Raw genomic sequence first — 57,671 nt, 5'->3', positions numbered from 1 at the left:
TAAGGTATTCGGCCGTTTCACATGCAGCGTCGGCGGAATCTGACGATGCTTCATCATCAGAGCCGTCTTAATGATTCCAGCCAGACCTGATGCCGCTATCGTGTGCCCGATATTACTTTTGACCGAGCCTATTGCGCAAAATTGCTTACGTTTTGAAACTTTCTGAAAGGCATGCATGATCCCTTCAATCTCTACAGGGTCGCCTAGTCTTGTCCCTGTTCCATGTGCCTCAATATAGGAGATGCTCTCCGGATTGATTCGCGCCCGCTCCCATGTTGTTCGCAACAAAGCAGACTGGGAAATCGCATTGGGCGCTGTAATACTGGTAGAACGGCCATCACAATTGACCGCTGTGCTTTTGATCACGGCATGGATATAGTCGTTGTCCTTGACTGCTTGATCGTAGGATTTCAAAAGAACAGCGCCAAGACCTTCTCCCCATACTGTTCCATCAGCAAAGTCATCAAAAGCTTTGGTTTTGCGATCTAAAGAAACGATGCCAAAGTCAGTATCTTGTTGAATTGGAAACAGGGAAAGGTTAACTCCGCCTACGAGAGCCATTCGACAATCGTTATTTCCAATGGCTTGACATGCTTGGTGCAGAGCGACCAAGGAGGAAGAGCAAGATGTATTAATCAGTTGGCTCGGACCTGACAGATTCAGCAAATAGGAAATTCGCGAAGCGATAATTGCCGCAACGTTACCAGCCAGCGAGGACGAATCAACGTTTTTCAGCACACGCTGGTATTGTGATTCATTGTCACAATATCCCAGAAATACACCTGTAGGAGAACCGCTGATCATCTTCTCGCTATACCCGGCATGTTCAAATGTTTCCCATGCCAACTCGAGAAACATCCGCTGATAAGGATCCATGGTTCGAGCCTCTGCAGGTGATATCTCGAAAAACGCATGATCAAATAAGTCTACGTGATCGAGATACCCCATCCGCTCATACTTAAAATCTGTGTCGTTTAAAAATTCTCTCGCTACCCGCTCGACATCCGGACGCCTTGCAGCAGGGATATCACTGATTGAATCGTGCCCCTGTTGCAAATTGTTCCAGTATTCTTCGAGGCTGTTGGCTCCGGGAAAACGACAAGCCATACCGATGATCGCGATATCTTGGCGTGTATTTACGGTGGCAGAGGACAGTTCCTTCAGCAAAGGAAGTGCTTCCTTCTCTTGCAATCGATGAGCTGCCACTTGCTCCAAGATGTATTTTTTTAGCAAACTCATCCTAATTCCCCTTCCTTTTGTCGATCAGTTCGGCACCCTTGTCTACGGAGAGAACTCCCTCCTTGACCTCCCTCAGCAATTCCAGAAGGGATTCATCATCATCGCTTTGATCTTCCATAGATGCAAACTGATCCTGTTTTCTTTGTTCGAGAAAATCTACAAACATGGCAATCGTATAGTAGGAAAACAAATGCGCGACGCTAATCTCGCTATCCACTTGTTTTACAATTTGCGCATGCATTTTAAGCAACAGCAGGGAATTCCCTCCCAGCTGGAAAAAGCTGTCGTGTACCCCCACTTTTTCGATCCCCAAGATTTCTTTCCAGATGGTAACCAGATGTTCTTCCTTCTCGTTTCGTGGAGCTACATATTCTGCATCGGACGCCTGTTGCTCATCCACTTCAGGCAGTAGCTTACGATTGATCTTGCCCCCTGCTGTCAAAGGCATTTTTTCAATGCTGACAAAAAAGGAAGGGATCATGTGATCGGGAAGCCGTTCGCTGAGATAACCACGCAAGTCACTTGCAGTCAATTCCTGAGCATTCGATACGTAGTAAGCGCACAAGCGAGCCTTCTCTTCTTGAAATAGCACGGCACACTCTTTTACTAGCGGGTGGGACAATAGAACCTCATCAATCTCGCCCAGCTCAATTCGGTGCCCACGTACTTTTACTTGATGATCGATGCGACCACAGAACTTGATATTGCCACTCGGCAGATAACGCCCAAGGTCACCTGTCCGGTAAAGCTTTTGATAACCAATTTCCGGATAAGGGTTGTCAACAAAGCTGACTGCTGTTTTCTCAGGATCGTGCAAGTAACCATGCCCCAAGCACAATCCCGTTATGTAAATCTCCCCTTGTTGTCCAGCCGGAACTAGTTTGCGATTTGAATCCAGCAGCAAAATTTTCGTATTGGCTATCGGCTTTCCGATCGGTATCGGTCCTTGATGGGTATGGTCGATCTCAAAGTAGATGACACCAATAGAGGTCTCCGTCGGGCCGTACAGATTCGTGATACGAACGTGGGGAAACCGCTGAAGAAACAGATGCACGGTGTGAGCCGTAATTTCCTCTCCTCCCAAGATCAGGTGGCGAATCGAAGAAAGTGAATCCTGTATGTCCATCCGTGTTTCCATTTGATCCACCAGCAGGTTGAAGACCGACGGCACAAAGTCCGTAATCGTAATCTGATAGGTTGAAATGGCGTGCAACACTTGATCGAGCGTCATCTCAAATTCAGGAATCGGCAATACCGTACGGCCACCATGCAGGAGCGGCCAGAAAAGTTGCCAGACCGAACTGTCATAGTGATGAGGAGTCGTCTGGAAAATGGCATCCTGTTCCGTACAACCGTAGTGTTCATCCATCCAGCGAAACCGATTGAAAATACCGATATGAGGAACGACTGCTCCTTTTGGTTTGCCGGTAGAACCAGATGTATAGATCACATAGATCGGATCGTCCACATCTACCTGAATTTTCAAGTCCTCTTCTTCCCGGATATCATCCGCATCGACGATTACAGCACGTGTCAATTGCACAAATGACGGTTCCTGTCGTATTTCTGGTCCGATCAGCGTCACCGGACAATCCAATTCATCCAGTAGCTGCTTTTTCCTTTCGTTCGGACTTTGCACGTCTAGTGGGACAAAGGCCGCACCTGTTTTCATCACAGCTAGCAGGGAAATGACCAAATTCAAGCTACGATTCATCAAGACGGGAACATTGCTTCCTCTTCCAATGCCGCTGTCCTTCAACATACGCGCTAAATAATTGGCTTTGCCATTTAGTTGAGCGTAGGTAAGGTTTTTGTTGCCAAACACAGCCGCTGTTAGATGAGGCGTACGCGCTGCCTGTTCCTCGATCAGTTGATGGATCGGCTTTGGAGCAGAATGAGAAACGTCCGTTTGATTGCGGGTATACAACAGATCAGTCCGCTCCGCCTCTGTCAACATATCGATTGTGTGAACCAATCGTTTAGGATCGACGACCACTTCACGAAGAATTTGTAGATAATGGCCGATCATCCGTTCGATGACAGACTCTTGGAACTGCTCGCCCGCATACCGTACGCGTCCGGTAATTCCATCTTCTGTTTGCTTGAATGCAAATACCACTTGCAGGGACAGGCCTTCTAAAGCAGCAATATCTTGCATGTTTTCTAGTACGAAGGCAGTATCTAGCAGTGTCGTCAGATCGGTGTCGGATAGATCAAGCCATTGCATCATTTGCGAAAACGGATAGTTCTGATGCTCCATTGCCTCTTTGACCAGCTGCTTACCCTCTTTCGCCACTTCTGCAAAAGTAGCTTCTTGATGCATCCGTACACGCAGCGGCAGCACCCGATTCCAAGCATTAGGGGGAAGCGGATTCTGAAAGACGGGCGTGAGAATGATCATGTCGTCTGTCTGCTTATACCGATTCAGCATGATTTGAAACGTCGACAGAAGGAACAGGTAGAGCTTCATCGGATGATGATCGCAATGGGCCGTAACGGTAGCGTTTAAATCCTCTGGAAAGACAAAAGATATTTCTTTTGTCCCCTCCACCCCATCGACTTCCTTCTCCGTCCCTTCGGTTGGAAGGAGGGAGAGCGTCCACTCCCCCTGTAACTTCTTATGCCAGTACTGCTCCTCCCGGCTAAATTTCCGACTGGTTAGCAGAATGTTTTGCGAAATAGTAGTCTCCATATGCCCTCCCCCTCTTACTCACCGCTTGCTCTAAAATTCAAAATCCCAATCGACACCCTGTGCTTGAATAAGGGCTACCTCACGGGTCAATTCAAAGTCCTGCAGGAGGCGCTGGGGATCTTCCATCACCTGCTGCAACAAGCTTTTGAAGTCACTCACAAACTGCTCCATCGTTTCTCTTCGGAACAGGTCACTACGGTAATCCAGCTTACATGTAAGTCTGTCAAAAACAGGATAAGCCGACAGATGAAGGTCAAGTTTAGCCGTGTTGTTTTGCAGTGGATAGTTTTTGACGATCATGTCTTCAAGCTCCAGTTCCCCTTCCGGATTGTCCATGTTTTGCAGGACGAAGATCGTATCAAAAAGGGGCTGACGACCTGTATTTGGCTCAAGACCAAGAGTCTGGACAAACAGATCAATTGGGTAATCCGCTTGTTCAAAAGAAGCTAGCGTATGCTCGCGGACCTCCGCAAGAAACTCCCTATAGGCTTTCTCGCCTTTTGGATAATTGCGTAGGGGAATGGTGTTGATAAACATCCCAATTACTTCATCAAACTCTGCAAATTTACGCCCAGCTACTGGAGTTCCGACAACAACATCCTCTTGACCGCTGTATTTTGCAAGCAAGATGTTGTATACCGACAACAGCACCATGTAAAGTGTCGCATGTTCCTGCGCTGCCAGCTCCTGTAACCGCTGCCTCTCCTCTGTCGATATCTCGAACTCAATCGTAGCACCAGGAAACGTAAGAGATTCTGGCCTTTCGTAATCAGTCGGAATCGATAGAAGTGGAGCCGGGCTGGTAAACAAGTCTGCCCAATAGTCAGCTTGAAGCTCCCCTGACTCAAGTGCAGATTCCTGCCATACAGCAAACTCTTTTTGCTGAACTTCCAATGTAGGAAGTGTCACGCCTGCATAGAGACGAACAAAGTCCTCTACAAGAATATCCATGGACACACCGTCTGAAACGATATGGTGCATGTCGAACAACAAGAGATGCTTTTCCGGTTCAATCCGGATTAGCCCTGCACGCAGCAAGGGCGCTTGACGCAAGTCGAATGGCCGTACAAACGTTGCCAAGCTGGACTCCAACTGCTCTGCACTTGCTTCGCCCACTTCCAAACGGAAGACTAGCGAATCATGTACAATTTGAACCACTTGCCCATCTATATAATCAAACGAGGTACGAAGAGATTCATGGCGGTCAATCAATGCCTGAAAAGCAAGTTCTACCTTCTCACGGCTCAAATCACCCTCGATGAAACGGGCAGCCGTAATATGAAGACTTGTGTCAACCGGATTCAACTGTTGAAGAATAAAGAACTTGCGCTGGGCTGGCGTAACAGGATAGTACGATCTGGCTTCGACTGGGAAACGTCTTTTCATAATCGTCTTGTCTGCTCCATCAATCACCTTGCCAAGCTCATGAATAGTTGGGTGATTAAACATGGTTCGCAGTGGAAGCTGTACGCCAAACTGCTGTGCAACCTGAGTAGCTACCGCGTTGATTTTTAACGAGTGTCCCCCTAGAGCGAAGAAATTGTCCAGAGCGCTGATTGTGTTTGGATCGAGCTGCAACACATGCGCCCAGATGTGGGTGAGAGCTTTTTCCGTCTCGGTTGTCGCTGACACAAAAATCGATGTGTCTACCCGATCCTGTATGCCAGGCTTCGGTAAAGCCCCTCTGTCCACTTTTCCGTTAGGGGTAAGTGGCAATACGTTTTGTTTTACATAGTGCATCGGCACCATGTATTCCGGAAGCACAGTAAACAGATAATCAAGCACATCTCGGGCGGAAAACTCCTCCAAGGGAACGACATAGGCACATAAGTACTTTGCACCGGTTTCCTCTGAAAGCGCCAAGACCACTGCATCCTTGACCGCAGGATGTCTGCGCATAACCTGTTCAATCTCACTCAATTCGATTCGGTAACCCCGAATCTTGACTTGATTGTCCATTCTCCCGAAGTACTCAATATATCCGTCCTCCGTGATCCGGCCTACATCACCCGTTCGGTAAAGGACTTGGTAGTCAGGGTCTTCTACCCAGCTGGCATACGGATTTGCTACAAAAACTTTTTGCGTCCGGTCCTCATCTTTGTAGTAGCCGTATCCAACCCCCGGACCAGCCACACCTACTTCTCCTTTTACGCCTCGTGGGCAGATACACTGATTTTGATCGAGTATGTAAATATGAGTGTTCTGGATCGGTATGCCGATGGGAACCACAATCTGCTGATCGCTAGGCATTTCCCGAATAATGTGGTGGGTAATATCATCGGATGCTTCCGTTGGCCCGTACATATTCACCAATGGAATTTCCGAATAGCAGGCAAACCAGCGTCGTACCAGAGGGGCAGGCAACTCCTCTCCTGTCACTGCCATCCACCGCAGATCAGGAAAGCTGCGTTCGGAGTCGGGCCATTCTTGAACGAGATCAAGCAGCACGGAGAGCAGAGATGGCACCACTTCCGCTACGGTGACGCGGTTGGAACGCAGCACGTTATGAAGGGCCTGCGTATCCATTACGGTCTCTGTATCGACCACTTGCACAGAGCCACCCACCAGCAAAACAGCCAGATATTGCCAAACAGAAATATCAAAGCAAAGAGAAGCCGTTTGTGCGACAAGATCATCCTCGCAGAGGGATAGGTCGTTGATTTTAGCGAAAATGTGGTTAATCATTCCACGATGGTGCACCATTACGCCTTTTGGTTGTCCTGTCGTGCCCGATGTGAAAATGATGTAAGCCAAGTCTGTTCCCGCACTCTCCCGATCGATGTCCTCTCCCGATAGTGACTCTACGGATTGATCGGATTGATCGGATTGACCAAAGACATAGAGATACTTCAGCTCAGGTGAGGATACTTGAATCGACTCCAATCCATCTAGCAAGTCAGGCTGAGTTATTAGCCCTGCAATCTCGCTCTTCTGCACGATGTACAAAATCCGATGCTGCGGATAGTCTGGATCAATCGGTACGTAGGCTCCCCCCGCCTTGAACACTGCAAGAATCGCAACAAGCGTATCCACGTTACGCTTCATATAAATACCGATTTTTGTGCCAGGTCGTAATCCTTGCTGGATAAAATGGCGCGCGAGTCGATTGGATCGCTCGTTTAATTCCTGATAGGTTAAGGTTGTTTTTCCGTCTGTCACTGCTTTGCGATGAGGAGTCTTTTTTACCTGCTCCTCAAAGAGGCGATCAAAGCTCTGATCGCGCGGAAAATCAATCCGGTTGTCGTTGAATGAAAGAACTAGCTCCCGAACCTCTTCCTCAGATAAGAACGCTATCTCCGCGATCTTCTGATCAGGTTGCGTTACGATAACCTGATAGATACGGACCAAATGCTCCATCATCCGTTCCATCATGGGGCGCTGGTATCTTTGCCCCACGTAACGCACGAGTAATTCGAGCGAGTTTTCCTTTTTAGAAAAGAGGAGCTGCAACTCGCTCGAAACCTGTTCTAGGCTGTCCTGATCATGAAGGACGTCCAATAAGCAAGTCGCCTCGAAAAACGGTGTGCTGTTCCCCTGCTGCGGTACCTGCAGTTCCTCGATCAACCGCAAGATTGGGTAGTTCTGATGTTCCACAGCGGCCTTTAAGGTCTGCCGAATTTCTTGCAGCAGCTCCTTGATGCTCCATTCCGGGAGTACCTGATGACGCAAGGGCAGTAACTTGTTCAAAAACTCACCCGGCTCAGTTTGACGAAAGATAGCCGTTCCAACGCATATGTCCTGATGTCCCGTGTATTTGGACAACAAGATGCCAAATCCACTCAGCAAAGCCATGAACAAACGTTGATCCGAGCCATTGCTCAAATGAATCAGCGCCTTGCTCAGTTCGTCCGGAAACACGATGGTCAGCTTACGAAGCTCAGACTGACGCTGAAACGAGGCCCGAGAGTCTGTTGGAAGGTCAAGTGAATGAAATTCTCGAGAGAGGTTCTCCATCCAATAGTCTTTTTCGCGATCAAACTGCCCACTGGCCAGCAAGATGTTTTGTGCAGTTATCGTTGTCAAGCCAATCCCTCTTTTCTGTCCGTCATGTATTTCTTAAAAAGCAAAGTCATCGTCGTCCACTTGTCCCTGTGCTACCTGTACTACTCCATGACCGATCTGAAGTTGTCCGATGGTTAGGTTCGGGTGGGCTACCATTTGCTCCAGAAGAATGACAAAGTCTTGAGCCATCTTCTCGATTGTTCTTCTTTGATACAGGTTCGTGTTATATTGCCAGTGCATGCACATGTGATCCTCAGCCTTAACCACTTCCAAAGCCAGATCGAGCATGGCAGCTTTGCGTCTGAACTCGTACGGAGCAAACTCGATTTGATCGAGACGGACCTTTTGCTGCTCCGCTGCATGATGCAGGGTCAGCATGGCGTCAAACAACGGGTTCCTTGCTGGATCGCGAGGGAATTGAATCTGGCTTACGAGTTGATCGAATGGATAGTCTCCATGCTCAAAACCGCTTAGCACGTTTTGACGTACCTGCCCGATATACTCTTGGACGGTCAATTCTTTCTTCGGCCAGTTTCGCAGAGCCAAGGTGTTAACAAACATTCCTACAACAGGGGCAAACTCCCCACGTTGTCTACCATCCATGTCGCAGCCGATGACGATGTCTTCCTGATTGCTGTATTTGGATAACAAAACAGAATAGACGGCCAACAAAAGCATGTACAGCGTCGTAGAACTTTGACGGGTAAACGAGTCGAGTTTTTCCAGCCATTCTCTAGACAGCTCAGTCAGCACCTCGTCTCCATCAAATGTCATGGTTTGCGGGCGAGGATAATCGGTCGGGATTGCTAACGGTTGCGGCTGCCCGGAAAATGCATCCAACCAGTAGGCTTCATGCTCGGCCCAACCGATCTCGGCAGCTTGTTCTGCTTGCCACCAAGCGAATTCCTTAGCCTGTGCCGACAATTCCGGCAACTCCTGTCCTTGGTAGAGGTTACAAAACTCCTCAAGCAAGATGGACTTGGATATGCCATCTGAAATGATATGGTGCATGTCGAAAATCAACAGATGTTCCTCTGATGAGAGCTCAATTAGGCCGATACGAAGCAAAGGAGCTTGCTTTAAATCGAATGGCCGGAAAAAGCGTTCGATTTCCTTCTCCACAGTTTCCTCGTCTGCTTTCCATGTTTCGATTTGTACAGACAGGTCACTGTGTACTTTTTGCTTCACCTGACCTTCAATCAGATGAAACGTGGTGCGTAGCGCCTCATGTCGTGCGACGAGTTGATCTGCAACGTCTTGAAGACGCCCGGAATCAAGGGAACCCGTGATCCGCATAACTCCCGGTGTATGATAGCTGGTAGCATCTTCTTCCAATTGCCACAACAGGTAAAGTCGCTCTTGTGCACCCGTGACAGGGTAATATTCCTGATCAGAGAGCAAGGCGATCGGTTTTTGCTCCATCTCTTGGAGGCTGCCTGTGATCCGATTCGCCAAACCACGAATCGTCGGGGCATCAAACAGGTCCCGCATAGAAAGCTTCACTTGAAAGTCACTTTCCATTCTGGATAAAAGCTGAATGGCCTTCAGTGAATGCCCTCCCTGTCCAACAAAATGATCAAGCACACCGGGTGATGGAATTTGTAAAACATCCGCCCACAACTCAGCCAGCTTTTGTTCGATCGGATTTGCCGGAGGCACGTAATCACTACTGACGCCAGGCTTTACAGCAGGCAAAGCTTTGCGATCGATCTTTCCATGCGGGGTAAGCGGCATCTCGGACAATTCCATAAAGTAACTCGGGATCATATAACCGGGGAGCCACTCCAGCAGGTGCGCGCGAAGCCCATCTGGCTGAACGCCGTCCTTTTGCACGACATAGTAGCAAGCCAGTTCGGTCATACCCATTTGATCAGTCATAGCCAATACAGCTACCTGATTCACAGCAGGATGCTGAAGGACGGCGCGCTCAACTTCTTTCAGTTCCACACGATAGCCGCGCACTTGAACCTGATCGTCCATCCGCCCTAGATATTCAAATACTCCCGTTTCGCTGAGCAATCCGACATCTCCAGTACGGTAAAGGCGCTCGCCAGTAATGGGATGATACGTAAAAGCTTTCTCGGTCAACTCAGGCTTGCCCAAATATCCATCGGTGATGCCAATTCCTCCGATGCAAATCTCGCCCTTGACATCTGGGGGACAAATTTCCCCCGTCTGTCCAAGGATGAACATATGAGTATTGGCAATGGGAACACCAACAGGGATTCTAAGTGATTCTTCATCTGGCTGTTCTGTGCAAAGATAGACGGAAGCGTATATCGCTGATTCTGTCATCCCGTAAATATTGGCGATTCGCGCAATACGGAACAGTCGATTCCATTCGCGAACCAGATTAGCCGTCAGTGCTTCTCCTCCATTAAATACCCACTTCAAATGGGGCAACGGATCTAGTTCATTACGAGAATGCACATGAGCCAGAAACACATTCATCATCGCTGGAACGAACTGGGTGACTGTAATACGTTGCTCTCGCAGCCAGTCATACAACGCTCCCGGATCTTTCCCGTCTTCCTCTTTCAAAATAGACAGCTTTGATCCAACCATCAGCGGCCAAAACAATTCCCACACCGAGTCCGTAAAAGAAATCGAGGTTTTTTGGGCAACAACGTCTGTCTCGTTTAGCGGAAAAGTCTCCTCTAACCAAAACAACGTATTCAAGACCTGTTTGTGTGTAATCATGACGCCCTTTGGTGCACCGGTCGAACCAGATGTGTAGATGACATATGCAACATCATCCTCTGAACCTGTTGGAGCTATCGCCTCATCCTTTTGACCGCGAATATCGAGCGCTGTATAGACCTTGTATCCTTCGTGATGGAAGGAAGTCTCGTCCAAACAAATGATCGTTTCGATGCTGTCAGGTAGATCGGGTATGATCTCATCCAGATAAATGGATTCTGTTACAAGCACCTTGCAGCGACTATCCTGCAAAAGATACCGAATTCTAGCACGGGGATAATGCGGATCAACCGGGACGTATCCCCCACCTGCTTGGAGGATTGCAAGAACTGCCGCTACCATACGGGAGCTCCTGTCTGCGAGGATTCCTACGAGTTGCGAAGGAACTACACCCGCATCTTTTATGATACGGGCTAGCTGGTTTGCATCCGCGTGTAGTTCTGCGTATGTTCTTTCTCGATCCGCCTCTACCACAGCAACTCTATCAGGCGTTTTTTCCGCTTGCCGGGCGAACAGTTCAGCGATTGTTACTTTGTTGCGATACGGTTTGTCTGTCTGATTGACTCGGGTTAACAAGTTCGCTTCATTATCAGTGAGCAGGTTAAACTCGTTCAGATCCAGATCGAGTTGCATACGTCCATTCATTGCGACTCTTCCCCTTTTTAGGTGGTGGTGAAAAATTCCCGCAAACGGTTAATTCCCTCGTTATACTTAGCGGCAGAGTATGAGAGGCGCAGTGTATTCGGGATGCCAAAGTCAGAACCCGGTACGGTTGCCACATGTGTAGCCTCGAAAATTTGCGTAGCCAACTCAAGCGAGGTGCTGATGCCTTTTCTCTTCATAAATGCTTCGCAATCAAGCGTGAAGTAGAAGCTGCCTCTCGCTGGCAGAGCACGGACATCCGCTACATTTTGGAAAGCATCGATCGTGTAGTCCCGACGACCTTTGTACAGTTGGACCAAATGATCAACCTCATGCTGGTAATCAAGCGCAGCCATTGCTCCGAACTGTACAACCGGGTCAGCTGTGAGCAGTGTATGGTGCTGAATGACCGTCAGTGGCTGCACCAGCTCATCCGGTACGATCGCATATCCGACACGTCTGCTATACATCCGATACGCTTTGGAGAATGCATCCGTTGTGATGAACGTAGACTTGGTATTTTTCAGCTGCATCACGGATTCGCACTCGTCATCGAAGTAGGTATTCGCATAAATTTCGTCATTGATAATAGCCGCACGACCGTCTACGATGCTGTCGATCGTATACAATTCCTCTTTTGTAAGAATATTTCCCAATGGGTTGCCTGGCGTGTTGATCACGACCACTTTCGTCTTGTCTGTAAAATTCTCTTTAAACGACTCCACATCAAGTCTCAATGTATCCATATCAATTTTGTAGTAACGAACTTTCGCACCGACTAGCAGCGCGCAGAAATGGTAAAGCGAGTAGTACGGAAGTGGCAACAACACTTCATCGCCCTCTTTAAGCAAGAGGTAGAACAGGTTACGGAAGAGTGTGCTGGTACCGACACTGATTACGAAATTCTCCGGTTTGATTGACACGTCGTATTTTGTTTTATAGTGGGTCGCGAGCTTATCTTTCAGCTCCGGAAGCCCACCTGGATACACAAGCGAATATTTTTCAAAGCTATCCAATGCCTGTTGCATGGAATTGATAATTTCGGGATGCAGCGGCATTTCTGACTTCCCAAGAGTCATGCGGATCGCTTCTCCACCGTTTCTCTCAAGCTCATTTGCCATCTGGTCCAGTACAAACATCAAAAAGCGTTCGTCGTGAAAATTAATTGAGGATCTGATTTCCATATTTCCCTACCCCTTTTACTTTATTTTGGATTTTTCTGCTAACATTTTTAGGATTTTCACATAGCGATCCGAAAGCGATTCAACATATCCCGTCTGAAGCATAGATGGATCATAGGTAAAAACGACATGGATACCTTCCGAAGTTTCTGCTACCTGAAGAACTAACGGACTTCCTGCCATTTCTGGCTCAACTGACCGTTTGACTTCACGATTCCAAACAGCTGACTGAGCTTTGAACGGGATCGTCTGGTTAACAAAAAGTGTCGGCCATTCCATGTGTGTCGTCGCTTGCCAGTGCTCTGACGGATACAACGCGAGCATTTGCATGCGGTCACGTACTTGCTTCGTTTGATCCAATAATTGTGAAAACGAACTGATGGTCTGCATATCGATGGTGAGCGGTACGATATTGTCAAAGTTGCCTAGCGTTTGTTCCAGCACAGCTTGCGTCCGATTCGTCACCACTACTCCAAGCGTCAAACTAGGCAATTGGGTGACCTGTCGAAGCAACAACAGGTAGGAGGCAAGCAAGATGTCTCCCAGCTCCTGATTGGAATGAGCAGCTACATGCAGCAAATCGGCGTGACCTGTCGGGTCGATATACTGCTCGACTTGTCGCTTCGCTACCCCTCCCGTACCAAATGGTTGAGCAGAGTCTGGATTTGCTGCTGTCAACCACTCGTGACGCTGGGCCTCGAGATGTCCGTAATAAAGCATTTTTTTCTGCCAAACGGCGAATGCTTCGTAGCGAGGTTGTTCATCCTCATCTGGTTCATGCCCCTCTGCAATCGTTTGATACAGAGCCTCCCATTCTTCCAGGAGAAGTCCGAGACCTCGCCAATCACTAAAGGAGCTGTGAAGACTTCCAATCAACCGATAGCGATCAGCAGCCAGCTTTATCCATTCAATTCGAACCAAACTTCCTGCTTTGTCCTCAAACGGCCTCTTCTGCTCGGCAATCAATCGTTCTCGCAACCATACCGTTGCCTCTGCCTCGCTTTTCTCCTGTAAATCACAAAGCGCAAGCGGAATCAGTTCGGAATAGCCTTGGGGCGACAGCAGAGGAAATCGTCGCACGAGAGCTTGCCATGCTTGCTGCATATACGACAGTTCGATTTTGCTCCGAAGCTCGATGTCAAAACATCTGACAGCCACAATCCCATCTTCTTGTTCCTGCTTCAGCAAACGTTCCTGAACGAAGGAATAGATGGGCGTTGTTTCCGAATGAAACTCGCCTAGAATCGGCTTAGGTCTTTCTGCGGCTGATTTCCCGTCAGTCAAAAGTAGGTACGGGGCATCTGTCAGTTGCAGATCACGTCCTGTCCCGTCTGCAAAAGAAACGGGGATGCCGCACGCTATCAGTGTGTCGATCCGTTCGGTCAGATTCGCTACCCGATCCTCGATTTGGTAAACGCCAGAACCACTTTTCATGAGCTCTCGTTGTTCTTGTGAGTGCTCCATTCGAGGCTCGACTAACTGGATGCTACTCTCTCTCGCTTTGCCCAGTGTGATAATACTGGCTTGAGATTGCCGATCCAGATATTTCTCGTGAACTCGATAGCCCAGGAACGTAAAGAACGACAGTGCCTTTTCTGCATCTGGTGTAAGCAGCCGGACAGCAGATCGCTGATCGCTGCTTTGCCATTCGTCATGCGTCACGTTCTCGCTCTCTACAAGTTCAACCAGGCCAACCGTTTCCAGAAAGAGAAAGGCAACGAGTCTATGATTGAAAAGTACCGCTGGCTTAGGAGCGCTGACCAAATCGTATTTGAAGCCAGAATCAACTAAACTTTTCATAAATTGATCAATATTGGAAATCGAAAAGCATAGATGGTACGGACCCGTCCCCTTTTCTTCCAACAAACGAACGCAAGGTGACGTTTCATCGACAGGAGCGATTAGCTCGATTGGCACACATCCTGGTTTCATGCACATGGAGAGATACACATTTTGTTCTGGATCATGCAGGGAATCACTTGCATCAAATCCGAGAGTACCATACATGATTTGAGCCGGACCCAATTCTGGAACTGCAACTCCGACATGATGAAGGCGGTTCATCACGCCCTCTTTTTCTGTTTGGTGATGTACGCTGTCAACATCATCCAATCGCTGTTTCGGATGCTTCAGAAGTGCTGCGAGAACACGCATATAGTTGTCAGCGAAGCCTTCCATTGTCTCCGCTTTAAACAACTGGGTATCGTATTCAAGCACGCACCTGAATTGATCAGCGAGTGGTGTAATATCCAGCTTAAAGTCAAGTTTCGATGTCTTCGATTCATGCGGAACCTCTTCAAATTGCACGTGGCTCACTGTAAATTGCACTTCTTGCTCCCGCTGGTTATGGAAGATCAGCATCGTATCAAACAATGGATTTTGCATTTGCTGGATGCCTGCGGCGCTACGAGCAACAATCTCTTCAAACGGATACTCCTGATGTTCGTAGGCTAGTAGCAGACTGCGCTGAACCTCTTGTACAAAATCGGTATACACAAGATCGGCACGAGGACGATTGCGTATCGGAAGGAAGTTGATAAAGACGCCGACGATTCGCTCCAAATCGGGATGGTTTCGTCCAGCTACCAGTGAACCGACAACGAAATCTTCCTGAGACGTGTATTTCATCAGCAACACGTAATAAGCGGACATCAAAACTGCATGGACAGTCACTTCGTTCTGCTTGGCAAATGCATGCAAATCACCGTACGTAGAATCAGTAAGGAAGAACGTATGGTGATCCCCCTGGAATGTCTTAACAGAAGGACGCGGGTAATCCAGCGGAAAAGACATGAGCGGGACTCGGTCGCTGAAAGTATCCATCCAGTATTTTTCCTGCTGATTCCACTGCTCGCTACCCCGCTTCTGCCACTGCCAGTCGGCGTAGTCCTTGTATTGAATGGGCAGTGTGGGCAGCTCTTCACCCACATACAATTTAGCGAAGTCTTCCATTAACACATTCAGTGAAATGCCATCCAAAATAATATGATGAGAGTTGAACAGCAGATAATACTGAGTGGCTGTGACCTCGACTAGGCAAACCTGAAGAAGGGGTGCTTTCGTCAAATCAAAAGATTGCCGAAAGTCTTCCATCAGTTCGTCCAATGTCCTACCGTCGCTATGACTGGTTTTGATCTCAAATGGCACATGGTCGCTGATGTACTGATACACTTCTCCATCCTGTACCGCAAACGAAGTACGGAATGCTTCATGCCTTTGGATGATTTCCTTAAATACACTTTTCACTCGACTTACATCCAGATGACCGTTTACCGCGATTACACCCGACATGTTGTAGCTGGTGCTTTCTCCTTCTATTCCATGCATCACGAAAATTCGTTTCTGTGAAGAAGAAGCCCTGTATCTCTCGGCTTTACTTACCCGATCAATCGGCGCGTAGGATATCGGCTGTCTACCCCTGATGCGGTCAGCTAATTGTCGAATGGTCGGGTTCTGGAATACATCCTTGATCGTGATGTCTGTTTTTCTCTCTTTTTGCAATCTGGTCACGAGTTGAGCGACCTTCAGCGAGTGGCCTCCTAGCGAGAAAAAATGATCATGCACGCTTATTTTTTCGACTGCCAAAAGCTCTCGCCAAATTTGTGCCAATTGCTGCTCAAGTTCATCTGCCGGGGCCTCTTCCTTTCCCGTGCGATACTGCGTGTAATCCAGACGTTGCAAGGCAGTCTTGTCTACTTTTCCACTCTGCGTCCGAGGCAAGGCATCTAGATGGACGAAAAAGGCAGGTAGCATGTAGTCAGGCAAATAAGTCAGCACTGCTTCGCGAAGAACATGTTCCTCAATCGGATGCATCGCGGCCAAGCATGCAACCAGATAAGGATCGCGTTTTGACTCCTGAATGGCCACTACCGCTGCTTCCCTGACACCAGGCTGACGGCGCAGGACAGCTTCAATTTCCTCCAATTCAACGCGGTTGCCGCGAATCTTGATCTGAAAATCCTTGCGGCCAAAATATTGCAGATGCCCTTCATCCGTCCAGCAAGCCAAGTCTCCTGTACGATAAAGCCTGCCATACGGGGTCAGTATATAGGACGCTCTGGTTTTTTCCTCGTCAGCGATGTATCCTTCCGTTACACCCATCCCGCCTACGTACATTTCCCCTATTACCCCTTTGGGCAATAGATGAAAATCTTGGTCCAGAAGAAAGACACGAACGTTGTAACTTGGATGTCCAATCGGAAGCGGGTTTTCAAAAGGCCCTTGTCTCGGTACACAATACCCAGATGCCGAGATACTATTTTCCGTTGGGCCATACAAGTTGTACATCTGCGCTTGAGGCAGCAAGGCTGCATGTCGTTCCACTAAGGAAGAAGACAGCATCTCTCCTGTACACAATACTTTTTGTATCGAATCCATCGAGCCATCAGCCACGTGGTCAAGCAAAGCGTGATACATCGTAGGGACGACGAGTATCACGTTTGCCTGTTGGCCCTCGATGGCAGCCGCGAGCTTTTGCGGGGACTTGTTTTCATGTCGCTGCAACAAGCAAAGGGTACCGCCGCTGATCAGTGTGCAGAAAATCTCGACAACCGATGCGTCAAAAGTCAATGTGGCGATCTGCAACGTTCTCGTCTGCTCTCCGAACCCGACAAATTCAATGTGCCACCAAAGAGCGTTGATTAATTGATCATGCTTTACACGCACACCTTTTGGCGTACCTGTCGAACCAGAAGTAAAGATGGCATACGCAGTACTTGAAGGTGCCGCTCTTCGCTGCGGTGTTTGCGTTAACTCCTGTGCCCAACATGCTGGTTCATCCAGACGAAACACCTTTGTTTGCAAATCAGCGACGAGTTCCAGATAGCTGCCCTCTGTCACAATTAGAACAGGCTGAATCTGGCTGACGATCTGTTCGATTCGCGCTTTCGGCAAGTCTGGATCAAGTGGGACATAGTAACACCCAGCTTTGAGGATAGCCAGCAGTGCAGCAATCATTTCAGGGGAACGATCACACATGATAACTATCGGTCGGCCTGCATCTGTCACCTCCTTTTGCAGAGCCCAAGACAGGCGATTCGCTTGCTCTTGTAACTCCTTGTAGGTCACTGTCTGCTTTCCTTGGACAAGCGCAACTGCATCCGGTGTTTTTTCTGCCGCTTGATCAATCAACTCGTGCACACAGTAGTTACTCGGAACTGGCACGACTTTCATCTGTTCCTCAATCATCTCGTGCCGCTCACGATCACTGAGCAGAGTAAGGTCACGAATCTCTTGATCCGGATCAGCCGCAATCTGCTCGAGAAGGCTCTGATAATGAAGCGCCAGACGTTCGATTTCCTTCGCTTGAAACTTCCATGCCTGGTAGTTGATATGGACTGTCCATTCATCACCTGGTGTTACTTCCAGCACCATTGGATAATCGGTTGTTTCATGCGAAGTGATATTCTCCAGCTCGAAGTCAAGTTCCAATCCGGCCAGCGTCTTGTCGATGGGATAGTTTTGGAAAACGAACAAACTGTGCGCCAAAGGTGTTTGTGCGTCCATCTCTGAGCAGTTTTTCAACTCAACTGCTGGCACGTACAAATGTGGGGCCATCTGGTGCTGTTCTTCCATCATGACACCCAGCAGATCTTTGACTGTAGTCGTTTCTGTCCGTTTGACCCGGAGCGGATACGTCTTGATGAAGAGGCCGACGATTTCCTCTACTCCTGTGAGATGGGCAGGACGTCCGGCGTACGCCACTTCAAAAAGAGCATCACGCGTATCGCTGTATTTTTGCAGTAAAATACCCCATGCGGTTTGCAGCACTGTGCTGATTGTCACGCGGTAACGCTTGGATGTTTCCTCCAATGTCTCCGCAAGTGTTTGACTGAGCCGGAGATGATAAGAAGAATATCGCCGCTCTTCGTTACGATCCCGCATATATGGAAGCGGTGTAGGCGAGCTAATTCCTTGTAAGGAATCTTTCCAGTACGATAACGATTGTTCTTTCGATGCTTCTTTTAGAAAACGCAGATACTCCTTGTATTTCGCTTTCTGTTTAATCGCAGGGGACAGCCCCGAGCATAATTGTCCATATGCTGTAAATATCTCTCTTAGGAGAATACCGGAACTCCATCCGTCCATGAGAATGTGATGAAATGACCATATGACTTCATAACGATACAACTCCATCCGTACTACTTGAATGCGAATGGTATTGCCCAACTCGAGCGTGAAGGGTGTTTGTTTGTCCTGTAACAACAAGACAGACAGTTTTCTTTCCCTCGCTGCAGATGGTAACTCGGTCCAATCGAAATAAGGAATCTCCAATGTCTTTTGCTTGAGAATCAGCTGGACAGGGGCTTGAAGCCCCTCCCAGCGAAAAACCGTACGAAGCATTTCATTTGCCTCAAACGCCATCGTAACTGCCTGCGTAAACAACTCCAGCTGAAACTTGCCACGAAGGGTTAGCCGATGCTGTTCGAAATACAGATTGGAATCCTTTTGGAGTCGGTAGTAAAACAGCATGCCCTCCTGCGTTGGACTTAACGGCAAAATGTCAGCTATATTGTTTTTGTCGATCTTGTTCATCACAATTTTCTCTCCTGACTCCCTTACCGAACAGCTTCACTCGGCAGGTTCTCCACGATCTCCCCATCTGCATCCACGTACGGCAATCCATTGTGTTTGAACACATGGTCGAGACAATACATCTCTCCCTGCTTGTAGTCCAAAATCATCAGGTCTTCTGACCGGGTTGGGATTAATTCCTTCAACCGCTCTGGAAGATAGTCTGGTCCAACCGCTTGATGCCATTTCAAAACAATTTTTTCAGGGCGCTCAGCTGTCGGATAAAAACCACAAATCTCTAATTTTCCAAAATCGTGTGAAGTAAGAAGTACCCCTTTTTTCTCTAGTCCTCCCAAATTACGTTTGGACTCGGCCACATTCCGGAACGCCTCGTCAAGTGGAATGGCATACTGCTCGACTCCTCTGACTGGCATAAACACTGTCAAATAATACGAAATGATTCGATTATCGAGAAACTTGCGCTGCAAGTCGATCAAGGTCTCGACAGAATCGTTTACTCCGCGAATGATGGCAGGCTGTCCACGAATCTGTACACCGACGGACAGTAGCGCTTGCGTTGCTTGGATCGAAACATCGCTTATTTCCCCGGGATGGTTGAACTGAGAAATCACACTTACCTGCTTGCCAGGCGTCTGTCTTACTTGATCAAAGAACGCTAGCAGCTCTCCGTCGAGAAAACGAGCGGGATCATAGGCTAGAGCCTTGGTGGCAAAGCGAACGAGTCGAATACTCTTCACACTCAATAGAGCGCTAATCAGCTTGATTAAGTCAGAGCTTTTACGGAAGGAAGCCGGATCTCCGCCAGTAAAGAGAACATTATCGATATACGGATGAGCTTCCAAATACTGCACTGCCCTTTCTGCTTTTTCCATGATATTGGTGTATCCAATATCCTCGTGGCGAATTTCGTTCACTTTATAGCAGAACTGGCAGTTAGCAATACAAAAGTCGTCGATGTGAAGCAACAATGTCTTTTTGTACTTGTGTTGCAGGAAAGCTGTTTCATCCTGACGGTATGACTTATTACCATACGGATCAAAGCGGCCTTTATAGGGTTTCTCTCCCGGTGGCGGAAGTACGATATTGATCATCTGGGTACGATAAGGCTCTGATTGACTCGCAATCAACTCGGCATAATAGCGAGTCACCTTAAATGGCATATAAGACTGCTCCAGTAACGCACTGCGTACTTCCTTCTCTGCTTCTGTAAAGCCGACAATTGTTGCGAATTCCTCAAATCCTTTTTTTCCCATTAATACCTTAACACTCAATGTAATCCCTCCCGTCATTCTTAAACACTCGTCGTTTTGCTTTCTCAGAACACTCGGTCAAGCATATGATTCGCTTGTTAACCAAACAGCAAATCCAGTTCTTTTTGTGTCAACTCCACATCTTCAAAATCCGATGGAGTAAATTCAGGGATCTCCTGAAGGCAGCAATGGTCAATGAGCTGCTCTAATTCATGGAAAAACAACGCAAGCAATTTCTCGATGGTCTCCTCGCGATACTTTCGCAAGCTGTACGTAACAGAAACCTGAAGTTCTCCTTGACGAATGAGAGCAGCCACGTCAAGCAGTGCTGTCAAATGATTACCCACTCCGGCATCAACCGCCAAGTTTCCTCCCATTAGAACCAGATCATCACTCAATTGATTATCAACGGTTCCCAGATAATTGAATCGAACATGGGACTTTTCCTCTGCCGCGAGCAGATGAGGCTTAAACCAGCCAAATCCAAGACCGCCCATCGGAATCTGACGTAATTTCTCCTTTACTGCTTTTAGGTGATCAGTCCGATTGGATGGATTCGTTTCGAACAGAACAGGATACATGCTGGTAAACCAGCCTACTGTCCTGGTTACATTCATCGCATGAATGGAAGACTCACGCCCATGCGACTCCATTACCAGTAAGAGACGCTCCCTCTCAAACACATCACACAATGTCCGGGTAAGTGCTGCAACCAATAGGTCTTGGGGACCCGTGTTGAACATTCGGTTGGCCGTTGTCAACAGTCGCGACGTTATCTCGGCTGAAAGTGTGCGTGTAGATGTAGCGCTGTATTCTACCAAGTCTTCGCCAAAATCGTAATCCGTTGGAAGTTTGTCTTCCGGGATGGAAAACATGTCCCAATATGCTTTTTCTTTGAATGCCTGATCCGACTGGTAAAAGGCGGAGACTTCCTTGATCCACGCTTGCATCGAATGTGTTTTATCCGGCAAGACAATCGGCTCATTCCGTTTCAGACTGGCCAAGGCGCTCATCAAATCTTCCAGGAGAATCCTCCAGGAGACACCGTCTACAACAAGATGATGGGCTGTCAGAAACAATCGCTGAGGTCGATCGGGACCTAATTCAAAGAGACAACCGGTAAACAGCAAAGATTCTTCCAGCTTGAAGCTAACAGCGCAATCTCTCATCGCCTCAAGCATCCTACTCTCCTGTTCTTCTTGCGGTAAGGAAGAAAGGTCGACGCAAGACACTGACACTCGGCTGGTAAGATGGCGCTCATTGTAAAAGAGCTTCTCCTCTTTTACAGAGTAATTGAGTCGCAAACAATCGTGATGGTTAACCAGTGCAGAAAGACTTGCTTCAAACTCCTCCAGCGTTACTTTTTCTTTGCTTTCAAGGAGCAACGACTGGTTCCAATGATCAGCATTGCGGAACTGTTGTGACAAAAACCAAGAAACGATAGGAGATGACGGTAACTCGCCAGTACACGGCTCTTGTGAGATCTGTTCCACTCCCCAGCTCCAGTCACTTCTCGTTTTTAGTTCTGCAATTGTGTCATAAATCAAGATGTCTCTTACCGGAATCTTGATTCCCCGCTGATGCAATCGATAGGAAACCTGAATCGCCTTGATCGAATCTCCCCCTAGTTGAGAAAACGGGTCATGTAGACCAAATGGCGAACGACCAAGCACGTCCTCGTACACTTCAACCAATAGCTTGTCAAACTCGTCACGAGGACTGGTTTCATCCTCCGCACCTTTTCTCTCAATGACAGGCTCGGGAAGCTGTTTTCGATCTACCTTGCCATTTGAGGTCAGCGGAAACTGTTCAAGCTGCACGATTTGCGAAGGGATCATGTATGCGGGCAATCGACTTGCCAGTTCTTCACGGAGCTCTTTTTCCCGGAAAGATGTTTCCGTGATCAAATAAGCACAAAGGTACTTACGCCCCCACGTATCCATTCGATCGATCACCACTGCCTCACGCACAGAAGAATGGCCAAGTAGCTGCTGTTCAATTTCCCCCAATTCAATGCGGTAACCATGAATCTTCACCTGATAGTCAGCCCGTCCCAGATACTCCATGACTCCATTTGGCCGATAGCGAACCAGATCGCCAGTCTTGTACATCACTTTACCTGGCTGAAACGGATCGGGTAGGAAACGCTCTTGAGTCAATTCCTCGCGGTTAAGATACCCCTGTGCCACACTATCTCCCGAGATAAATAGCTCTCCTGTCGATCCGATCGGGATTGGTTTCCCATATGAATCCAAAATGTAGAGCTGTACGTTGCTGATCGGATGTCCAATCGGCACAGAACCCTCGACATCGCTCTCTGGATCGTATTGATAGATCATGCAACCGACTACTGTCTCGGTAGGGCCATACTCATTGAGAATTTCGATTTGTCCGTTCCATTTCGCATGAATCGCCTCAGCCAGACTCACCTTCAAGTCCTCGCCGCCTACTATCACTCTTTTTACCGTAGTAGAACGCAAATCGATTTCTTGCAGCAAAAACAGATGCGCAGGTGTCAGCTTTACAACATGGGAACGTCCGTCGCTAAAGATGCGAGATAACACAAACTCTGAATCGGAGTGCGGATAGATCACCATCCGATTTCCCTTTACCAACGGGCAAAAAATGGACGTAACCGTCAAATCAAATGCCAGTGAGGAATAAAAAGCAAACGCTTCTTCAGGACAGGAGAGATATCGGTCTTTCGCCCACGAAATATAGTTGACTAACCCTCGATGAGTGACCATGACCCCCTTCGGATTTCCGGTAGAGCCTGAAGTATAAATGACATAGGCCAAATCCTCTGGCTGATTAACCGATTCCAGGCTTGCCCCATCATTGAGATACAGGGACGAATCACCGAGCTCCAGGATTTCTTTGGACCACGAAATAATCTCTGTCCGCGAGGTGTGACGAAGCAACAGGTCCGCTCCAGAATCAGACAGCAGGTATTCGATGCGCTGAGAAGGGAGTTGCGGGTCAATCGGAAGGTAAGCCCCGCCTGCTTTTAGCACGGCCAACAGCCCGATGATCATCTCTGGCGAATGATCTGCCAGCAGCGCAACAATTACACCAGGGCCAACTCCTCGCGTTCGCAACGACTGAGCGAGTCGATTCACTTGATCCTGCACTTCCTGAAATGTCAGCATGCGCCCCTCTGACTCCAATGCAACTCCCTGTGGCGAACGTTTTACTTGCTCTTCAAACAACTGAACAACCGTCTTCTCGCTGGAATAGGAAGCCGCAGTATCGTTCCACGTTTTGAGTTGTAGTGCCAACTCTTCGTCAGCAAGGAAGTTCAGATTGGACAGCGGGACTTCTGGATTCGAGATCATCTGATTGAGCAGCCTTACGAGATGATTCACTATTCGATCAACATCATTTTCCGTGTACTCAGCGATCTTATAATCCAATTCCAGCGTCAATTGTTCATCTGTAGCCCATTCCCTGATAATTACTTGGAGCGAATACAACTGGTGACCATTGTAAAACTCCTCATTCGTCACGGAGTGCCCGCCAAGGGTGAAGGGCAGCTGCGTGCTGTAATAATTTACACAAATCTGAAACAGGCTGTCATAGCCATGTTTCTTCAATTCCAACTCTTGAGCCAGCAAATCGTAGGGATATTTCTGATGAAAAAAACAGGAAGTGAGTTCCCTGTTAACATATTTGACATAATCGAAAGCATCCATTTCCATCGGAACTGCCAAACGAAATGGCATGGTGCTTGTGAACATCCCGAATATTTTGCGCTCCACTTTTCCTGAACGGTTTAACAACGGTGTACCGATCACGATTTCTTCTTGCCTCGTACAACGCTGAAGGTAAAGACTGACGAGAGCCACAAACATGGAATTTAGGGAGCATTTCATCTGGTTTGCAAACTCGCGTATTCTTGTAGAATCTTCACGGTTGAATGCATAGACTTTGCGCTTGCCTTCGGTTGTATCTGTTGCTTTTTGTAAGGTCGTGATCACGGGTAAGCTCTGAAACTTGTCCCGCCAGTATCGCTTGTCCTTTTCAAATCTCTCAGACTGAGAATAGGCATGCTCCCTGTCGACAAAAGCTTGATAAGCGTGTTCTTCTCCTACACGAACAGTACCGCCTGCCAACAACGTGTCATAATAGTGAGCAATTTGTTCTGTCATGATTGAGATGGACCAACCATCAGCAATCAAATGGTGAAACTTTACAAAATACCCCGCTTCTTCGTCACTCAGTTGAATCAGACAAAAGTAGAACAGAGGCTCCCGTCCAATCGAAAACGGCTTTGCAAACAAAGCCTGCAGGAATTGTCTGCACCGATCAGGGGCATTCGGTTCCTGTCTGAAATCAAACACCTGCAATGGCTGCGGTTCGTACTCTCCAACAAACTGAAGGACTGTCTCTTCTTCCTGATAGTTGAGTCGCAAAGCATCGTTCTTTTGAATGAACAGGTGAATGGCCGCTTCCAGTACATCCAGTTTCACTTTTCCTTGAACCCGCACCATCCCCCCTAGCGTATGGACAGGAAGCTGTGGATGTAATTTTTCCGTATACCAGATACGCTTTTGTGGATGACTTAAAGGATATCCGTCCTTCCATTGCTTCTTATCCTGATGCAATGCATTTCCCCCCTTTCTGAATTGTGCAGATGTAATCACAATTCAGATATGGCAAAAAATCTAATTGATTACAAATACTTCCATCCCAACTATATCGATGACTCTTCTAAAGTGTCAAATGAATTTTCCATTAAATGTTATTTCTGAAAATTAGGTGAATTAAACCTCTTTTTTCCTTTTTCTATCGCTTCATAAGAATGGAAAAAATTTTGTGCACACTATTGATTTTGTCTGTCTTTTCACGTAGGATAAAATGTAATATATTGGTAAAATCAAGCCCCTGGAAGGATGAATGTGATTAGATGTCTGTGACACTTCGTGAAGTAACCTTGGAAAACTGGGAAGAGTGTATTGAACTGGAACCTACTCCCGAACAAAGTGAGTTTGTTGCCCCGAACCTTTACTCCATCGCTGAAGCAAAGTTTCAAACTACATTTGTCCCTTTGGCCATCTACCATGATGACACGATGGTTGGCTTTGTCATGTATGGACTTGACCCCGACGATAGCAACTACTGGATTTACAGACTCTTAGTTGATGCTAAGTATCAACGGCAAGGCTACGGACGTGCTGCGATTTCGCAAGTCATTGATATACTGAAGGCAAAAGACGATTGTCAAAAAATTGTCATTGGTTATGCCCCAGCCAATGTCGCTGCCGAAAACCTTTACGCTTCACTCGGATTTCAAAAAAATGGCATGGTCCTGTTTGGCGAGACTATTGCAGAATTGAACTTTTAAACTAGCTATTTTCGCTCCCCAAAAATGAAACAGCGGCGACCTAAGACCTGAAAATCAAGTCTTAGAATCGCCGCTGTTTGAATTGTTTATTATTTTTCCGTAAACTAAAAAACACACCTTCCATGTGTCTGTAAACATCATGGTTAGTGTGCATTCGTTTTAGATATGGTGCCGGTGAAGGGACTTGAACCCCCACGGTTTCCCTCACGATTTTGAGTCGCGCGCGTCTGCCATTCCGCCACACCGGCATGTGAAACTATGAATAAAATAGCACATCATCGATAGAAAATCAATGGTGGGGAGAGACGGATTCGAACCGCCGAACCCGGAGGGAGCAGATTTACAGTCTGCCGTGTTTAGCCACTTCACTATCTCCCCACAGTATGTGCTGTCTATCTTCTGTGCCTACTCTCTTCAACCAGAAGCGACATTTATTAATTTACCATGAACTTTGTTTGACGTCAATATATTTATTTGGCTTGACTCTCTTTTTTCTCCAAGATTTCCTGTGCCCACTCGTGAAAGACGCGCAGTGCTTCGTCCACTTCTTGAAATGTTGCTTCTCCCTCACAGGAGTATTCCGGGAAGTCTAGTATGCGGTTTTTACGAATCTTCACTTGCTCTTCTTCGCATTTTATCTCCAAGAAGTAGGGAACGGATTCATCTATCCCATAACTATTTTCTAAAAACTCGTAGGTACGTACCCACTCCAGAATTCGAACTTCCGAAGCTTTTAACCGAAGCACCTGCTCCAAGGACATAATGGTTTCATTCCCGTAGTAATACATGTTATTCAGCCCTTCTGCATGAAAATGGACGGAGCCGTGACTCCGCCCTGTTATTGATGTGATAGATTAGATCGAGGAAATCAGCTCTCTCAGTTCTTTGACAATCACTTGCTGGTAGCCAGTGCCTTCTCCATACTGCTCGAGCATTTCGGCACGTGCCACTTTGATCTTGTCTTCATAATCTGGTGCATTTCGGTCCGGGTTTTGCTGTTTAAACGCCGTCATGACAGCTTGGACATGCTTCGGTCGAGGTCCCCATTTTGCCAGAACATGTCCACCCGTGTCCGCGAAAATAACAACAGGGATCGCCCGACCGCCCATCGTGAGAAACTCATCCATGAGATCGAGGTGTTCTTCCATCACCATAATTTCCACTGGCATGTCTGTTTCTTTCAAGGCATGCAATACGACTGGCAAGTTGCGAACGACGTCGCCACACCATTCCGCAGCCAAAATCAAGCATCTGAGGTCATCACGATGCTGGAGAGAGGCAAAAAACGCACGGTCTTGTTCATCCTCCCATGAAAATGCATCCGACCAGTTTTGGTATGTATCCTGATTTTTTGTCATGCTTTCCACAAACGCTTGTGGCTTGAGCCCCGTACGGAATTTATGTGCTACGTTTGCCCCCATCTTTTCTCCTCCTCGTATGTAATGAATCTAGTCTTGCTTTTCAGACTCTCCCTCATTTGCTTCTTTCTCTTGCTTTGCCAACTCCATCATTTTTTGTAACAAAATATGTTGCGGCATGTGCATGAGACGCTCTAAAGGTACCTGAAGTGCTTCGGCCAGCTTAACAGCCGTATCAGGTGATATTTGTAACGGTCGCATGTATTTCCACTCCTTCCGCTTGCTTTCATCAGTCCCTTCAGTATAATACACGGCAGTTAAACCTGCCAGCTTGGTATCTTGAGGCTCATCAGTTATCCCTGCCAACCACAGTGACCTGCGAAGGATCCTGGAAAAGCATATCCAGCAGTTCTTGTTCCAGCTTGTGCCAAAGGCGGAATCGCTTTGGAAGGCGAGAGCATGGGAACGTCCTCAACTGGGGGAAAAGGCTCAAATTACTGATGAAAATGGGTTAGTAGCTCCCCCATAGCCTTTGCTTCACGAAGTGGCAATTCCCATGGGTGATAGCTGCGCCGGAAAGCCTTTCCCTCTCAGTTCTTGGCTGAGTGTTAGACCAGTAAGCATCTCCTCGTAGCGAGTTTGTAAGCGCCATTTTGCATAAAAACGTTTTACATAATAACGTTGACTGCTTGTCCAAACGGAAAAGCTTTCTTCCCACAAGCCATATGCAATGCGTTCGATACACTCAACGTCTAATTGATAATGGTTTTTTACAGCTTCTCTCACCCGATCCGTAGGCAATTCCTCCTCCGATTTCTTTTGTTTAGGTCTCACTTCTACATGCAAATCGGCTTTTCCTCGCTTTTCACGCCAAAAAAGATAGTCCCTTTTGAATGAAAGTGAAGGGACTATCTCCCGTGAACCGTAAACTGCACTTCGAAAAGGACGAACTATGGCTTTTGTTTAGTCAAGATGCATGGTACACCAAAGCCGATCGCGCCGGGCTGGGACATCTGTTCCAGATATGCCAACCCTCGTGCACATTGCTGCTTGCATACTTGACATGTATGGGACGTTACGATTTTCAGCTGTACTTGATTGGGGTGCTGTCGCGAATTCTTCTTCTTTATCTTTTTGCCCTTGGCCATCCGCTTTCCTCCCTTTGCCCTGGATCACTCCAGTCTATGAAGGAGAACACCCCCGCTCTTTAGGCAAGCATACAAAATCAAGATAGTCACCTGCAAAATGGGCCTTGTCATTCGTGTCAACAAATAGAAAAAGCCGCCGGAGAAATCTCTCCAAGCGACTTATGAGCCTTCCCTATGGCTTTGGACTTAACAACTGGCGCAGTTCCAGCTCCAGTGTAGAGGCATCAACCATGCCGATTATCTTCTTTCGTACAATCCCATCTGCGTCAATCAAGTACGTAGTTGGGAACGCCATCACCTTGTAACGGTTCGACACGGTTCCAGCAACGTCCATCGGTATCGGAAATGTCAGCTTGTAATTGGTGACAAAGGCCATGGCTGCTTCAGGACTGTCATTACTCGTGACGTTCACGCCATACAGATCAACCTGTCCGCCGTATTTTTCATAGACTTTTTGTAAATCAGGCGCCTCCAGCTTGCATGGTCCACACCAGGAAGCCCAAAAGTTCAAGACTAATGGTTTCGTCCTTTTTCCTTCTACCTTGTACGTCTGCTGATCCAATCCTGTCAGTGTAAAATGAGGAGCCGCAAAGCCAACTTCCGGTTTTTGAACCTCTGCTACGATTGCGGCCGTTTCTTGAGGCTTTTCCCAAACAGCAAGTCCGACCCCCAATAATACGAGCACCGCGAGCAACAGCTTTTTCATTTTGTCACCTCTGCCCTACTGAGTTAGAATCCCGTAAAGCCTCCGTACATTTGAATGAGCACGCGTGTAATATCCGTCAGTTTATCTGTATACAGAAGAATACCAAACAAAATCATAATGGCTCCTCCGATTTTCATAAACAGGTCGGAATACTTCACAATCGCGTTCACCTTACTGATGAAGAACGTCATGACAAAAAATGGAATGGCGAAACCGAGTGTATACGCCAATGTGTAAGCCAGAGCGCTTGATGGATTGGAAACGCCCATGACGATAATGCCAGAAAGAATCGGTCCCACACAAGGTGTCCATCCAGCTGCATACGTCATTCCCACCAGTATGGACCCAGTATACCCCAATGGTCTCGATTTTAAATCGACTTTAAAAGAACGCATCATCCAATCCATTTTAAACACGCCAAGCATAACCAAACCAATGACAGCAAGCAAAATACCGCCCAGTTGACGAATTAAGTCCTGTTGATCGGTAAACAAGCTTCCGATCCAAGATGTAGACAGCCCGAGTGCAACGAAAATGATCGAAAACCCGACAATGAAGAAAAAGGTATGCAAGAAGGCTTGCTTGCGAAAAACCGCTCTCCCTTTCTTCACTTCATCTACCGTAACCCCAGTTATGTAAGACAAAAAGGACGGATAAAGCGGCAGGCAGCAAGGGGAAATAAACGAAAGGAAACCTGCTGCAAAAGCCAAAAACACAGTAATATCGCCAGTCATATGTAACCTCCGGTGGGTATTTTATCCACTATCTTCTCATTGTATCGAATCTTTTCCCCCTTCAAAAGTAGCAATGACACTTTGTCTTAAATCCGTGACAATTTACTTTACATAATATTCATTATGTCTTAAAACTCGGCACAAAAATTAACAATTGGATGGATAAATCTGGTCCACTTTAGAAAACAGATCAGATTTGTGACAAATGTGACATGTACCTGTCAGGATCGAAAGCGTGCAAGTATTTCTTCCTCCTGAGCGCAAAGCAGCTCATTCAGATCACCTTCACGTGCGATTTTGATATAGGTTTCAAACTGCGCAGGATAATCACCAGACTGTGGTTTTTGGAAGTACAGATGAAGACACCTCCCTTTTGGAATGAGACGAATACTTCCATTGTACACAAAAAAAGAGGCGGATGTACTCCGCCCCTTCCCTGCTATTCTTTTCTTACTGAATAGTGACTTTGCCGCCATCTTGAAGCAGTGTTTGCCCTTTTACCACGATCTTATCGCCGGCAGACAAGCCTGTCAAAATTTCGATCTGATCACTGGAGGATTTACCTGTAGTGACCTCGACTTGTTTTGCAGTGTCACCTTCCAGCTTGAATACATACTGCTTACCATCGCGATCAAATACTGCACCGCGCGTTACAACGATCGATGTTGCTCCACTTTCCCCAACCGATGGGAAGGTTACATTCACAACCATATCGGACTTCAGCTCATTGGATGGGTTTGGAATCGTAATCTCAACTGGATATGCCTTGAGATTTGTATCCATTACTGGACTCATCGCCGTTACTTTGGCATCAATCGTTTTTCCAGTCGATTGTACGTTTACTTTTACGGTAGTTCCTACTTTTACTTTTGTGATATCTGCTTCTGACAAATTCGCTTTTACTAGAAGTGGGTTCGTGTTCACAACAACCACAACCGGCTGCTGACCTGCCATTTGACCAACTGCGCCGTTTACGCTGGAAATATATCCGTTAATCGGAGACGTCACAGTCGCATTCGCTAATTGCTCACGAGCATTTTGTAGGCTTACTTGTGCTTGCTGTACAGAGGCTTCGGAAACTTGCACACTTGTTTTTTGTCCTGCAGATTGCACACCCTGCTGCGCGTTATCATAAGAGGTCTGTGCCGTTGTCAATTGGGAATTTGCCTGTTCCATCTGCTGAGCGGAAATCGCTCCTTGTGAAAAGAGCTGTTGCATCCGCTGCTGGTTTACTTTTGCATCCTGAAGGGCAGTTTCTGCCTGCTTCAGGCTATTTTTTGCTTGGACCAAACCTTGATCAGAGCTGCTGCCTGCTTGGTTTAAGCTCGCTTTTGATACGTTGTAGGCTGCTTCTGCTTGTTTAACACCGTTCACCAGATCTTTCTCATCGAGCTTGAACAATACTTGACCTTTTGTCACGTATTGGCCCAGTTTCACTGGCAGGGAAGAAATTTTCCCACCCATTTTCGGGGAAACTTGCACTTCCTCACTCGGCGCCAGCTTTGCCGTGAGACCAGAATCTGATACCACTGTGCCCGTTGCAACAGTTTCCACCTGTACAGGGGTTGCCGCTGCCACTGTTTCCGTAGGCGGCGTTTCCGCTTGCGGGCTGGAGCACCCTGCCACTAGCGAGATGGCTAGCAATGCCAAAATGACGGGTTTTTTACTTAGTTTCATGTATGTCCCTCCTCTTCCCACAAACGTCTTACGATTCCAAAGCGGGATTAATTTTCTTTTGTTTCTTTTCTAGTTTCTTTTCGAGTTTCAACTGGCGCTTCAAGCGTCTCTTTTTCCCTAAATCATCAAACCAAGAAGCAACGACAGGAACCAGAACCAGCGTAATCAGTGTAGAGAATCCGAGACCGAAAATAACCGTTACGGCCATTGGAGCATTCGTCTCAGAACCGGCACCGCCAGAGAATGCGAGCGGTCCAATCGCCAGAATGGTGGTGAGTGTCGTCATCAAAATCGGACGAAGACGAATCGGTCCGGCATGCAGGATCGCATCATACAGCTCCATACCTTTTGCGCGCAATTGGTTTACGTAGTCGATCAATACAATCGCGTTGTTCACGACCAGACCGATCAACAGAATGTACCCAATCAAAACCCCAACGCTGATCGTTGTGCCTGTCGCCAATAGTCCAAGCAGAACGCCTGTAACGGTCGGTGGCACGGAGAACATGATGATAAACGGGGTGTAGAACGATTCAAACTGCGCTGCCATTACCATGTAAAGCAATACAACTGACAGTACAATCGCGAGAGCAAGGCTACTGAATGATTCCATCATTTCTTCACTTTGCCCGCCAAAATCGACTTTGTAACCATCTGGGAGATTCAGCTTCGAGATTTTCTCTTGCACTTCCCGTGTGACAGAGCTCAGGTCACGTCCTGCCAAATCACTCGTTACTTGAACTTCACGGCTTGAGTTGGCACGGTTAATCGATACAGGCACATCTATCTTACTGATAGTCGCAACCGAGGTAAGTGCGATCTGTGCTCCTCCTGGAGCGGAAATTCGCATATTGTTCAAGAAGTTGATATCTTCCTGATACTCTTTCGGCAGCTTGAGGTTGACGTCAATCTCATCATCACCCGTTCGATAGTACGTTACCGTTTGACCTTGGAAGGAAGTGCGAACACTGGAGAGAATTTGTCCGGTCGTCAATCCGTACAAGCTCGCTTTCTCCGCATTGATCTTCACTTCCAGCTCTTGTCTTGATTCTTCCAAGCTGGTTGTTACGTTACTCGTACCTGGTACCTTCTCAATTTCACCTTTAATGATATCACTAATATCTTTCAATACGTCTAAATCATCCCCACTAACCTTCAGTTGGATTGGGGAACCAGTAGACATACCAGCTGGTGCGCTTACCTTAATTTCAGGTCCAGCAATATGCTTCAGCTTTTCCTGGAGATCCATCACAACTTCATTGGAGGAACGTGTGCGCTGATCAAGATCTACCAGCATCAGGCTGATCGTTCCCTGATTGGATGACAACGTGCTCGCTATCGGTGATGCATTACTACCAACCGAAGTCGCTACAATTTTCTTCTCCGGAACCGTGTTGACAATTTCTTCTACTTGTCTGGTTACCTTTTCTGTTTCAGCCAGAACGGTACCATTTGGCATTTTGATGGAGATGTTTACTTGCCCTTGGTCCATGGCCGGGATAAACTCTGCCCCGATCAATGGAGTCAATGCGAGAGAGCCCACCATCATAACGACCGAAGAAATCATGACTGTTTTACGATGGCCCAAAGACCATTTTAACAATCCTTGGTAACCTTTTTCTACTTTGCTAAATCCAATGTTGAACCAAGTAACTGGATTGATTCCACGATAGTTCTCATGATGCGTATGCGACGGAATTTTGTTCAAAATTCTCGAACTCAGCATCGGCACGAGCAAAATCGAGAATACAAGCGCCGCAATATGCGAGTAAACAACCGTCAATGCAAGTGGTCCAAACAACTCAGAAGCAATACCTTCTGTGAGAGCAATCGGCAAGAATACGCAGATTTGCGCCAAAGCCGAAGCCATAACTGCCGTACCTACTTCCTTGGAACCATCCAAGGCGGCTTCCATCATGCCTTTTCCCTGTTCTCGGTGACGGAAAACATTCTCGAGCATAACAACCGCAAAGTCAATCAATGATCCCAATCCCAATGTCAAACCGGAGAGGGAAATCAGGTTGATCGTCTGTCCAGTCATGTACATCAGCAAAAACGTAGCAACGATCGATACTGGAAGAACGATGACCGCAATTACCATTGATCGCAAGCTGCCCAAGAAGAAGAACAGCAAGATCATACCGATACCGCCACCCAACAGGGCATGTTCAGCAGTGGTGTAAACGGAATCCTTAATGTAGATGGATGTATCCAGGGTCGTAATGATTTCTACGCCTTCTGGCAGCTCGCTTTTGATTTTCTCCAGCTCAGCTTTTACATCATCTGCTACCTCAATGGTGTTTCCGCCAGAAGCTTTTGTCACTTTAATACCCAAGCTAGGTGTTCCATTTACGTAACTCATTTGCGTTATATCTTGATGCGTGTCTTTTACTTCGGCAATATCGCTGAGCCTAATGGAGTTTCCTCCGACAGAGATTGGTGTCAGCGCGATTTGTTCGACATCGGCAAACTCACCTTGTACACGGATGTTGAGCTTGGCGTCACCCTCGCGTACCGCTCCACCGGAACCTGACAAGTTGCTGGTCTGTAGAGCTTGTTGAACTTGGTCAAGTGACAGTCCATACGCCGCTAGTTTGGCTGGGTCGACTGTAACATCGATGATCCGGCTTTGTCCGCCGCTGATGGAAGCAGATGCAACCCCATCAATACGCTCTAGGCGTGATTGGATCATATTCTCTGCCATCTTTTTCAATTTGTTGATATCTTGCTCACCCGTCACCGCAAATTCAATGATCGGTGTACTGTTCGGGTCAATGCGCAATACGCGTGGCGCTCTGGCTGAGTCAGGCAAAGAGCCACGAACCTGATCTACCTTCTCCCGCATGTCGAGAGTCGCCTGATCAAGGTCTGTCCCCCAGTTAAACATGAGAATAACCTGCGAAGCGCCTTCCATCGATACCGATTGTATACTATCTAAATCGGATACCGTTGCAAGTGCGTCCTCAATCGGTTTCGTTACCAGTTTTTCTACCTCACTCGGAGATCCGCCGTCAACGGATGTAACCACGACAGCAACCGGGAAGTTAAGATCCGGCATGAGATCAATCGACAAGCGAGGCAGTGAAACGAAACCAAAAATCATCATGGCCAGAGTCAACATAATCATGGTGACCGGGCGTTTAATCGATAGTTCAGAAAGATTCAATCCACTCACCTCTTCTTTATATATCTGCTAATTTTTTGTGAGTAATAGTTCGCATAACGAAATGAACAAGGGAACCTCGTAGTAGCATTTCGTTTAACGAAATATCAAGGGATGAAACCATTTTTAAACGGTTTGTGAATTTCCCCATTTCACATCTCGCTGTTGGTATACACGCTCTGTCAGTGACACCCACACAACTCGTCGATCTGATTGGTCTCGGAACCTGCGTACCAGGTTTTCCTGCTCCAACCGGTTAATGAGACCGGAAGTTGTGCTGTATGAAAGACCGACAGTCTTACTTATGTCCCCCATTGTCTTTGGCCCGTTTCCAAGCTGCTCCAGAATCAAGACCTGTTGCCAGGTTACATCGCTTGTATCCAGCTCTTGCTCAGAAATCGTGGTAAACAAAATACTGGCTTCTTGCAGGAGTTTTGCCAACTGAATCAGTTCTTTCATGAGAACCTCCCTTGCCATCCTTACTTAACCACTTCACACCCATAACTAATCGTTTATTTCCCAAAAATAATTCTACTGAAATGTATATGTAGTGAAGTCTACCCAGGGGTAGATTTCTGACAGGGATTTATCTATCTGGAGATAGACGACAACGCATGCTAGAATGAAGTTAAGTGATTATTCGGCAGAGAAAGAAGGACTTCTCATTGTTGAAGATAATGATGAAAGCCATACAAAAACGTTTACTGATCATGTGGTTTTCCATCTTAATTGTATTAGCTTTGCTTCCTGATTCCTTTAAACGGGAAACTCCGTTGCAATTTTCTCTTACCATTGTACTATTTATTTGTTACCTTGTGGTATTTTGGACTTCCAAGAAAAAATGGAAGCCTTTCCAATTCGAGTTTGTGACAGTCGTGCTTGGAATTGTCTCGTTACTAAAGTCGCTCATCTTGGGTGGAGAGGGCTTCGGCTTGATGCTCCCACTCGCTGTTTTTATCGGTTTTCACATTCATGGACGCCGTGCGTTGGCTTATGCTACTTTTTTTGGTACGTGCAGTACGCTTTTTTTATATTTTGAAGAAAACCTGAAATTCACGCACATCATCTCTTATATTCTTACGTATGTGGGATGCTATATCGGCGCACGTGGCTATCGGATTCAAACAGAAGCATACGAAACCAACCAACAGCACCTGGAGCAGCTGCAAAAAGCACATACAGAGTTGCAAGAGGCGCACTTACAACTTCAAGAAGCAGCACTTCATTCCCTTCAAGTAGCGGTTTTAGAGGAACGAACGCGAATTGCCCGTGATATTCACGATGCATTGGGCCATAGTTTGACTTCACTCATTGTCCAGCTACATGCCTTGAAGTATATGTTGCAGGATGGACCTGACAACGCACAAGAAGCCGTGCGCAATATGCTCGGTGTTGCCAAGCAAAGTCTGGAGGATATCCGCACGTCTGTCCATACATTGGCCCTAGATAAAACCTCCTTGGGACTTACGCCTCTGCGAGCTCTCTTGTCGCAGGCTCAAAAGCATACAGGAATAAAAATGGAGCTGATATGCTCCGATCTGGACATTCCGCTCTCTCAAGAAATGACGATAACGTTTTATCGTATTTTGCAAGAAGCGATCACCAATTCCCTACGTCATTCTGACGCAAAAGAAATTCTCGTCATCATTGAACAAAAGAAGGACATCCTTTTGTTGTCCATTCGAGACGATGGAAGCATCACGAGCGACCAAAAAATCAAACCTGGCTTTGGCCTAACTGGCATATCTGAACGAATTCAGTTATTGAACGGAACTCTCGCCTATCGCATTCGAGAGCCACACGGATTCCAACTCGATTTCAGCTTTCCGATTGGCCAGACTGAACCTGAAAGGAGCATGCGAACATGACCGGTAAACAAAAAGAAGGAGCCATTCGCGTGGTCCTAGTAGATGACCAAACCATGATTCGCCAAGGTTTGGGTTATGTCATTCAAATGCAATCCGATATGGAAGTAATTGGAGAAGCTTCCGATGGCGTTGAAGCAGTTGAACTAATTGGCGCCCTCGCACCTGATGTCGTTTTGATGGATGTTCAGATGCCCAACAAGTCTGGTATTGAGGCCACAAGAGAAATCATGCTGCTGCATCCTCGCACGAAGGTATTGATTCTTACCACCTTTGACAATCACAATTATGTGGTGGAAGGGATACGTGCTGGAGCCGTCGGCTATATGCTAAAGGATGCCGACTCTCAGGAAATGCTTGATCTCATTCGCAGAGCCCACCAGGGAGAAGCCCTCTTCCACACCGTGACAGCTGCAAAAGCACTTGCCGAAGCACTCCAAGGTCAACGTGAGACACCTGATTCGACTACCTCTTCTCAATCAGTCTTGCTAGATGAACTGACGGATCGAGAGTTGGATGTCCTTCAACAGATCGCAGATGGCTATCGAAATGATCAGATTGCGCAAAACTTGTTTATATCAGAAGGCACTGTAAAAACACATGTGCATCGGATTTTGCAAAAGATGGGTGTCGAGGATCGTACCCAGGCAGTGGCAAAAGCACTGCGGCACAAAATCGTGAAATAAATCAGACATCTTCAGGCAGGAGGACTAAGTGGGATCAAGTTTCCATCCTCCTGCTTTATGCTGATGGAAAACCCTTGTACCAGCTGTGCGCTGGACATCGCTTCAAATACGGCAGCAGCCGCTTTCTTCGTATCGATCACTCGACAAATCACTGCCAACGTCCTCTCGCTGTCTTCCCCACCGTCGCTGTGGCCATTCCCTGTCTTTCCCAAGCATTCGTCCAACAGCTGTTCGATCAAATAGCGTATCTCAATCTCTGACTCACACAATTGGGGAAAGCGAACGATCATCGGGTGGAAATCGTTCTCTTTCATGACCTGATATCCTTGTTCTTTCATCTCTTCTGCCCAGCTCTGCAAAACTTCGTCTGGCCTTCCCTCGATCTGCTCCGCTACTACAGCAAAATAGTCGCCAATTTCCCCTACCTTTCCGTAATGAACGGTGTAAAGGTGCTCCGTTTCCTCATACCAAACCTCCCAGTAGCTCCACCTCGTTTCGTTTTTTTTCAGCATCCGAATCACCGTTGTTCAACTCCGTTCAAATTGTAACCGTTTTGTAAATTATTCCACTGATCGACAGGCCTTGACAACAGCTTACAAAAAGATTGATTCGAAAGACTTGCAACTTTTTCGCGAATAGGACCATCCGCTCATTCGAACGTAAAAAAAGACGGATATTCGATCCGCCTACAGTCACAATCCTTTTTTATTTTTTTAGGAAATTGAAAGAGGTAAACGAATCTCAAAACGGGCTCCTTTCAGTTTCGGAGAGTTTTCCGCATAGAGTTCGCCACCGTGATCCGCGATGATGCGTTGTGTCGTAGACAAGCCTAACCCCGTTCCCTCTTGTTTAGTCGTATAAAAAGGAACGAATAAATTTTGCAGGCAAGAATCTGATAGACCAGGTCCGTTGTCTTCCACAACAATGATTACTTGATTGAGAGATGAGTACACTTTCACTTGAACGAGGTTGCCTTGGGTCAACAATGCTTCAAGCGCATTTTTCAAGATGTTCAAAATGGCTTGCTTGATTCGCGAACGATGACCAAACACATGCCACTCGCCTTGTGCAATGTCCAGCTCTAGCTTGATTCCTCTTCGATTCGCTTCTGGCTCCAGTAAACGAATGACTCCATGTAACTCGTCCATCACTAAGAAACGTTCCGATACGATTTTATCATCCCTGTACCGGGCCAAAACAAGGACATCGTTCAATAGCCCATCAATGCGTTCAATTTCCGTTAAGATGACAGAAAAATAAGATTCACTACGATTTGCTTCCCCTTGCTCCCGCAACAACTGAATGAAGCCCTTGATGGCTGTCAGTGGATTCCGAATCTCATGCGCCATCCCAGCAGCCAACTGCCCAACTGCTGCCAGCGCTTCTCGCTTGCTCAATTCTTCTTCGTACTTTTTGCTTTCCGTAACATTCCGAAGAACGGCGATCGCTCCCCACATCTCTCCACCGTAATAAATGGGGCTCGTACTCACTGTCGTCCATTTGCCTCTGTATTCCGCAACATAATGGCCGGACTGCCCGCGTTCAATTACCCACTGCACAAAACGCTCGCTAATATGAGGACGAAGGGCATGATCAATGTTTTTACCAATGAGTTGATTCCGATCTACGCCAAATAAATGACAGACAGCGTAATTCGCTTCAATGACTCTTAACTGGCGGTCGATCATCAAGACGGCGATATCACTGGATTGCAGAACCAATTGAACAAGCTCCTGCTCAGCGAGCATTGTCACATCTTCTCCTTTGGCCGAACTTGGTGGAGAAGCTGGTGTTTTTTCAACCGGAAATTGATGCGAATTTTTGTTGAAGACATCGTCCATTTGATCCAAAATGTAGTCCATCGATTGATAGAGACGAATCTGTCCTTGCAAAAGCTCTACTCGCTCCATTTCCGTTGTGGCAAGAGAAAATGTGTTGTTATTCATTTCTTCAATAATAACGTCTCGACACTTGCGCAAAAATTGCTGCAAATACGTAAGATTCATTCCGACTAACGAAAATTTATACGCAATTTCGCTCAATTCTCGCTCGAATGCATACGTGTCGATTACGTTTACTACTTCAATCCATTTTGTGATTTGCTGAACAAACAAAGCCTCTGTATTTTCGCGGTCTTCTAGAAGCAAAGCAGAGTAATGATGATCTGAAAGAAAGGAAAACGTCTTGGCCACCGCCGCAGGGACCAAATGAGTAAGATACTTACTTATTCGATTTTTCAAAACACTCTGGCTCCTTTTCTCCGTGCTTCATTGAGGCTATTTTTCCAAGTATGTATAGGCTCTATTATGGACGTAAATGAGACAAGATGTAAAGCGGCATGATGATATCCTGGTGCAGAGAATGACACCATCCAATCAGGTTCTCTTCTTATCCTTACAGACAAACAATCTCGGCTAGCATCCTATCATCGCGCGTTATCTATTGCCTTTTTCGGACATCTTCACCTCCTGATCATGTTTGACTGAAAACGCTTTCCCAACATTTTCTATCATATCACGATCGAGTATAAAATGGTAAAGTATGTTTATTATTCAATCATCCAAAAAGCATTTGCCCCCGCAGAGACAAATGCTTTCGCTTTATGAATGGGATTTGACAGCGTAATTGCGCAAATCCGATTTTACCGGGCTATCGGGGTTGGTTCCTGTATGCGCGCGCTTGAAAGCATCGCTTTCTGTCCAATTTTTAAACGATTCCTCATCTGTCCATTTCGTAAAAACGATGTATTCGTCACCTTCCGTTGGTGCCAGGAAAAGGAACTCCAAAAAACCCGGAACCTCCTTCATCCGTTCTCCCCCATTACCAAATGCGCGTTCCAAATGGGATTGATAGTCTGCTGGTACAGTCAGTCTGTTCATGGATACATACATGATGGTCACACATCCTTTTCATTGGGTTCATCTACCAACTCCCATTATACTACTACTTTGGTGAAAAACCTAAAAACCGCAAACGCTATTCGCGCCTGCGGTTGATTTGTTGCTCGAGCATGATATCCATTAAGAGTGTATCCTGCAACGGATCTTTCGGGTCTACCGTCAACAGGGCAGCGACAGCGGCCATCGCACATCGAACGGATTGGTAGGAATAAAAGGCATCCCGCTCCGATTCGCTGAACAAAGATATATCCGATCGCTCTTGGGTCGGGTATGGGAAGTCAGTCTCGACACCAGCACGATCCAGAACAATGAGTGCCTGTTTAATCGCAATCAATGCCCCACTGACGCTAATGCCGTATTCTTGGCGTAAATCCTCCCACACCTGAAAAGCTGATTTTTCTACCCTTTCCTGATTGGGGCGCGTAATGATTCCTGTTTTACGCCCTTCTTTCAATAACCAATCCACAAAAATATCATTGCGTGGAGGAAAAGCGTATACTTGCAGCTTCATTTCCAATTCTGTCGGGTTATCCTTGGCAAAACGCGCGTGAGCCAATGACATTTCGTAACGCCGTGATGGATGCCCGGGAACAGTGACAAATACTGTATCTTGTCGCACAGCTGCGATCTGCAGCTTGGTTCGTGCGGGTATCCTGCCTTGAGGTGCCTTTTCCCTGCGAATATTACCAGGAATCAATTCTACTCCGAATTGATGGTACTCCAGTGGTGAATCTATCCAAGGGATGGGCTCTCTCGACTGTACTTCGTATAGCCCGTTAAACGTCACCCATTCGCCCGGGCGGCGTTGGCTGCGAACCAAAACAGCATGAACTTCCTTTTCTGGTGGCAATTCCGTATCTTGATCCTCCGGTGGGGGATGCATTCGCTTGTGTTCGATAAGAATGCAGTCGGTCATGAACAATCGCTCGAGCAATTCCCGTTTGCTCACCCATTCATATCCGATACGGTAAATCCGATTTTTCATCGGCTTCACCTCCTTTTGATCGCCAATATCGCATCATCCTGGTTTGTTTCTATTACCCTACCATATGTAATCGTCGCTTTGTCCGTGCTAACGAGATCGTACAATCCGCTGTAACGTTTGCGCTGCTTCTTCGGGTGATTCGGCATGACTGATCGCACTGATAATCGCGACTCCATCGGCACCGGCAGCAAGTACTTCAGAAGCATTTTCCAGGGTAATGCCACCAATTCCGACGATAGGCAAGTCATTACCGACTGCCTGACGGATCTCCTCTAGCCCCACTGGTCCGATAGGCTCGCCAGCATCTGCCTTAGAACGGGTAGCGAACATCGCTCCTACGCCAATACAATCAACGCCGCCACTTTGGGCAGCGAGCGCCTCTTCGACCGTACCTGCCGAAACACCGATGTACATCTCGGAGCCAACTTTGGCTCGTACTTCCGACAACGCCATGTCATCTTGCCCGACATGGACGCCATCTGCCTGCAAGCGAATCGCCAGATCCACATCGTCATTCACAAAAAATAAGGTATCATGTTCACGACATAGCTGTTGCAGCTGTCTGCCCAGCTCATATTGTTCCTCAGCAGTCAGCTTGCTTCCTTTATCACGTAGCTGAAGCGTGCCCACTCCTCCGCGCAATGCTGCTTTCACGATTTGCACGGTCTTTTCGCTGGAATAGCTGCAATCCTGCGTTCCAATGACAAAGTAAACACCCATCTTTTCCCGAAGTCTTTGTATATCTCGCATGCTTTATTTCCCCTCCCAACGATCCAATGCCTCTCGATAAGCGCTGGCTGCTGACTTGGCATCAGTCTTATCGGTGATCCCCGATAAGACAGCAATGCCCGCACACCCTGCTTCCAAAACTTGCACAGTCCGATCCGGTGTGATACCGCCGAGTCCGATGATCGGCACATGCCATCTGGCGGTCATTTGCGCAAGTTCAATAGTTCCTCTTGGCACAAGACCCGGCTTCGAACCACTCGCAAAAATATGCCCGTAGAGCAAATAATCGACTTTTGCCGCAATGGCTTGCTGTGCTTCCTCCACGGAATGGACGGAACGCCCTATTTTTTGACCAGTTTTCAGTACCATTCTCGCTTCCACAGGAGACAGACTATGGTATGCCAGGTGAGTACCGGCACAGCCCGACGCAGCAGCCACGTCCACCCGATCATTCACGATCAAGGACGAAAGGGGGATGACATTCGCCACTGCCTTTACCCAGTCCATGCATTCCTTTGCGGTACGCTGTTTTTCACGTATGTGTAAAAAGTTCATACCACCCGCATAAGCAGCTTCTGCCATTCGCAATACCTCATCAAGCGAATGCCGACCACTCGTAATCACATGCAGCTCACGAATGCTTGACATCAGGTTGGACACCGCCTCCAGTGAGTGCTGTCACACATTCCTGCAGCCATTGTGTCGTTCGGTCTTCTTTGTCCGTCGGCGATTGAGCCAAAAGTTCAATCACGAGCCGTCGCAAGAAAAATGCTTGTTGCACGGTAAGTGGAAAGGTAATGTTTTTCGGCTTGGTTTCCTGTTTCTCCAACGTCTCCACGCCCGCCAACAAAATATCACCGATGGACTCCACAAGTTCGCGAACCTGCTCATTTTGCTTCAATTCGTCATAGCAGCCATCATATAGTCTGCACAAAAGTAAAAACGCCTGTGACGACAAGGTCACCGGCTGTACATTCTGCATCGGTTCCGTCATACGTTTCCCTCCACTCGCTAGAAAAAAACAAAATCTATTATATCACATCATGACCTGTATCAATGAAGAAAACCGCTGATTGCTCAGCGGTCTTTTGCAGTTCCTTCATTTCGATCATTATGGTTCGATTGTCGCAAATTTGTGTTGCGATCTTTTTCATCCAGCGTTTTGCCACGGTTTTTTCCGAGGTCCTTACTGTTGTTGTTCTTTCCCAATTGATTCACCTCCTAAGTCGTTCATAGGATAGCGTAACCAATTCGGGTAACTTTATTAGCTGGTTGCCAGTCGTCTATTGCGTTTATAGATCGCGTAGCCAAAGGCGAACGGTACACGCCACCCGAGCAAAAACGCCAACGTAATGAAATAAGTCACACCTGCAAAAATAAGCGTAATCGGTACACCTGTCCACCAGGAGCGGATCAGTAAGCCCATTGGTGCAGCTACTGTCCAAGTAATCAGTGACGATAATAATTGTCGGCCCGCAGATTCATACGTTCGCTGTCCGTAGCTCTTGAAAAGCAGAATCGCGATGATCCATCCCACCAGGAAAGGGGCTAATGTTTCGATAATCCCCATGACCGTGACAGGGTAGTTATGAATGATTTTTCCGTAATAAACAAAAAGCACAAAGGCGATCAGATCCCCGAGCAACAATAAATAGCCCGGTGTCGACAAACGCAGTCTCATGTATACCCTCTTTTCCGGGTCTTGTCAGAGTAAACCCTCTTGGTTCACCCCTATTGTACAACTGCTCTGAACGCCCTTCAATCAATCCAAGCCTTTATTCACCAAACAGCAACAATTGCAGCTTTTGCTTGGCTTCTGGCCATTCACGGTCGAGTATGCTGAAGTATACCGAGTCGCGAATGTATCCATCTGACATCACCATATGATTGCGCAGGACACCTTCTCGAATGCCACCGATTCGGGCAATGGCACGTTGCGAATTCAAATTGCGCGAATCTGTCTTGAGCTGTACACGTATACAACCCAGTTGTTCGAAGCAGTGGCGCAGAAGAAGCCATTTACATTCTGTATTGACGCCTGTTTTCCAGGCGGATGGGGTCAGCCATGTAAAACCGATTTCCAATCCGCGATCCTTTTTCGCTATCCCTAAAAATCTCGTGCTCCCAATGATCTGCTCATCTGCTAGGCGAATGATGACGAATGGCAATTCTGTTTGGGCTTGTTCATTTTTCAAAGCCTGCAGGATAAAAGCCTGAGCATCTTCTCTCGTTCGAATGGTAACGGACATATGCGGCCAAATCTCTTCGTATGCGCCTGCTTCCCAGATTCCGTCCACATGGGCCATTCTGAGCGGCTCCAATCGGACCAGCTTGCCTTCCAAGATTACAGGTTCAATGATTAACATGTCTGTCTCTCCTCTACTGTTCTGCTTCATCCATTAAGCAGAACAGTTTCCCGAAATTTTTCCAATGATACGGGCTCGCGAGGACACTGTCAAGACAAATAATAGGGTGTTACGCTTCTTCACTGATAATGACTTGCTTCCCTCTGCGCTTTAAGAAGATAGGGATCAGCAACCACAGAAGCGCACAAACCAGAAAAGCAGCGGAAAGCGGCTTTGTGAAGAAGATCGAGAAGTCGCCATTCGAGGTGGTCAACGCTCTTCTCATGTTGTTTTCAATCATCGGTCCCAAAACAAGGCCGAGGACGAGCGGTGCCAGTGGAAAATCGTTTTTCGTCAGGTAATAGCCAGCTACCCCACAAATCACAAGCAAAATCAAGTCAAACGTACTGATTTGCACAGCGTACACACCGAAAACAGATATCGCGATAATGAGCGGAATCAGGAAATGGGACGGTGTTTCGATGATTTTGGCAAACACTTTCACCAACGGCATGTTCAAAATCAGCAGCATGACATTTCCGATAAACATACTCGCAATCAAGCCCCAGGCAATCTGCGGGTGATCAGTGAACAATAGTGGTCCCGGTTGTACGTTATACATCAATAATGCACCCATCAAAATCGCAGTGGTACCGGACCCTGGAATCCCCAACGTCAGTAGTGGAATCATCGCACCGCCAGAAGCAGCATTGTTTGCAGACTCTGGTGCTGCTACACCTGCAATCGCTCCTTTTCCAAAGCGGCTAGGATCTTTGCTCAGCTTTTTCTCAAAAATATACGAGAAGAAGGATGCGAGAGTCGCACCAGCGCCTGGCAAAACCCCAATGAAAAAACCGAGCAAGGAGCCGCGTGTAATCGGTCCGGCACTTTCTTTTAAGTCTTGCTTAGAAGGAAGTACCCGCCCCACTTTAATAATTTCCTTTGTGGATTCATCGTCCTCGATGATCGTCTTGAACACTTCTCCAAGGGCAAACAAACCAACTGCTATCGTGAGGAACTCCAAGCCTTGGTACAAATCGGGAATATCGTAGGTAAACCGCGCCACACCCGAAACGGTATCCATCCCAATTGTCGCAAGCAAGAGTCCCATGACTGTCATAATGAGGGCTTTGGTCATCGACTTCCCCCCTAGTCCGCTAACCGCACACAAGCCGAGAAGCATGAGGGAGAAATATTCAGCAGGGCCGAATTTCAAAGCGAGATCGGATAATGGCTCAGCCAAAAACACAAGAGCAATCAACGCCACGAGCCCCGCGACAAAAGAACCGATCGCTGCAATCGACAACGCCGCGCCAGCACGTCCCTGTTTGGCCATCTGATAGCCGTCCAATGTCGTAACGACAGAGGAGGATTCACCCGGCGTATTTAACAAAATGGATGTTGTGGAACCACCGTACATAGCGCCATAGTAAACGCCTGCCAACAAAATCAGTGCGCTAGCCGCCGCACTTTCAGGAGGTAAGCCAGAGGTCAAGGAAGCCGTAACAGGCATCAATAACGCGACTCCGCTCATTGGACCAATGCCGGGAAGGACCCCTACCGCAGTACCGATCAGGACGCCAATAAAGGCAAAGACAAGATTATGCCACTGTAAGGCAACGAGAAAACCATCCGCCAAAAATTGCAATGCACTCATGCTAATCTATCCCCTCCCTAGACGCCTAGCCAGGCAGGTAGTCCTGGAAGCGTACCTTTTAGCAAATGCACATAGATGACATACACTCCTACTGAAAACAGTAAGGAAACGATTCCCGATTTAAGTACGCTTTTACTTCCCATCATGGTGAAGGCGTACAGAAGGAAAGCGAAGCTCGAGATAACATAACCGAGTTTCTCCAACAACAAAACATATAAGACCGTCGCTGCCAAAATGAATAAAAATCGCTTGTATCGATGTGGACTCTGTGACGCGGCTGAGGAAGCAGCCACGCCTTTCTTGTAGGTTTCCCACAACAGTCGCAAGCTCAACAAGATCAGGATGATGCCAAGCCCAAATGGAAACATATTCGGCCCGACTTGACTTCCGTAAGCACTAGACGAAATATTTTGACTTTCAGCGATGAAGAGTGCACCTACTAGCGCAAAAAACAGGCTGCCGATACGATCAAACATCAGGTTCATGTATACCTCCTTAGGTGTGGAAAAAGGAGGGGATGCCCTCCTCTCCCTACTTCGACATACCAAGTGATGTCAACAGTTCTTTGACCTGCTTATCTTGTTCGTCCAGGAATGCGGAGAAAGCAGCAGCGTCCTTGTACTCGCTTTCCCAACCGTTTGCAGCCAATTCCTTTGTCCATGTCTCATGCGCGGAAAGTTCTTTCAGCTTTACATCCCAGTAAGCTTTTGCGTCTGCTGGCATATCAGCCGGACCGAAGACACCGCGCCAAATCGTGAATGTCGCATCAATGCCTTGCTCTTTTAACGTCGGGATATCTTTCAAGGCGCCCCCGAGACGTTCATCAGAAGTAACGCCCAGTACGCGGATTTTACCTGCTTTCAGATATTCACCCACGCTGGAAGCATCCGTTGCAATGATATCCGCATTGCCTCCCAACAAAGCGGCCATTGCTTCTCCGCCGCCATCATAAGAGACGTATTTTACGCTTTTCGGATCAATTCCATATTTGGCTGCTGGCATTACACCGATCAGATGATCCATCGATCCTGGAGCAGAGCCCCCTGCCAGTGTAATTTTGCTTGGATCAGCCTTGATCGCATCCAGCACGCTCTTGATGTCCTTATGGGGTGAATCCGCTTTCACAACGAGGGTGCCGAAATCTTTCGTCATTTGCGCCAATGGTGTGACATCTTTGTACCCAAATGGGCTGTTCCCCTCTTTTTTGTTATTGTTAATCAAGATAGGAGGAGAGCTCACGAATAATTTATAAGGATTGGCTTTGTCTTTGCTTACATACTCAGCCAAGAACACGGTTCCCCCACCACCCGGTTTGTTTTCTACCGTGATGGTTTCCGTAACCAGCTTGCTTTCTGCCAACACCTTTGCTACCGAGCGAGCTGTCTTATCCCAGCCCCCACCTGCACCGGATGGAGCTACATACACGATCGGCTTTTCTGGGTATTTGGATGCCTCTGCGGCAGGCTGCGCCGCTTGCGCTGGTTGTGTTCCTTTACTTGCTGTTCCCGTATTTCCAGTACCTCCACCACAAGCAGCCAATGCTAGTGTAAGAAAAGTGGACACTGTGATTAGCACTTTTTTTCTTTTCATCAAGTAAATATCCCCCTTAACCCGCTTATTTGTAAGCGCTGTCACGCTTGAAAATAATGTACCACTGTGGAAGCGAGGGGAATAGTTTTCGTGCATAAGGTCTATTTTGATAATTAATCACTTTTTGTTCATATTGTTCATGGAACATTATGGAAGATAGCGATATTTTCTTTCTGGTCTGCCCACTGTGCCATAAATCAAGTCAGCACGTGCCTTTTTTTCCAGGACCAAGTATTCTAAATATCGTCTTGCCGTTGTTCGACTGGTTCCAATCTCGCGGCCAATTTCCTCCGCCGAGACCCCTTTATCTCCCGTCTGTCTGATCGCTTCGATCACTTTTTCCAAAGTTAAGTGGTCAATTCCTTTAGGTACGAGCACATCTCGATTTTTCGGGGCGACCAGCCTTCTGGCCAGCATTTGGTCAATGACCTCCTGGTCCACCTCGACAGCTTCTCTCGTCCGAATAACATGCTCCCGATAGCTTTCCAACCGTTCACGAAAACGCTCGAAAACCAGCGGCTTGACGATGTAATCGAATACTCCCCCGCGTAGCGCTTCCTGTACCATTTCCATTTCCTTGGCTGCGGTGATCATGATCACGTCTACTTCGCGGTAGTGTTGGCGAATAAACCAGACCAGCTCCGTTCCCAGCATGTCAGGCAGGTATACGTCCAACAAAACGAGCTGTGGGCGCGTACAAGACAGCAATTCTTTTGCATCCGCCCCATTCGTTGCTGTAGCAATTACTTCAAAACCTTCAATCTTGCTGACAAATCGCTTGTTGATATCGATAATCCGCATATCGTCCTCTACGATGAGAACCTCCAGCTTCCTCAAGACGCCACCTCCATTCTTTTGCGTAGGGATACTGTGAAAAGTGCACCTCCTAGCTCGCTTTTGCCAACGAGAATATAGCCGTCCAATTCGTTAATGATTCCATGGGCCTTAGCCAGACCAATTCCACGATCTTCGTCTTTTTTCGTTGAGAAGCCGTGCTCGAATATTTTTTCTCGCAACTCTTCCACAACTCCCGGACCCGAGTCCTCGATTTCGAACATGATCTCATCGCCCGTGTCAGACAAATAACACTCCACTCGTTTGTGCTCGACGTTTGGCTCATTGACAGCTTCCATCGCATTTTGGATCAGTGTTCCCAATAAAACCACGATCTGTTGTCGGTTGATCGTCGGTGGGAGCTCCTTCAAGTGACTGTCGTGATGGATGACGAATTGAATTTTCAACTCCTTGGCTCGGTTGTGCATGCCTAACAGCAAAGCCCCTATTAACGGATCGGGAATTTGCTTCGCCAAAAACAAAATCATCTCTTGCTGTGCGGACGTTTCACTCGTAATGAGCTCGACTGCTTCTTGAATCGAGCCAAGCTGCAACAAACCAGAAATGGTATACAACAAATTGTGAAATTCATGTGTTTGGGCGCGAAGTACATCTGCATAGCGCCTCGCTTGGGACAACTCAGAAGCTAGCTGATCAATTTCCGATTTGGGACGAAAGCTGCTGACTACTCCTACGACCTTCCCTCCGAACTTGATCGGAAGTCGATTCACAATGATTTCTTTTCCGCTCATGATGGACTCGCGATCTAATTGATGCTCGCCTGATTCCAGAACTTCTGGCATACGACTGTCTGGTAGCACTTCCACTATTTCTTTGCGATGAAACTCTTCTTCCGGTAAGTTCAAAATTCGAATAGCAGCCTTGTTCATCATCGTGATGCGTTTATTACGGTCAATCGCCACGATTCCTTCGCGGACTGACTCCAGTACAGCATTTCTCTCTACGTACAAGGATGCGATCTCTTCCGGCTCCAATCCCAAAATTAAGCGCTTTAAATAGCGACTGAGTGCAATGGCACCAGCAACACCACACAACAAGGCGAGAAGAGTCAGGATCAGTATGCGATCTTGGTAGAGATCAATAGCCTCCTCGATATCTTCCAGCAGGAACCCAACGGAAACGATTCCAATGATGTCCCCTTTGTCATTTTTGATCGGTACCTTCCCTCGCAATGATGGTCCCAAGCTGCCGACCGCCTTCGATATGTAAGATTGGCCTTGCGAGAGTCCGGGCTCGTTATCTCCTCCCACCATTTCCTTTCCAATCCGATCCGGAATCGGATGCGCATACCGAATTCCCTCATGGTTTCCCACGACCACAAACTCTGCTCCGGTTTGCATCCGCACGTTTTCAGCGATGGGTTGAATGAGCGCAGGAGGGTAATCGCTTGAAAAAGCACTACGCAGCTCAGGATCGCTGGCAACAATTTTCGCCACACTCAATGCTTTTTTGCCCACCTGCTCTTCAATCGAAGACGCAACAATGGAAGAAAACACCGCCCCAACTGACGAAACAATCAGAATAATGACGATAGTAATCAATAAGATCATTCTGGTTTGCAAAGACATTTGGATTTTTCTTGTCGTCACAGCTGGCTCCCCCCTTGCTTCATCTTACCATCCCAAATAGGTAAAAAGGTAGAATCATTCCCATTGTCAATGGCGAAGCTGGTCGTTGCAGGCTGTCTTTTTACGACGAAAAATCAGGTATTAGGCCTTCTTTCGCCCAATATAATGTTACAACTTGTATTCAAGACAAACTAGGGCGCTTGTCCGAATACGAGACATCTTGAAAAGCAAAGGAGGGAAAGAAATGAAGACGCAAACGGTATCAGAAGGAATTGTTACCCTGACAAAAGAAGGCGAAGAGTCAATCAAGAACAGTCCGCTTTATAATGAAGGTCTTCGACCGACGAGGACAGCAGAGCACAGCTGGACTTCCTACAACTTCGCCAGCTTGTGGATCGGTATGTCGATCTGTTTGCCGACGTATGCAATGGCGGCAGGGTTAATTTCCTTAGGTATGAACTGGTGGCAGGCCATTTTGACGATCATTCTCGGTAACTGTATTGTCCTTATTCCCATTCTTCTCAACTCTCATGCCGGGACGAAATTTGGCATTCCGTATCCAGTTTTTGCGCGCATCTGGTTCGGCTCCAAAGGAGCGCACATCCCCGCTGTCGCACGCGGTTTGATTGGTGCTGGCTGGTTTGGCATCAACTGTTGGTTCGGAGGTGCTGCCATCGATACACTCTTGATGTCGATGACAGGCTGGGCAAATGTTCCCGGACATCTCTGGATATCCTTCTTTGGCTTTTGGCTGTTAAACGTATGGGTCGCCTATCGCGGTCCCGAAGCGATCAAAAAAATGGAGGCTTGGGCTGCTCCCATCCTGATCATCATGAGTTTGGCTCTCCTCGTCTGGGCGCTTACGAAAGCAGGCGGATGGGGCCCGATGCTCTCGGCACCTTCGAAATTCACTACCAATGCAGAATTCTTGAAGGTGTTCTTCCCAGCCTTGACGGGAGCAATTGCTTTTTGGGCAACGATGGCCCTTAATATTCCGGATTTCTGTCGGTATGCCAAAAGTCAAAAAGCCCAAATCATCGGACAATCCTCTTCGTTACCGACCACGATGGGTTTCTTCTCGTTCATCGGAGTTGCTGTCGCTTCTGCTACCGTTGTTATTTACGGAGAAGCGTTGTGGGACCCTGCTGCCGTGTTGGCTAAATTCTCGCCTTTCGCCATTTTCCTCGGAACGATTGGAATTATTCTTGCCACATTAACGACCAACGTAGCGGCCAATATCGTTGCTCCCGCCCGGGCAGTGGAGAATCTGGCCCCTCGCCGTCTCTCGTATGAAGCCGGTGCCATCATCGCCGGGGTCGTGTCGCTCTTGATGCAGCCTTGGTACATTTTAGAGAACTTCGGCAATTACATCTTTTTATGGCTCGGAACGTACGGAGCCTTGTTAGGCCCGATCGACGGAATAGCCATTGCCGACTATTGGCTTGTGCGCAAGCGGCGCATTCATGTAACAGAGTTGTACAAAACAAACGGGATCTACAACTACAAAACGGGCTTTAATGGCAGAGCCATCTGGGCGATGCTCATCGGGATTGCGATTCCTTTTATAAGTAAATACATTCCAGGCTTAACTATTATTTGGGACAATGCTTGGACTATCGGACTACTGATTTCACTCGTGATTTACACGTGGATGATGAAAAATGATGCTTCGATCTTGAGTGCCAGCGATTACGAAAAAATCACAGCAAACAACAAACAAACGATTGCTTCCTAATAGCAAGTAACCAAAAAAGACTGGCTGCCCCATTGGGTTTGCCAGTCTTTCTTTTGCTCACTTACTCTACCATTTGAATTGACTGATGGACTCTTGGAGCTCTTGAGAGAGCTCATTCAGATTCGCGCTGGAACGGGCGATTTCTTGCATGCTGGCAAGCTGTTCTCCTGCCCCCGCCGAAACGCCTTGGGTATGTACGGCTGCTTCCTGTGAGAGACGATTCATTTCATCCATAGCAGATGCGACTTGCTGTATGCTTGCCGACATTTGTTCAGTAGCTGCGGATACGTCCTGAATTTGACCCGCAACCTCCTGAGAAGACGCTACGATACGCTGGAAGGTGACACCCGCTTCTTGAACGACTACTGCACCCTTTTTAGCCTCTTGGGTTCCATCCTTCATGACATGCACGACCTGCGTGGTTTCTTGCTGGATTTCCCCAATCAGTCTCGCAATCTCGCGCGCAGATTCCTCTGACTGTTCTGCGAGTTTTCGAACCTCATCTGCCACGACAGCAAATCCCCTGCCATGTTCTCCTGCACGCGCCGCCTCAATCGCCGCGTTGAGCGCCAGCAGATTCGTTTGAGAAGCAATCCCAGTAATCACATCAACGATTTTGCCAATAGCTTCTGACCGCTCACCGAGCAATTGCACGAGATCCGCTGCGTGATTCACAGAGTTGGAGATCGTATTCATCTGATCAACGGCTTGCTGAATATGAATGCTTCCTTGCTCCGCATCCTCTGCTGCCTGTGCCGATGTTTCAGAAACGGCTCCAGACGTATCGGCAATCCGCTGGATGGCAATCGACATTTCTTCCATGACACGAACACTTTCTTGCGTGCGTTGCGTCTGTACTTCAGAGGCAGAGGCAATTTGCTGCACACTGCTGATCGATTGTTCTGTTGCATAGGCGGACTGTTCCGCACTCGCTGACAATTCCTCAGAAGAAGCAGCGACTTGCTCACCCGCTACTTTTACTTGTTCAATCAATGAACGGAAATTCGTTACCAATTCATTGAACGCAGTTCCAAGTGTACCTACCTCGTCTCGAGTCACATAGGTAACAGGGGCAACTGCCATGTTTCCGTTCGCTAATTGCTGCATACGGCTCGAAACAATACGCAGTGGGTCCGCGATCATCCGAGAGATAATGAACCCCAGTACACTGCCTAGTACAATCGACAGTATGCCAACCACAATCAGGAATGTAATTGCTTCCTGTGTTTCGTCTTGGTTTTCCTTCTGCATGGCGACTGCCTGCTCTGACTTGTAATTCGCCCATTCAAGTTGTTCCTGATTAATCCAATTCAGCGTCTTATCCGTTGCACGATAAAACGAATAGGCTTGATCCGCTTTCCCCTCGCGGATCATTTTAATGACCTCGCCCTGGTCTTTGCGATACTGCTCGATGAGCTCCTTTAGCATGGTCACTCTTTCTTGTTCTTGCGCATCCAGCTTAGAGTTCTGAAGGTATTGGAACGTTTGATTTGCTGTTTCCATTCGTAAATCCAATTCAGTCTTGTATTCGGCAAAGACTGCAGGAGATGGATCGAGAATCATTTTATAGACCAATCCGTCAATCGCGCGGATTTCTTGTCTCCAGTCATTAATCCACTTAACGGGAAGAAGCTGCTCTTCATACATGGCCTGAATGCGTTCACCTTGGACTTGCACATGAAAATATCCGGTGAATCCGACAGCACATAAAAAGACGGCCATCATCACAATCAAGCTAAACAGTTTGGCTCGGGTGCTAAGATTACGTAATAGACTCATCGTTGCGGCAATCCTTCCTGTGTCAAATAGGTAAGCTAGAAAAAGCGCGAATATTGTCTAATCTTACCAAAGTTTGTCGAATAAGTCGATAGTCGTAGTCGCTTACTCACACATCGAGCACAGATAGAATCGCAATCTCTTCAATTTGAACGTCAGGCTCATAGCAGATATAATACGTTAGCTCTGGGCTGATCCGATACCGAATTCCCCGGTATCCACAGGCAATCAAATACGCACGCACCTTATCCCCTGTCCATTCCAGCCACTCTTCATAGCCCATTCCGTTCTGTCTCTGTTCGAGTTCCTCTTCTGAATAATCAGCACGTAATGCATCGATGCGCAGTTCATTTTCCCCATAGCGCTCGTCCAAACAAACGAGACCCTGCAAATGTAGCTGCTGGCTCAACACAACTGCCTTCTCCCCATTGGTCTCTGCATGACAAATCGCATACTGTGCGGCGATTTCCGGATTGCTCACCAAGTAAACACCAGCGCCAAACACTGCCTTTGCACTAGCACCGTTTGTAAAATGACGCCGTTCTGCCCTCTCATACTTTTGTGTTTTCACGACGCGAAGTCCCTCACCGTATTCGACCCCTCGATATACAATCTGCCTCATCCCTGAACGCTCCTTTTGACTCTGATGGAATCCTTCCAATGATGTGAAAAGGAGGAAGGCGCGTATCCGGCACCTCCCTCACTCTTGTATTAAGGTAATAGCTTTACCATATCTTCGTAGGTCTCCGGTCTACGATCCCGGTAAAATTGCCACGTATCCCGCACCTCATGAATTTTGTTACGGTCCATTTCAGCGAGAATGACCTCGTCCTGATCCCGACTCCCGATGGCTACAAATTGCCCACGCGGGTCGACCAAGTACGATTGTCCGTAAAACTCTCCCATGTTCCACGGTGCTTCTGTCCCTACCCGATTGATCGCTGCCACATAATATCCGTTGGCTACGGCATGAGCAGGCTGCTCGAGCTTCCATAAGTATTCAGACAAGCCGGCGACCGTCGCTGACGGATTGAATACGATCTCCGCCCCATTCAAGCCCAGCAGTCGTGCGCCTTCTGGAAAATGGCGGTCATAGCATATATAGACCCCGACCTTGGCAAAAGCAGTTTCAAAAACGGGATAACCAAGATTGCCAGGCTTAAAGTAATATTTCTCCCAGAATCCGCACCCGCTGCTGCCCACTCCGACATGCGGAATATGCTGCTTACGATATTTGCCCAAATACGTGCCATCCGCATCAATCACAGCGGCCGTATTGTAATACGTACCGATCCCTACGCGCTCGTATACAGGTAAAATGAGTACGGTTCCTAATTCGCGGGCAAGGGAAGAGAAAAGTTGCACGGTTGGTCCGTTTGGGACTTCTTCCGCTGATTCATACCATTTCAGTTGCTGCTCGGCACAAAAATACGGGCCATAGAAGATTTCCTGAAGACAGATGATTTGTGCCCCCTTGGCTGCCGCCTCCCGCACCATCTTCTCATGCTTCTCAATGGCTTTTTCTTTGTGCAAATGAACCGGTTCGTCTCCGTGGACATCGTTTTTCGCCTGAATCAAACCGATGCGAATGATATCTGCCATAATCACCCTCCTCGCCTTTTTACGCTGTCCCTTCTTACGGTCTTGCAAAGGTCGATCGTTTTACAAAGCGTCCAGCACCGGCTTGACCGACGAATTGCTGATCGCGAATGACAAATGAGCCGCGCGAAAGCACCGAGATGATATCGCCGTTCACTACCATCCCTTCAAATGGATTGTAGTCGACATTCATATGGTGAGTTTCAACGGAGATCGTTCGCTTCACCGTTGGATCAAACAATACGATATCCGCGTCCGAGCCTACCGCAATCGTTCCTTTTTGCGGGAACATCCCGAACAGTTTGGCTGCTTTTGTAGAGGTCATATCAACGAACTGATTGAGGCTGATCTTGTCCTTTGCTACCCCTTCTGAGAAGAGGAGGCGCATCCGGTCCTCAATGATCGGTCCACCATTCGGGATTTTCGTGAAATCTCCTAGCCCCAGCTCTTTTTGACCGGAAAAATTAAAGGAACAGTGATCGGAGCCAACCGTTTGCAAAATGCCATTTTTCAATGCGCTCCACAGGACGTCCTGATTCCACTTTTCCCGAAGTGGTGGCGACCAGACATACTTCGCTCCTTCAAAGCCCGGCTTCTGTAGATCCGTAATATCGAGCACCAAATATTGCGGGCATGTCTCCCCGTACACATTCCATCCTTTTTCGCGAGCCTCTGCGATCCGGCGCACAGCCTCAGCACACGATACATGCACGACATACAGCTGGGCTTCTGCCAGTGCAGTCAGTGCAATCGCACGTCCCGTTGCTTCTCCTTCTGCTTCAGGTGGGCGGGTGTAAGCGTGGTACACGGGGTCTGTCTGCCCTTTTGCAATGGCCTGCTTGATCAAATAGTCTAGAACGTCTCCATTCTCTGCATGGACCTGTACCAAGGCACCTAGTTCCTTAGCCCGGACTAACGTTTTAAATAGCGTCTCATCATCGGCCATCAACACATTTTTGTAGGCCATGAATACTTTGAGCGAAGTAATTCCTTCATTTCGTACGACTGCTCCTAATTCCTCGAGCACTTGATCGTTCGCATCTGAAACCATCAGATGGAAGCCGTAGTCGATGACCGCTTTTCCCCTTGCTTTTTCGTGCCAGGTCGAAATGGATGAATGCAATGGCTCCCCTTTATTCGTCAGGCAAAAATCGATGATGCTCGTCGTCCCTCCAAATGCTGCTGCCTTCGTTCCTGTATAAAAGTTATCGGAAGTAACCGTTCCGCCAAAAGGCATATCGAGATGGGTATGTGGGTCAATCCCACCCGGGAAAACATAGTATCCGGTAGCATCGATGACTTCGGCATCTTTCCCATCCAGATTAGAGCCGATTGCGACTACCTTATCCCCTTCGATCAAGATGTCCGCTTGATACGTGTCTGACGCTGTCACGATTGTGCCATTTCGAATCCATTTTTTCATCCGATGATCATCTCCCCTTCAACCCGTCACTGAGTAGACATGCCTTCCCTTGTACACGCTATGCATCCCACGCCGAAAACATGACTGCTTTACAGCTCGCAGCTACCACCCGCAGCCAAAGCAGCCTGCCGCTGATTCCAGCTGAGAGGGGCTTTGTCGCTCGGGATCTCGACCATCTCAATCGTACCTTCCACTGGACAAACGATGGAGCACAAATTACAGCCTACACAATCTTCTTCTCGTACAACCAAGCGCTCTTTGCCTGTCGCTGCATCAGGAACAATGTCAATGCATTGATGTGAGGTGTCCTCACAAGCGATATGACACTTGTTGCAGTTAATACAGGTCTCTTCATGGATGCGCGCCACGACCTTGTAATTCAGATTCAGATGGCCCCAATCTGAGTACGTATGCACAGCTTTTCCGACAATATCCATTACGGACGCAATCCCACGCTGATCCAGGTAATTGTTAAGTCCATCAATCATGTCTTCCACGATTCGGAATCCATGATGCATGGCGGCTGTACATACTTGAACACCCGTTGCTCCCATCAGCAAAAATTCAACGGTATCGCGCCAATCAGAGATTCCCCCAATGCCAGAGATCGGGATACCAACCTTGGGATCTCGTGCACATTCTGCGACCATGTTCAGGGCGATTGGTTTGACTGCTGGTCCACAATAGCCGCCGTGCGCCCCTTTTCCATCTACATGTGGGATCGGCAGCCATTTATCGAGATCAACCCCCATCAAGCTGTTAATGGTGTTGATCATGCTAATGGCATCGGCTCCACCCTGGCTCGCGGCCCGTGCAGTAAAGCGAATGTCCGTAATGTTTGGGGTGAGCTTGACGATGACAGGAGTTTGGGCGACTTCTTTTACCCATTCGACCTGCTGTCGGATTAAATCTGGATGCTGACCGACCGCAGAGCCCATCCCGCGTTCTGCCATGCCGTGCGGACAGCCAAAATTCAGTTCCAGACCGTCTACACCGATTGCCTCCACCTTTTTGACAATCTCGTGCCATGCTTCCTGTTTATGTTCAACCATTAGCGACGCAATCAACGTGTGCTTCGGAAAACGGCGCTTCGTTTCATCCATTTCCTTCAAATTGACCTCAAGCGGTTTGTCCGTAATCAGTTCAATGTTGTTGAAACCAAAGACGCGCTGTCCCCCGAAGTTCAGACCGGCAAAGCGAGAGGTGACATTGATGATCGGCTCTCCGAGTGTCTTCCAGACCGCGCCACCCCAGCCTGCTTCAAAGGCACGCTGTACTTGGTAGCCTGAATTGGTCGGCGGCGCAGAGGCCAACCAAAATGGATTCGGGGATTGGATTCCCGCCAGATTAATGCTGAGATCTGCCATGATAGGTCTCCTCCTTTATACTGACTGTTTTTGATCACGGAGCGATTGGTGAATGGCATAAGCCGCTCGTTTCCCGTGATTGGCTGCATCGACTACCATCGCATCTGTCTTGCCTCCACCAAAAATGACATCGCCCGCCGCGTAAACTTTGCCATGGGAGGTTCGATAGGTGCCTTCCTCGACCTCGACAATCCCATTACGATGTTGGAGCCCAAGTGATT

43 protein-coding genes and 2 tRNA genes (2 of these 45 only partly in view) are annotated in these 57,671 nt (G+C 47.6%); 4 read left to right on the top strand and 41 right to left on the bottom strand.

What is annotated here, in order from left to right; translation table 11 throughout:
- The 8 genes from edeI to edeP all read right to left on the bottom strand — a co-directional run.
- Positions 1–1,239: the 5' end (the start) of an edeine biosynthesis hybrid PKS-NRPS EdeI gene (gene edeI, locus HP399_RS14630; RefSeq protein WP_173619492.1), read on the bottom strand. 7,413 nt of this gene lie to the left of the window's left edge; the window shows 1,239 of its 8,652 coding nt (coding positions 1–1,239); its start codon is at positions 1,237–1,239; the stop codon falls past the left edge of the window.
- Between the two features lies 1 nt (position 1,240).
- Positions 1,241–3,931 carry an edeine non-ribosomal peptide synthetase EdeJ gene (gene edeJ / locus HP399_RS14625; protein WP_173619493.1) on the bottom strand — a complete coding sequence of 897 codons (2,691 nt, stop codon included), beginning with the start codon at positions 3,929–3,931 and terminating at the stop codon, positions 1,241–1,243.
- A 30-nt stretch (positions 3,932–3,961) separates the two neighbouring features.
- Positions 3,962–7,954 carry an edeine non-ribosomal peptide synthetase EdeK gene (gene edeK, locus HP399_RS14620; RefSeq protein ID WP_173619494.1) on the bottom strand — a complete coding sequence of 1,331 codons (3,993 nt, stop codon included), beginning with the start codon at positions 7,952–7,954 and terminating at the stop codon, positions 3,962–3,964.
- 33 nt (positions 7,955–7,987) lie between these two features.
- The gene (gene edeL / locus HP399_RS14615) at positions 7,988–11,278 is read right to left on the bottom strand and encodes an edeine non-ribosomal peptide synthetase EdeL (RefSeq protein WP_173619495.1); all 3,291 of its coding nucleotides are present in this window, start codon (positions 11,276–11,278) and stop codon (positions 7,988–7,990) included.
- 17 nt (positions 11,279–11,295) lie between these two features.
- On the bottom strand, positions 11,296–12,459 hold the full coding sequence (locus HP399_RS14610; protein ID WP_173619496.1) for a pyridoxal phosphate-dependent aminotransferase: 1,164 nt from the start codon (positions 12,457–12,459) through the stop codon (positions 11,296–11,298).
- Between the two features lie 15 nt (positions 12,460–12,474).
- Positions 12,475–18,990, bottom strand: a complete 6,516-nt coding sequence (edeN, locus tag HP399_RS14605) for an edeine non-ribosomal peptide synthetase EdeN (protein ID WP_173619497.1) — start codon at positions 18,988–18,990, stop codon at positions 12,475–12,477.
- Positions 18,991–19,013: 23 nt separating this feature from the next.
- Entirely contained in the window at positions 19,014–20,261 is a 1,248-nt protein-coding gene (locus tag HP399_RS14600) for a lysine 2,3-aminomutase (RefSeq protein WP_007727235.1), read from the bottom strand.
- Positions 20,262–20,338: 77 nt separating this feature from the next.
- The gene (gene edeP / locus HP399_RS14595; protein WP_173619498.1) at positions 20,339–24,844 is read right to left on the bottom strand and encodes an edeine non-ribosomal peptide synthetase EdeP; all 4,506 of its coding nucleotides are present in this window, start codon (positions 24,842–24,844) and stop codon (positions 20,339–20,341) included.
- Between the two features lie 302 nt (positions 24,845–25,146).
- On the opposite strand from edeP, the gene edeQ reads away from it, so the two are divergent.
- Positions 25,147–25,584 (top strand): edeine self-resistance N-acetyltransferase EdeQ, encoded by a 438-nt coding sequence (edeQ, locus tag HP399_RS14590; protein ID WP_173619499.1) that lies wholly within the window; start codon positions 25,147–25,149, stop codon positions 25,582–25,584.
- A 166-nt stretch (positions 25,585–25,750) separates the two neighbouring features.
- On the opposite strand, the gene HP399_RS14585 is transcribed toward edeQ, so the two are convergent.
- The 12 genes from HP399_RS14585 to HP399_RS14530 form a co-directional block, all read right to left on the bottom strand.
- Positions 25,751–25,832, bottom strand: a tRNA-Leu gene (locus HP399_RS14585).
- A gap of 45 nt (positions 25,833–25,877) precedes the next feature.
- Positions 25,878–25,962, bottom strand: a tRNA-Tyr gene (locus tag HP399_RS14580).
- A 92-nt stretch (positions 25,963–26,054) separates the two neighbouring features.
- Entirely contained in the window at positions 26,055–26,372 is a 318-nt protein-coding gene (locus HP399_RS14575; RefSeq protein WP_173619500.1) for a hypothetical protein, read from the bottom strand.
- A gap of 66 nt (positions 26,373–26,438) precedes the next feature.
- Complete coding sequence (locus HP399_RS14570; protein WP_173619501.1) at positions 26,439–27,005, bottom strand: thioredoxin family protein; 567 nt, start codon at positions 27,003–27,005, stop codon at positions 26,439–26,441.
- A 27-nt stretch (positions 27,006–27,032) separates the two neighbouring features.
- Positions 27,033–27,203, bottom strand: a complete 171-nt coding sequence (locus HP399_RS14565) for a YycC family protein (protein ID WP_173619502.1) — start codon at positions 27,201–27,203, stop codon at positions 27,033–27,035.
- Between the two features lie 276 nt (positions 27,204–27,479).
- Complete coding sequence (locus HP399_RS14560) at positions 27,480–27,788, bottom strand: hypothetical protein (protein WP_173619503.1); 309 nt, start codon at positions 27,786–27,788, stop codon at positions 27,480–27,482.
- Between the two features lie 104 nt (positions 27,789–27,892).
- Positions 27,893–28,090, bottom strand: coding sequence for a hypothetical protein (locus HP399_RS14555; protein WP_173619504.1), 198 nt, complete (start codon positions 28,088–28,090; stop codon positions 27,893–27,895).
- 172 nt (positions 28,091–28,262) lie between these two features.
- Positions 28,263–28,796, bottom strand: a complete 534-nt coding sequence (locus HP399_RS14550; protein WP_173619505.1) for a TlpA family protein disulfide reductase — start codon at positions 28,794–28,796, stop codon at positions 28,263–28,265.
- A 23-nt stretch (positions 28,797–28,819) separates the two neighbouring features.
- Positions 28,820–29,530, bottom strand: a complete 711-nt coding sequence (locus HP399_RS14545) for a cytochrome c biogenesis CcdA family protein (RefSeq protein WP_173619506.1) — start codon at positions 29,528–29,530, stop codon at positions 28,820–28,822.
- Between the two features lie 450 nt (positions 29,531–29,980).
- Positions 29,981–31,207, bottom strand: coding sequence for an efflux RND transporter periplasmic adaptor subunit (locus HP399_RS14540; protein WP_173619507.1), 1,227 nt, complete (start codon positions 31,205–31,207; stop codon positions 29,981–29,983).
- Between the two features lie 28 nt (positions 31,208–31,235).
- Positions 31,236–34,373, bottom strand: coding sequence for an efflux RND transporter permease subunit (locus HP399_RS14535; protein ID WP_173619508.1), 3,138 nt, complete (start codon positions 34,371–34,373; stop codon positions 31,236–31,238).
- Between the two features lie 123 nt (positions 34,374–34,496).
- On the bottom strand, positions 34,497–34,847 hold the full coding sequence (locus HP399_RS14530) for a MarR family winged helix-turn-helix transcriptional regulator (protein ID WP_228088524.1): 351 nt from the start codon (positions 34,845–34,847) through the stop codon (positions 34,497–34,499).
- A 155-nt stretch (positions 34,848–35,002) separates the two neighbouring features.
- Between HP399_RS14530 and HP399_RS14525 the strand changes: the two genes are divergently transcribed.
- Together HP399_RS14525 and HP399_RS14520 are read left to right on the top strand one after the other, a co-directional pair.
- Positions 35,003–36,238, top strand: coding sequence for a sensor histidine kinase (locus tag HP399_RS14525; protein ID WP_173619510.1), 1,236 nt, complete (start codon positions 35,003–35,005; stop codon positions 36,236–36,238).
- Positions 36,235–36,921 (top strand): response regulator, encoded by a 687-nt coding sequence (locus tag HP399_RS14520; RefSeq protein WP_173619511.1) that lies wholly within the window; start codon positions 36,235–36,237, stop codon positions 36,919–36,921. The genes HP399_RS14525 and HP399_RS14520 overlap by 4 nt, the downstream gene beginning before the upstream one ends.
- A gap of 11 nt (positions 36,922–36,932) precedes the next feature.
- Here HP399_RS14520 and HP399_RS14515 read toward each other — a convergent pair whose 3' ends face one another.
- The 15 genes from HP399_RS14515 to HP399_RS14450 all read right to left on the bottom strand — a co-directional run bounded on the left by HP399_RS14515 (position 36,933) and on the right by HP399_RS14450 (position 49,571).
- Positions 36,933–37,442, bottom strand: coding sequence for a hypothetical protein (locus tag HP399_RS14515; RefSeq protein ID WP_173619512.1), 510 nt, complete (start codon positions 37,440–37,442; stop codon positions 36,933–36,935).
- Positions 37,443–37,634: 192 nt separating this feature from the next.
- Positions 37,635–39,161: a two-component system sensor histidine kinase NtrB gene (locus HP399_RS14510; RefSeq protein ID WP_173619513.1), complete on the bottom strand. Its 1,527-nt coding sequence runs from the start codon at positions 39,159–39,161 to the stop codon at positions 37,635–37,637.
- A 360-nt stretch (positions 39,162–39,521) separates the two neighbouring features.
- On the bottom strand, positions 39,522–39,812 hold the full coding sequence (locus HP399_RS14505; RefSeq protein ID WP_173619514.1) for an antibiotic biosynthesis monooxygenase family protein: 291 nt from the start codon (positions 39,810–39,812) through the stop codon (positions 39,522–39,524).
- A gap of 85 nt (positions 39,813–39,897) precedes the next feature.
- Positions 39,898–40,806, bottom strand: coding sequence for a hypothetical protein (locus tag HP399_RS14500; RefSeq protein ID WP_173619515.1), 909 nt, complete (start codon positions 40,804–40,806; stop codon positions 39,898–39,900).
- 87 nt (positions 40,807–40,893) lie between these two features.
- Entirely contained in the window at positions 40,894–41,556 is a 663-nt protein-coding gene (gene thiE, locus HP399_RS14495) for a thiamine phosphate synthase (RefSeq protein ID WP_173619516.1), read from the bottom strand.
- A 3-nt stretch (positions 41,557–41,559) separates the two neighbouring features.
- Positions 41,560–42,183, bottom strand: a complete 624-nt coding sequence (locus tag HP399_RS14490) for a thiamine phosphate synthase (protein ID WP_173619517.1) — start codon at positions 42,181–42,183, stop codon at positions 41,560–41,562.
- Complete coding sequence (locus HP399_RS14485) at positions 42,167–42,529, bottom strand: hypothetical protein (RefSeq protein ID WP_173619518.1); 363 nt, start codon at positions 42,527–42,529, stop codon at positions 42,167–42,169. The genes HP399_RS14490 and HP399_RS14485 overlap by 17 nt, the downstream gene beginning before the upstream one ends.
- A gap of 83 nt (positions 42,530–42,612) precedes the next feature.
- The gene (locus HP399_RS31010; RefSeq protein ID WP_255344520.1) at positions 42,613–42,744 is read right to left on the bottom strand and encodes a hypothetical protein; all 132 of its coding nucleotides are present in this window, start codon (positions 42,742–42,744) and stop codon (positions 42,613–42,615) included.
- Positions 42,745–42,799: 55 nt separating this feature from the next.
- On the bottom strand, positions 42,800–43,216 hold the full coding sequence (locus HP399_RS14480) for a DUF3054 domain-containing protein (protein WP_173619519.1): 417 nt from the start codon (positions 43,214–43,216) through the stop codon (positions 42,800–42,802).
- Between the two features lie 94 nt (positions 43,217–43,310).
- Positions 43,311–43,901, bottom strand: a complete 591-nt coding sequence (locus HP399_RS14475; protein WP_173619520.1) for a GNAT family N-acetyltransferase — start codon at positions 43,899–43,901, stop codon at positions 43,311–43,313.
- 109 nt (positions 43,902–44,010) lie between these two features.
- Entirely contained in the window at positions 44,011–45,537 is a 1,527-nt protein-coding gene (locus tag HP399_RS14470) for a tripartite tricarboxylate transporter permease (RefSeq protein WP_173619521.1), read from the bottom strand.
- Between the two features lie 17 nt (positions 45,538–45,554).
- Complete coding sequence (locus tag HP399_RS14465) at positions 45,555–46,022, bottom strand: tripartite tricarboxylate transporter TctB family protein (RefSeq protein WP_173619522.1); 468 nt, start codon at positions 46,020–46,022, stop codon at positions 45,555–45,557.
- Between the two features lie 46 nt (positions 46,023–46,068).
- Positions 46,069–47,127: a tripartite tricarboxylate transporter substrate binding protein gene (locus tag HP399_RS14460; protein ID WP_173619604.1), complete on the bottom strand. Its 1,059-nt coding sequence runs from the start codon at positions 47,125–47,127 to the stop codon at positions 46,069–46,071.
- A 147-nt stretch (positions 47,128–47,274) separates the two neighbouring features.
- Positions 47,275–47,928: a response regulator gene (locus HP399_RS14455; RefSeq protein WP_370642738.1), complete on the bottom strand. Its 654-nt coding sequence runs from the start codon at positions 47,926–47,928 to the stop codon at positions 47,275–47,277.
- A 32-nt stretch (positions 47,929–47,960) separates the two neighbouring features.
- Entirely contained in the window at positions 47,961–49,571 is a 1,611-nt protein-coding gene (locus HP399_RS14450; protein WP_173619524.1) for an ATP-binding protein, read from the bottom strand.
- 223 nt (positions 49,572–49,794) lie between these two features.
- On the opposite strand from HP399_RS14450, the gene HP399_RS14445 reads away from it, so the two are divergent.
- A complete protein-coding gene (locus HP399_RS14445; protein WP_173619525.1) occupies positions 49,795–51,285 on the top strand; it encodes an NCS1 family nucleobase:cation symporter-1 in 1,491 nt (496 codons plus the stop codon).
- A gap of 66 nt (positions 51,286–51,351) precedes the next feature.
- On the opposite strand, the gene HP399_RS14440 is transcribed toward HP399_RS14445, so the two are convergent.
- The 6 genes from HP399_RS14440 to HP399_RS14415 form a co-directional block, all read right to left on the bottom strand.
- Entirely contained in the window at positions 51,352–53,064 is a 1,713-nt protein-coding gene (locus tag HP399_RS14440; RefSeq protein WP_173619526.1) for a methyl-accepting chemotaxis protein, read from the bottom strand.
- A gap of 106 nt (positions 53,065–53,170) precedes the next feature.
- The gene (locus HP399_RS14435; protein WP_173619527.1) at positions 53,171–53,683 is read right to left on the bottom strand and encodes a hypothetical protein; all 513 of its coding nucleotides are present in this window, start codon (positions 53,681–53,683) and stop codon (positions 53,171–53,173) included.
- A gap of 89 nt (positions 53,684–53,772) precedes the next feature.
- Positions 53,773–54,663 carry a nitrilase-related carbon-nitrogen hydrolase gene (locus HP399_RS14430; protein WP_173619528.1) on the bottom strand — a complete coding sequence of 297 codons (891 nt, stop codon included), beginning with the start codon at positions 54,661–54,663 and terminating at the stop codon, positions 53,773–53,775.
- Between the two features lie 34 nt (positions 54,664–54,697).
- On the bottom strand, positions 54,698–56,083 hold the full coding sequence (gene hydA / locus HP399_RS14425; RefSeq protein WP_173619529.1) for a dihydropyrimidinase: 1,386 nt from the start codon (positions 56,081–56,083) through the stop codon (positions 54,698–54,700).
- 89 nt (positions 56,084–56,172) lie between these two features.
- On the bottom strand, positions 56,173–57,450 hold the full coding sequence (preA, locus tag HP399_RS14420) for an NAD-dependent dihydropyrimidine dehydrogenase subunit PreA (protein WP_173619530.1): 1,278 nt from the start codon (positions 57,448–57,450) through the stop codon (positions 56,173–56,175).
- A gap of 15 nt (positions 57,451–57,465) precedes the next feature.
- On the bottom strand, positions 57,466–57,671 hold the 3' end of the coding sequence (locus tag HP399_RS14415) for an NAD(P)-dependent oxidoreductase (RefSeq protein ID WP_173619531.1). 1,141 nt of this gene lie beyond the right edge of the window; the window shows 206 of its 1,347 coding nt (coding positions 1,142–1,347); its start codon lies beyond the right edge, outside the window — the gene reads right to left on this strand; the stop codon is at positions 57,466–57,468.

Origin of the sequence: Brevibacillus sp. DP1.3A, assembly GCF_013284245.2 — a bacterium.
Classification (GTDB): Bacteria; Bacillota; Bacilli; order Brevibacillales; family Brevibacillaceae; genus Brevibacillus.
The sequence above is the reverse complement of the archived record's forward strand: the minus strand, read 5'-3'. Positions and strand labels throughout refer to the sequence as shown.

What these genes read in the sequence shown, in the direction of transcription:
- HP399_RS14500 (WP_173619515.1), bottom strand. Translation starts at nt 40,806, where the DNA reads ATGAAAAATCGGATTTACCGTATCGGATATGAATGGGTGAGCAAACGG.
- HP399_RS14570 (WP_173619501.1), bottom strand. Translation starts at nt 27,005, where the DNA reads ATGGGGGCAAACGTAGCACATAAATTCCGTACGGGGCTCAAGCCACAA.
- HP399_RS14470 (WP_173619521.1), bottom strand. Translation starts at nt 45,537, where the DNA reads ATGAGTGCATTGCAATTTTTGGCGGATGGTTTTCTCGTTGCCTTACAG.
- HP399_RS14545 (WP_173619506.1), bottom strand. Translation starts at nt 29,530, where the DNA reads ATGACTGGCGATATTACTGTGTTTTTGGCTTTTGCAGCAGGTTTCCTT.
- HP399_RS14430 (WP_173619528.1), bottom strand. Translation starts at nt 54,663, where the DNA reads ATGGCAGATATCATTCGCATCGGTTTGATTCAGGCGAAAAACGATGTC.
- hydA (WP_173619529.1), bottom strand. Translation starts at nt 56,083, where the DNA reads ATGAAAAAATGGATTCGAAATGGCACAATCGTGACAGCGTCAGACACG.
- HP399_RS14460 (WP_173619604.1), bottom strand. Translation starts at nt 47,127, where the DNA reads ATGAAAAGAAAAAAAGTGCTAATCACAGTGTCCACTTTTCTTACACTA.
- HP399_RS14530 (WP_228088524.1), bottom strand. Translation starts at nt 34,847, where the DNA reads ATGGCAAGGGAGGTTCTCATGAAAGAACTGATTCAGTTGGCAAAACTC.
- edeN (WP_173619497.1), bottom strand. Translation starts at nt 18,990, where the DNA reads ATGAACAAGATCGACAAAAACAATATAGCTGACATTTTGCCGTTAAGT.
- HP399_RS14455 (WP_370642738.1), bottom strand. Translation starts at nt 47,928, where the DNA reads ATGCGGATTATCGATATCAACAAGCGATTTGTCAGCAAGATTGAAGGT.
- HP399_RS14485 (WP_173619518.1), bottom strand. Translation starts at nt 42,529, where the DNA reads ATGACGGAACCGATGCAGAATGTACAGCCGGTGACCTTGTCGTCACAG.
- HP399_RS14540 (WP_173619507.1), bottom strand. Translation starts at nt 31,207, where the DNA reads ATGAAACTAAGTAAAAAACCCGTCATTTTGGCATTGCTAGCCATCTCG.
- HP399_RS14435 (WP_173619527.1), bottom strand. Translation starts at nt 53,683, where the DNA reads ATGAGGCAGATTGTATATCGAGGGGTCGAATACGGTGAGGGACTTCGC.
- HP399_RS14445 (WP_173619525.1), top strand. Translation starts at nt 49,795, where the DNA reads ATGAAGACGCAAACGGTATCAGAAGGAATTGTTACCCTGACAAAAGAA.
- HP399_RS14465 (WP_173619522.1), bottom strand. Translation starts at nt 46,022, where the DNA reads ATGAACCTGATGTTTGATCGTATCGGCAGCCTGTTTTTTGCGCTAGTA.
- thiE (WP_173619516.1), bottom strand. Translation starts at nt 41,556, where the DNA reads ATGCGAGATATACAAAGACTTCGGGAAAAGATGGGTGTTTACTTTGTC.
- HP399_RS14575 (WP_173619500.1), bottom strand. Translation starts at nt 26,372, where the DNA reads ATGTATTACTACGGGAATGAAACCATTATGTCCTTGGAGCAGGTGCTT.
- HP399_RS14555 (WP_173619504.1), bottom strand. Translation starts at nt 28,090, where the DNA reads ATGGCCAAGGGCAAAAAGATAAAGAAGAAGAATTCGCGACAGCACCCC.
- HP399_RS14475 (WP_173619520.1), bottom strand. Translation starts at nt 43,901, where the DNA reads ATGTTAATCATTGAACCTGTAATCTTGGAAGGCAAGCTGGTCCGATTG.
- HP399_RS14490 (WP_173619517.1), bottom strand. Translation starts at nt 42,183, where the DNA reads ATGTCAAGCATTCGTGAGCTGCATGTGATTACGAGTGGTCGGCATTCG.
- HP399_RS14440 (WP_173619526.1), bottom strand. Translation starts at nt 53,064, where the DNA reads ATGAGTCTATTACGTAATCTTAGCACCCGAGCCAAACTGTTTAGCTTG.
- preA (WP_173619530.1), bottom strand. Translation starts at nt 57,450, where the DNA reads ATGGCAGATCTCAGCATTAATCTGGCGGGAATCCAATCCCCGAATCCA.
- HP399_RS14610 (WP_173619496.1), bottom strand. Translation starts at nt 12,459, where the DNA reads ATGGAAATCAGATCCTCAATTAATTTTCACGACGAACGCTTTTTGATG.
- edeQ (WP_173619499.1), top strand. Translation starts at nt 25,147, where the DNA reads ATGTCTGTGACACTTCGTGAAGTAACCTTGGAAAACTGGGAAGAGTGT.
- HP399_RS14505 (WP_173619514.1), bottom strand. Translation starts at nt 39,812, where the DNA reads ATGTATGTATCCATGAACAGACTGACTGTACCAGCAGACTATCAATCC.
- HP399_RS14565 (WP_173619502.1), bottom strand. Translation starts at nt 27,203, where the DNA reads ATGCGACCGTTACAAATATCACCTGATACGGCTGTTAAGCTGGCCGAA.
- HP399_RS14520 (WP_173619511.1), top strand. Translation starts at nt 36,235, where the DNA reads ATGACCGGTAAACAAAAAGAAGGAGCCATTCGCGTGGTCCTAGTAGAT.
- edeL (WP_173619495.1), bottom strand. Translation starts at nt 11,278, where the DNA reads ATGAATGGACGTATGCAACTCGATCTGGATCTGAACGAGTTTAACCTG.
- HP399_RS14480 (WP_173619519.1), bottom strand. Translation starts at nt 43,216, where the DNA reads ATGAGACTGCGTTTGTCGACACCGGGCTATTTATTGTTGCTCGGGGAT.
- HP399_RS14550 (WP_173619505.1), bottom strand. Translation starts at nt 28,796, where the DNA reads ATGAAAAAGCTGTTGCTCGCGGTGCTCGTATTATTGGGGGTCGGACTT.
- edeJ (WP_173619493.1), bottom strand. Translation starts at nt 3,931, where the DNA reads ATGGAGACTACTATTTCGCAAAACATTCTGCTAACCAGTCGGAAATTT.